The sequence below is a fragment of the uncultured Nocardioides sp. genome (assembly GCF_947488025.1).
In the GTDB taxonomy this organism is placed as follows: Bacteria; Actinomycetota; Actinomycetes; order Propionibacteriales; family Nocardioidaceae; genus Nocardioides.
Map to the genome: position 1 here is coordinate 1 of NZ_CANKYS010000007.1, position 57,671 is coordinate 57,671.

The 57,671-nt window shown below is 66.0% G+C and carries 43 protein-coding genes and 1 pseudogene (1 of these 44 running past the window's edge); 24 read left to right on the forward strand and 20 right to left on the reverse strand.

Going from position 1 to position 57,671, the window contains the following annotated elements; genetic code table 11:
- Nucleotides 1-44: 44 nt before the first annotated feature.
- Complete coding sequence (locus Q1B24_RS12615) at nt 45-623, reverse strand: hypothetical protein (protein WP_299928881.1); 579 nt, start codon at nt 621-623, stop codon at nt 45-47.
- A 233-nt stretch (nt 624-856) separates the two neighbouring features.
- Nucleotides 857-1,156 (reverse strand): helix-turn-helix domain-containing protein, encoded by a 300-nt coding sequence (locus Q1B24_RS12620; RefSeq protein ID WP_299928883.1) that lies wholly within the window; start codon nt 1,154-1,156, stop codon nt 857-859.
- A 188-nt stretch (nt 1,157-1,344) separates the two neighbouring features.
- Between Q1B24_RS12620 and Q1B24_RS21860 the strand changes: the two genes are divergently transcribed.
- Entirely contained in the window at nt 1,345-1,695 is a 351-nt protein-coding gene (locus tag Q1B24_RS21860) for a helix-turn-helix transcriptional regulator (protein WP_366916490.1), read from the forward strand.
- Between the two features lie 227 nt (nt 1,696-1,922).
- Here the strand turns inward: Q1B24_RS21860 and Q1B24_RS12625 are convergent, their stop codons facing one another.
- The 3 genes from Q1B24_RS12625 to Q1B24_RS12635 all read right to left on the reverse strand — a co-directional run bounded on the left by Q1B24_RS12625 (nt 1,923) and on the right by Q1B24_RS12635 (nt 4,443).
- Entirely contained in the window at nt 1,923-2,735 is an 813-nt protein-coding gene (locus Q1B24_RS12625) for a TIGR02391 family protein (protein ID WP_299928885.1), read from the reverse strand.
- A gap of 11 nt (nt 2,736-2,746) precedes the next feature.
- On the reverse strand, nt 2,747-3,079 hold the full coding sequence (locus Q1B24_RS12630; protein WP_299928887.1) for a hypothetical protein: 333 nt from the start codon (nt 3,077-3,079) through the stop codon (nt 2,747-2,749).
- 125 nt (nt 3,080-3,204) lie between these two features.
- Nucleotides 3,205-4,443, reverse strand: coding sequence for a hypothetical protein (locus tag Q1B24_RS12635; RefSeq protein ID WP_299928889.1), 1,239 nt, complete (start codon nt 4,441-4,443; stop codon nt 3,205-3,207).
- Between the two features lie 218 nt (nt 4,444-4,661).
- Between Q1B24_RS12635 and Q1B24_RS12640 the strand changes: the two genes are divergently transcribed.
- Both Q1B24_RS12640 and Q1B24_RS12645 read left to right on the forward strand, forming a co-directional pair.
- Complete coding sequence (locus Q1B24_RS12640; protein ID WP_299928892.1) at nt 4,662-5,471, forward strand: YfbU family protein; 810 nt, start codon at nt 4,662-4,664, stop codon at nt 5,469-5,471.
- Between the two features lie 246 nt (nt 5,472-5,717).
- A complete protein-coding gene (locus tag Q1B24_RS12645; RefSeq protein WP_299928896.1) occupies nt 5,718-6,632 on the forward strand; it encodes an Abi family protein in 915 nt (304 codons plus the stop codon).
- Nucleotides 6,633-6,718: 86 nt separating this feature from the next.
- Here the strand turns inward: Q1B24_RS12645 and Q1B24_RS12650 are convergent, their stop codons facing one another.
- Nucleotides 6,719-7,717, reverse strand: coding sequence for a hypothetical protein (locus tag Q1B24_RS12650; RefSeq protein WP_299928899.1), 999 nt, complete (start codon nt 7,715-7,717; stop codon nt 6,719-6,721).
- 246 nt (nt 7,718-7,963) lie between these two features.
- On the opposite strand from Q1B24_RS12650, the gene Q1B24_RS12655 reads away from it, so the two are divergent.
- From Q1B24_RS12655 to Q1B24_RS12665, 3 genes are read left to right on the forward strand one after another with little or no spacing between them, the layout of a single operon-like run.
- Nucleotides 7,964-8,407 (forward strand): helix-turn-helix transcriptional regulator, encoded by a 444-nt coding sequence (locus Q1B24_RS12655; protein WP_299928902.1) that lies wholly within the window; start codon nt 7,964-7,966, stop codon nt 8,405-8,407.
- Nucleotides 8,404-8,889 (forward strand): hypothetical protein, encoded by a 486-nt coding sequence (locus Q1B24_RS12660; protein WP_299928905.1) that lies wholly within the window; start codon nt 8,404-8,406, stop codon nt 8,887-8,889. Before Q1B24_RS12655 ends, Q1B24_RS12660 begins: the two co-directional genes overlap by 4 nt.
- A gap of 52 nt (nt 8,890-8,941) precedes the next feature.
- Nucleotides 8,942-9,361: a hypothetical protein gene (locus Q1B24_RS12665; protein ID WP_299928908.1), complete on the forward strand. Its 420-nt coding sequence runs from the start codon at nt 8,942-8,944 to the stop codon at nt 9,359-9,361.
- An 84-nt stretch (nt 9,362-9,445) separates the two neighbouring features.
- Here Q1B24_RS12665 and Q1B24_RS12670 read toward each other — a convergent pair whose 3' ends face one another.
- From Q1B24_RS12670 to Q1B24_RS12680, 3 genes are all read right to left on the reverse strand, one after another.
- Nucleotides 9,446-10,525, reverse strand: coding sequence for a hypothetical protein (locus Q1B24_RS12670; protein WP_299928911.1), 1,080 nt, complete (start codon nt 10,523-10,525; stop codon nt 9,446-9,448).
- A 408-nt stretch (nt 10,526-10,933) separates the two neighbouring features.
- Nucleotides 10,934-11,755: a TauD/TfdA family dioxygenase gene (locus tag Q1B24_RS12675; RefSeq protein ID WP_299928914.1), complete on the reverse strand. Its 822-nt coding sequence runs from the start codon at nt 11,753-11,755 to the stop codon at nt 10,934-10,936.
- Nucleotides 11,752-12,555 (reverse strand): TauD/TfdA family dioxygenase, encoded by an 804-nt coding sequence (locus Q1B24_RS12680; protein ID WP_299928917.1) that lies wholly within the window; start codon nt 12,553-12,555, stop codon nt 11,752-11,754. Before Q1B24_RS12680 ends, Q1B24_RS12675 begins: the two co-directional genes overlap by 4 nt.
- 817 nt (nt 12,556-13,372) lie before the next feature.
- On the opposite strand from Q1B24_RS12680, the gene Q1B24_RS12685 reads away from it, so the two are divergent.
- Nucleotides 13,373-14,308 (forward strand): hypothetical protein, encoded by a 936-nt coding sequence (locus Q1B24_RS12685; RefSeq protein ID WP_299928920.1) that lies wholly within the window; start codon nt 13,373-13,375, stop codon nt 14,306-14,308.
- Nucleotides 14,309-15,112: 804 nt separating this feature from the next.
- Here the strand turns inward: Q1B24_RS12685 and Q1B24_RS12690 are convergent.
- On the reverse strand, nt 15,113-16,573 hold the full coding sequence (locus tag Q1B24_RS12690; RefSeq protein ID WP_299928923.1) for a toll/interleukin-1 receptor domain-containing protein: 1,461 nt from the start codon (nt 16,571-16,573) through the stop codon (nt 15,113-15,115).
- A 253-nt stretch (nt 16,574-16,826) separates the two neighbouring features.
- On the opposite strand from Q1B24_RS12690, the gene Q1B24_RS12695 reads away from it, so the two are divergent.
- Entirely contained in the window at nt 16,827-21,218 is a 4,392-nt protein-coding gene (locus Q1B24_RS12695) for a hypothetical protein (RefSeq protein ID WP_299928926.1), read from the forward strand.
- A 232-nt stretch (nt 21,219-21,450) separates the two neighbouring features.
- On the opposite strand, the gene Q1B24_RS12700 is transcribed toward Q1B24_RS12695, so the two are convergent.
- Nucleotides 21,451-25,104, reverse strand: coding sequence for a hypothetical protein (locus tag Q1B24_RS12700; protein ID WP_299928929.1), 3,654 nt, complete (start codon nt 25,102-25,104; stop codon nt 21,451-21,453).
- 1,133 nt (nt 25,105-26,237) lie between these two features.
- On the opposite strand from Q1B24_RS12700, the gene Q1B24_RS12705 reads away from it, so the two are divergent.
- The 6 genes from Q1B24_RS12705 (at nt 26,238) to Q1B24_RS12730 (ending at nt 34,115) form a co-directional block, all read left to right on the forward strand.
- Entirely contained in the window at nt 26,238-27,821 is a 1,584-nt protein-coding gene (locus Q1B24_RS12705; RefSeq protein WP_299928933.1) for an ATP-binding protein, read from the forward strand.
- 52 nt (nt 27,822-27,873) lie between these two features.
- Nucleotides 27,874-28,680 carry a hypothetical protein gene (locus Q1B24_RS12710; protein WP_299928936.1) on the forward strand — a complete coding sequence of 269 codons (807 nt, stop codon included), beginning with the start codon at nt 27,874-27,876 and terminating at the stop codon, nt 28,678-28,680.
- Between the two features lie 313 nt (nt 28,681-28,993).
- Nucleotides 28,994-29,176 (forward strand): hypothetical protein, encoded by a 183-nt coding sequence (locus tag Q1B24_RS12715; protein WP_299928945.1) that lies wholly within the window; start codon nt 28,994-28,996, stop codon nt 29,174-29,176.
- A 771-nt stretch (nt 29,177-29,947) separates the two neighbouring features.
- The gene (locus Q1B24_RS12720; protein WP_299928947.1) at nt 29,948-32,941 is read left to right on the forward strand and encodes a hypothetical protein; all 2,994 of its coding nucleotides are present in this window, start codon (nt 29,948-29,950) and stop codon (nt 32,939-32,941) included.
- A 518-nt stretch (nt 32,942-33,459) separates the two neighbouring features.
- Nucleotides 33,460-33,906, forward strand: coding sequence for a hypothetical protein (locus tag Q1B24_RS12725; protein ID WP_299928949.1), 447 nt, complete (start codon nt 33,460-33,462; stop codon nt 33,904-33,906).
- A gap of 11 nt (nt 33,907-33,917) precedes the next feature.
- The gene (locus Q1B24_RS12730) at nt 33,918-34,115 is read left to right on the forward strand and encodes a hypothetical protein (protein WP_299928952.1); all 198 of its coding nucleotides are present in this window, start codon (nt 33,918-33,920) and stop codon (nt 34,113-34,115) included.
- A gap of 63 nt (nt 34,116-34,178) precedes the next feature.
- Here the strand turns inward: Q1B24_RS12730 and Q1B24_RS12735 are convergent, their stop codons facing one another.
- The 5 genes from Q1B24_RS12735 to Q1B24_RS12755 all read right to left on the reverse strand — a co-directional run bounded on the left by Q1B24_RS12735 (nt 34,179) and on the right by Q1B24_RS12755 (nt 37,107).
- Nucleotides 34,179-35,285, reverse strand: a complete 1,107-nt coding sequence (locus Q1B24_RS12735; protein ID WP_299928955.1) for a hypothetical protein — start codon at nt 35,283-35,285, stop codon at nt 34,179-34,181.
- Nucleotides 35,286-35,300: 15 nt separating this feature from the next.
- On the reverse strand, nt 35,301-35,504 hold the full coding sequence (locus tag Q1B24_RS12740; RefSeq protein ID WP_299928958.1) for a hypothetical protein: 204 nt from the start codon (nt 35,502-35,504) through the stop codon (nt 35,301-35,303).
- Nucleotides 35,505-35,677: 173 nt separating this feature from the next.
- Nucleotides 35,678-36,196 carry a hypothetical protein gene (locus Q1B24_RS12745; RefSeq protein ID WP_299928961.1) on the reverse strand — a complete coding sequence of 173 codons (519 nt, stop codon included), beginning with the start codon at nt 36,194-36,196 and terminating at the stop codon, nt 35,678-35,680.
- A 96-nt stretch (nt 36,197-36,292) separates the two neighbouring features.
- Entirely contained in the window at nt 36,293-36,892 is a 600-nt protein-coding gene (locus Q1B24_RS12750) for a DUF2335 domain-containing protein (RefSeq protein ID WP_299928964.1), read from the reverse strand.
- 23 nt (nt 36,893-36,915) lie between these two features.
- Nucleotides 36,916-37,107 (reverse strand): hypothetical protein, encoded by a 192-nt coding sequence (locus tag Q1B24_RS12755; RefSeq protein WP_299928967.1) that lies wholly within the window; start codon nt 37,105-37,107, stop codon nt 36,916-36,918.
- A gap of 462 nt (nt 37,108-37,569) precedes the next feature.
- Here Q1B24_RS12755 and Q1B24_RS12760 point away from each other — a divergent pair, with 462 nt between their 5' ends.
- The 6 genes and pseudogenes from Q1B24_RS12760 to Q1B24_RS12785 form a co-directional block, all read left to right on the forward strand.
- Entirely contained in the window at nt 37,570-37,836 is a 267-nt protein-coding gene (locus Q1B24_RS12760; RefSeq protein ID WP_299928971.1) for a hypothetical protein, read from the forward strand.
- Between the two features lie 2,077 nt (nt 37,837-39,913).
- Complete coding sequence (locus tag Q1B24_RS12765) at nt 39,914-40,924, forward strand: UPF0158 family protein (RefSeq protein WP_299928974.1); 1,011 nt, start codon at nt 39,914-39,916, stop codon at nt 40,922-40,924.
- 3 nt (nt 40,925-40,927) lie between these two features.
- Nucleotides 40,928-42,277, forward strand: coding sequence for a hypothetical protein (locus Q1B24_RS12770; RefSeq protein ID WP_299928977.1), 1,350 nt, complete (start codon nt 40,928-40,930; stop codon nt 42,275-42,277).
- Nucleotides 42,278-42,467: 190 nt separating this feature from the next.
- Nucleotides 42,468-46,820, forward strand: a complete 4,353-nt coding sequence (locus tag Q1B24_RS12775) for a YaaC family protein (RefSeq protein ID WP_299928986.1) — start codon at nt 42,468-42,470, stop codon at nt 46,818-46,820.
- 217 nt (nt 46,821-47,037) lie between these two features.
- A protein-coding gene (locus tag Q1B24_RS12780) for an IS3 family transposase (protein ID WP_299928989.1) occupies nt 47,038-48,230 on the forward strand; the annotation gives its coding sequence in 2 pieces (ribosomal slippage) (nt 47,038-47,322 and nt 47,325-48,230; 1,191 coding nt in all).
- A gap of 48 nt (nt 48,231-48,278) precedes the next feature.
- Nucleotides 48,279-48,515: pseudogene (locus Q1B24_RS12785) on the forward strand (integrase core domain-containing protein); the annotation flags it as partial.
- A 182-nt stretch (nt 48,516-48,697) separates the two neighbouring features.
- Here Q1B24_RS12785 and Q1B24_RS12790 read toward each other — a convergent pair.
- A complete protein-coding gene (locus Q1B24_RS12790) occupies nt 48,698-49,159 on the reverse strand; it encodes a hypothetical protein (RefSeq protein WP_299928992.1) in 462 nt (153 codons plus the stop codon).
- A 349-nt stretch (nt 49,160-49,508) separates the two neighbouring features.
- On the opposite strand from Q1B24_RS12790, the gene Q1B24_RS12795 reads away from it, so the two are divergent.
- Together Q1B24_RS12795 and Q1B24_RS12800 are read left to right on the forward strand one after the other, a co-directional pair.
- On the forward strand, nt 49,509-50,234 hold the full coding sequence (locus Q1B24_RS12795; RefSeq protein WP_299928995.1) for a hypothetical protein: 726 nt from the start codon (nt 49,509-49,511) through the stop codon (nt 50,232-50,234).
- A 115-nt stretch (nt 50,235-50,349) separates the two neighbouring features.
- A complete protein-coding gene (locus tag Q1B24_RS12800; protein WP_299928998.1) occupies nt 50,350-50,526 on the forward strand; it encodes a hypothetical protein in 177 nt (58 codons plus the stop codon).
- Between the two features lie 22 nt (nt 50,527-50,548).
- Here Q1B24_RS12800 and Q1B24_RS21865 read toward each other — a convergent pair whose 3' ends face one another.
- Entirely contained in the window at nt 50,549-50,779 is a 231-nt protein-coding gene (locus Q1B24_RS21865) for an Lrp/AsnC ligand binding domain-containing protein (protein ID WP_366916497.1), read from the reverse strand.
- A 146-nt stretch (nt 50,780-50,925) separates the two neighbouring features.
- Between Q1B24_RS21865 and Q1B24_RS12805 the strand changes: the two genes are divergently transcribed.
- Nucleotides 50,926-52,185, forward strand: a complete 1,260-nt coding sequence (locus Q1B24_RS12805; RefSeq protein ID WP_299929001.1) for an IS256 family transposase — start codon at nt 50,926-50,928, stop codon at nt 52,183-52,185.
- 27 nt (nt 52,186-52,212) lie between these two features.
- Here the strand turns inward: Q1B24_RS12805 and Q1B24_RS12810 are convergent, their stop codons facing one another.
- Nucleotides 52,213-52,506 carry a winged helix-turn-helix transcriptional regulator gene (locus Q1B24_RS12810; protein WP_299929004.1) on the reverse strand — a complete coding sequence of 98 codons (294 nt, stop codon included), beginning with the start codon at nt 52,504-52,506 and terminating at the stop codon, nt 52,213-52,215.
- A gap of 1,578 nt (nt 52,507-54,084) precedes the next feature.
- Between Q1B24_RS12810 and Q1B24_RS12815 the strand changes: the two genes are divergently transcribed.
- The gene (locus Q1B24_RS12815) at nt 54,085-56,223 is read left to right on the forward strand and encodes an indolepyruvate ferredoxin oxidoreductase family protein (RefSeq protein ID WP_299929006.1); all 2,139 of its coding nucleotides are present in this window, start codon (nt 54,085-54,087) and stop codon (nt 56,221-56,223) included.
- 925 nt (nt 56,224-57,148) lie between these two features.
- On the opposite strand, the gene Q1B24_RS12820 is transcribed toward Q1B24_RS12815, so the two are convergent.
- A protein-coding gene (locus Q1B24_RS12820; protein WP_299929009.1) for a helix-turn-helix transcriptional regulator crosses the window boundary here: on the reverse strand, nt 57,149-57,671 show its 3' portion. The gene runs 377 nt beyond the window's last position; 523 of the gene's 900 nt are visible here — the last part of the coding sequence; its start codon lies beyond the right edge, outside the window — the gene reads right to left on this strand; its stop codon occupies nt 57,149-57,151.

A 57,671-nucleotide genomic window follows, 5' to 3' on the forward strand; every position in this document is an offset into this window, starting at 1 on the left:
CCGATTTTCCCAGCACGTAAGGGCATTCTCACTTCACGACGCGCTCACAACCCCAAGCCCATCGGTGGATCGAGGCTTAGGTGCACCTTTGCGTGGGTCAGGCCGACCGCCTCCCCGATGCGGACGCCGGTGTAGTACATGAGCACGAGCATCCAGTAGAGGTGCGGGGCGGCTCGCGGTCGACGCGCGGCGACTCGGGCCATCTCAAGGAGCTCCGCCCATTCTGCCTCGGTGAGGACCCTCTCGATGCGGGCGCCTCGTGGGCGCTTTGGGGGTGCCTTGGTACCGAACAGTGGGCTCATGCCGTCATGGCGATATCCGCGGTCCGCGGCAAAGTTCAGGATGGCGCCGAGCACGTGTCGTGCTTGCTTGCCCACCAGAGGGATCAGGTTCCCGTCCTCGTCGAGGACGTATTGGCCATGCCGGTCGCGCCTGAACAGCTCCTCATACAGGAGTGTTTGAACCTGGGCGCGGGTCAACTCATTGACGTCAAAGTGTGCAAGCAGCGGTGCCAACGTGCCGCGCCAGCAGTCGCTGTATTGCTTCAGGGTGCTGTGTGTCTTTTGACCGTTCCTGACCTGCAGGGCTACGAAGTCCAGCCATCGGGCGGCCACGATCTCCATCGAGGTCTCGACTCGACCCCGAGTGGACTCTAGGTCGCTCCTGATCTCAGTCCAGCGCCGTGCTGCATCGTCCAGGCACGCCTGCTGGGTTCGGCCACTGGCGGTGAACTCTCGTCGCACTCCGTCGAAGTCTCGGTAGCGGACTCGGCAGTGCCAGGTCGCGCCGGATTTCTTCGGCCGGAAGGCCCCACGCTCGCCGACGGGGATCGCCGGGCGTCCTCGTTTGCCGACACTCATGCGTCCGCGTCCCGACGCATTGCCGCCGCCTCGACGCGCTGGAGCAGATAGGCGTTGACGTCGCGCAAGAGATACATCACCCGTCCGCCGATGCGTACGAAGGGTAAAGCGTGGCCTGTTGCTCGACCGGTGCGCCAGTCGGCCAGAGTTCGAGTGCTCACGCGCAGCATCTCGGCGACCTCGTCGGGTGTACACAACCTGCCCGTGATGAGCAGTTCGTCGAGGGGGGTCACACGCGGGTCCGCGTCTCCTTGTGCCGAGCGGGAGGTCGTCTGGGTCTTGCGGCGGTTGGTCATGCATCGCGTGTGTGCGGAGGAGGCAGTCCCGTGCACCCTCACGACTTGCGACGCAACACTTTGGTCGCCGAACCAGACGCGTGCGGCGGGTGCAAGTACTGCAGAGGACACCGAGTTACTGTGACAGACTATTCGTCCTAGATGAATAGTCTCTGGATGTATGGACACGAGATGGATGAAGTGTCCGCATGCCTCACGCCGCCGGCAAACCGCCGCTGTCTGCCGCTACTGGGAAGTTTGGCGACAGGATTCGCGAACGACGCTATGAGCTCGATCTGAGCCAGGAGGATCTCGCCGAGCGCACTGCACTCCACTGGTCCTACATTGGGCAGGTCGAGCGGGGACAGAACAACCTGACGCTGCACAACATTCTGCGGCTGGCCCATGTCCTCGAGGTCGACCCTGGCGAGCTGATACGAGGCCTAGAGGCTCCCCAATACGAAGTTCCGCCCCCGGGAAGCGTCGCCGAAGCCCGTCGAGCGAAACGTCGTCGGCTACGAGAGAAGAGACTCCAGGCGGAGGACGGGCAGACGCCATAACTACTTCAGCGTTGCCTCAGGCAGCAGGCTCGTATCGTTCCCGACCGAGTCACGATGTGGGGCCGTCGCGCGCTGGCGCGCGGCCACGGCCCGCCGGCAACTCGTCCATGCCTGGGTGTGAGAGAAGCCCCGGCGGTCTCGGGTCCACCGGGGCTTCTGTCGCTAAGAGTAACGGACCGGACCGTAGCTCGCCGGTAATCGGCACAACCCACCCGAGGGTCGATGTCTCAAGGCGACGGATCGGCCTGCACTGACGCCCAGTCGAACGAGCGAACCCACGAGATGCAGGCACCGCACATCGAGATGAAGGCCGTGACTTCGAGATCGGTCAAGGGGCGCGCGCCGGGGTGCGCATGCACGTTCCGCAGCCGCGCCAACCCGCGCATCATCTCGACGTAGCCTTCGTACTCGTTTCGCTGCGAGGCGGATGAGGTCGAGCGTTGGAGCTTCCGGTAGGCCTGATTGACCAGGTCGACGCCATCGAGGGACAGGTCGGCGGCTTCGCTCAGTTCTGACGACAGCGTCTTCCATGCCTGGACGAACGCATCCTCGCGATGGCCGCTGAGCATCCGCGTGCCGACGTCGTCGGTCATGGAGTCCGGGAGGGCCGAGAACCACGACGGTAGATGGTCCGCGGCCACGGTTGGGATGGCGGCCGCCAGGCGCAGTTCGGCCGGCACGGGCCCGGCTCCTGCGTTGATTCTGCGCTCTTCAGCGGCGACGAACTGCGGTATGTCGGTCGCGTCGCGGTACGCCCGCACGCCACCACGGTTGACGGTGGCTGCCCATGTGCCGCCCGGCTCCCACGTCATCCCAGTCCACAAATGCCCGTTGACGGACCACTGCTTCCCGATCCTCGTGATCAGCTCACGACGTCCCGAAGCGGGGAGCGTGACCCGGCGAGATATGAGGGCGCTCTCGAGCACCGGTGCCTGAGGTGGACGGGTGCCGCCGGCAGTTTCAAGGGCGAGCTTCACCGAGGCGCAGAACGCCCGGAAGTCGGTGTGCGCCAGACTGTTCTGCTCTGCGGCCAAGGCCATCCCGCGAATGGTCAGTGACAGCCCTCGGCGGGCGAGGGCGCCGCCCCGTGTTCGAGACCGTTGATGACTGCCGGGGGCATCGAACGCAGGACCTGTACGGCATCTGGGTGACCAAGTCCATCGAACTCATAGTCCACGAACTCCAAGGTGGGCCAGTCGTTGGCGCGCTCGAAGAGCCGGTAGATAACCAGGACGAGTTGCAGCTGTACGTCACTCACGGAAGGAAGTGGCACGAGTTCATTCTCCCTGACGGGCTGAGCGGCATCCCGGTTGCGTCCCCGCTGCGCGCCGTGGTCCGGGATGCCATACGGGCCCGACACCGCACCCGACGAAGCGTCGGCCATCCGTGCTTCTCGCATCGAGTATGGCGCCCGGTGCGCTCGGGTGCGGCGAGCGAAACTGGGACCGCCCCGTAGCGTTGCGCGGCACGAGGTCGCGGGCCGCCGCCGGGGCTGGGAGTCCGAGCCGGCTAGCGGAGCGAGACCTGCTTCAAGCCCCCGCATTCGCTGAGGCACTTGTTGCAATGGAGCGTCATTCCCGGCCGGAAGTCGGCACCGAGCTCGCGCTCGAGCTCCTTCATGTCGATGCTCTGACGGTAGATACGGGCGTCGGGCTGAGCTGGGCGAGCGACGATGCTGACCTCGTCGACGCTCAACTGCGTGACGATCGCGACGGGGGTCGCCTCGTACAACAGGTGCGACTTGTGCTTTTTGCAGTCACTCTCGACGCAGATGCGGCAGTAGTCGCGGACCGCGGAACCTCCCGGCACCAGGTAGGTGTGCGTCGGGTCGTGCTCGCACGCGCTGATGTCCTCACCGCAGAGCGAGCACAGCCGAGTAGCCGTGCCGCCAACGCTCAGCCCCACCCGGACGTGGCCCAGTGACACGGGACAGGTCTCGTAGTAGGTGTTGTCCTCGTATTCGATCTTGCAGCCGAAGGCATGCCGCTTGCGCTTGCCAGCGGCATCAAGACGCTCGTGGACTTCATGCTCGCGGTCGGTGTCCTCGGCCCAGTCAAGGGCTGAGCGATAGCGACCCAGCGCCCGTACCGCGATGGCCTCAGCGTCCGCATTCACGGAAGGGACCTCTGGGGGATGTTGGGCCAGCATTCGTTGCGCCAGCGCTGCAAGCTCGTCGGCCTCGTCTAGGCGCTCGTCGATCAATGCGTCCACTCGGGCGGAGGGGATCTTGCTCGTCCAACTCGGTGGCGGGCCCTCGTCTGCGGGGACGAGATTGGACGCGGCGGTCGCGCGGGGGAGTAGAGCACGGGCCTTGAGCTCCTCAATTGTCTGGACGACCTGGGCCCGCTCGCCAGACACGACCCACTGTGTCGCCGCTGGGTTCGTGGCGTCGGTGACGGTGATGCTTACCCCGCCCGCATCGGTGCGCCAGATGCGCGTCACGAGCGCTTTCAGGCCGTCGTAGGCAGCGCTTCCGACGATGCCGAGCGCAAGGGATCCCACCGCTGCGAGGACGGCACTGTTCTCCGAGACGAAGACCCGGTCGCCAACGGCGTCGAGATAGGTCGCACGCACACCCTCTGCCTGCAGCCGTTTGGCAAGGAAGAGCGTGTCCTCCGCGTAGACTGCCTTGCCCGTCCGCTCATCGTTCCGAAGCGGCAGGATGACGATCGCCGCGTTCTCAGTCAGCGCTCGCGCGCGGATGCGCGCAGCCTGACCGACATCGACTTCTGCCACAGAACGGGTCATGAAGTGATTGTGCCTGCGGGCACCGACACCTGAGTCCCTGTAGCCAATCGGGGTCGAGGCGGGAACGACGGCGGAAATGAAGCGCCGCGCTCCGAGCCGACGGCGCCTTCGGACAAGTTGCCCAACCGGCCCCAATGCCGAGGTCGGCGCTCCTCGGACCATCTGATTGTGGGTTGGGGTCGCATGCGAGTTGCGTATGACTGTATGACATGTCTACGATGTACGTCATACACCTTTACGCGAAAAGGAGGTGCGGGGTGGCTGTGCTCAACATCCGGGTCGAGGACCACGTTCGCGACCAGTTGCGAGCGAAGGCCGAGGAGGCAGGCGTCAGCCTCAGCGAATTCGTGCGCGACCTCCTCTTGGGTGCAGTCGTGCCTGTGTACGAACGCGAGATGAAGCACGGCGACGAGCCGGCGCCCGAGAGCATGCGCATCGTGGACCGACAGGTGCTCTCCCTCCTGCATCGCATCCTGGGTCGCGTGCTGCCCGAGGATGGCAGGGAGGTCGACGGAGACCTCGAGTACCAGCTCATGCGGGCGAGGATCCTCGAGGAGGGGTTCACAGGTGAGTACTGGTACGAGACCTCCGGATTCCGCACCGAGCTGTCCAGCAGGGACTGCGCGCGGACCGTGGACATTCTGCAGATGTTCCGAATCCTCACCTACAGCATCGACGACCTTGCGAAGCAAGGGACGCCCGTCGGTGAAGACCTCGCTCGCGATCTCGGTTTCCGAGGCTTCGACCACAACAACGCGCTTGAGTCCCACATGGCCAGCTACGTCGAGTTCCTGATGTCCGACGGCCGCTGGCAGGAGCTGCAGCCGCAGGTGCAGCGTCACGACGACGGGAACTCCCACTGGCCGATGCTCGACACCTACCTGCGGATGCTCGCCGAGTTCCGAAAGATCATGGACGCCCGCGAGCGCGGCTACAGCCGCAACGACTTCCTCCTCACGCTGGAGGAGTTGCAGCGCGTCGCCGCAGCCCGAGTGCACCCCTCCCGTCGCAGCGAGGGCGGGGGCTGACAATGACACCGCAAACAAGTTGGTCCACCGGGTGCCGCAATGGGCGATCGAGCGTTGCATCCGGATGCTTCACCCAATCAGAGCCGACAGTGTGTGCGGTCCCTTCGCGTCGTGATACGTTTTCGTCATCACGACCGGTTCCGCCTACCTCGGTAGGTCCAGGGCCGGTCTTCTCTTTCTCGTCCACCTTGGCGCACTTCCCGCTGGTCGAGAGGACGGCTGCAGTCGTCCCCGGAGGTGATCGGCGTGCACGATGAGGTGAAGGCCCACCAGACCTACGCCCAGCAGGTTCAGCTGCTGTCGGCCCGGGGGATGGATGTGGGCGATCCTGACACTGCTGCGCAGACCCTGGAGCGGGTCAACTACTACCGACTCAGCGGCTACTGGTACCCGTTTCGTCAACTGGTCTCGGGCAAGCGAGTCGACGACTTCTTTCCCGGGACCCGGCTGGCGGATGTGGTTGCCCTCTACGAGTTCGATGCGCGACTTCGAGCCGCGACCTTCTCGGTGCTGTCTCCTATCGAGCTCACGATGCGCGCCCTGCTCGGCCACGAGCTCGGAAAGGTAGACCCGTGTGCGCACCTCGACGTGGAGAAGCTCGGCCCGACCGCGCGTGCCGGGGATGAGTACGCGCGGTGGCGCGAGAACTACGAGTGGGAGCTCAGCAGGTCACGCGAGGACTTCGTCGCGCACCACCACGACAAGTACGGCGGACGTCTGCCCGTGTGGGCGGCGGTCGAGCTACTCGACTGGGGCGGACTGTCGTTCCTCTACGGCTTCGCGCCTCGCGCCGCCCAAGACGAGGTCGCCGACGCCTGCGGACTCACCGCGCCACAGCTCACCAGCTGGTTGAAGTCGCTCAACCTGGTCCGCAACACCTGCGCGCATCACGGCCGTCTCTTCAACAAGGTCCACACCATCACCCCGCGGCTACCTCGCGTCGGCGTTCACCCGGACCTGGACAAGGCTTCCACCGCGTGGAACCGCACCTTCGGCCAGCTCACCCTGATCCAGTTCCTGCTCGACCGGCTCGATCTGGGGCGAACGGCGCTGCTGCCTGCGGTGGTACGCGGTTATCCGAGCGTCGCCACAGTACCGTTGTCGCACTTGGGTGCGGAGGGCTCGTGGCAGAGTGCGAGCCCGCTGTGGGCGCCGAATTAGTTTCGGCGCAGCGATCAACCTGAGCGTGTTGGCGCGGACGCGTCCTGCGTTCTGGCCGCGTCGGCCGGCGCCGGCTGCTCCGACGGCTACGGGGTGTCGGAAGGGTCCTCGGTCGATACGTGAGGCAAGGTCCACCAGCCGGCCGGCGAGCCGGTGCCTCGGACTGCCGTCATCCACTTGTGCAGATTGGCAATGACATCGTGCGCGACGTGGAACGCCGAAGCGCCACTGCGTGGGTCGCCGCCCAAGTAAGAGACAGGCAATCCCGTGCCTCGCCAATCCTCGCCCCTGTTTCGACCCGGTGTAGGAGACGCATGACTCGACACCTCTGCCTGAACCAGGTCCTCCAGCGCCTGGGCCGCAAGGGCGTTGAGGTTGGGCTTGAGCATCTGCAACGAGCTCTGCGCCAAGCCCCACGAGCCGGTGGTCCACCACACGGTGCCTGCGTCCATGTCAGTTCCGTCATGGCCCAAGCACCCGGCGATGAGTTCGGCGGTGAAGGAGACGACTTCCGCATCGCTGAACTGGCGCCGATGAGCCGCCCGCTCCACGACGGGGTGCGTTAGTAGCACCTCAGGGTAGAGGCACCACATGTGGGCGCTCCAGCCAAACGTCTTGGCATCAAAGCGCATCATCGCCCGTGATCCGAGCGTGTGCTCCGCTGCCTCGCCGCGATGCTCGTTCGAGTCGAGCCAGTGCTGGAGCGCTGCCGGCGTGGCCATCAGTCGGGACGTGGTGCCGTCCGGCTTGTCGCGCACCATCACCAGGAACGTGGGTGTCCCGGCCCTGGTGCCCGTAAGCCAGCCTCGAACGGTGCCGACCTTGAGCGTGACGCTCGAGCTGGTCGTGCGCTTGACCTGGATGTGCGCGGTACGTCCGGCCAGTCGCCACGACAACTTGGTGCGGTTCAGGTGGCCGGCCGGTTCGGCGTTGATGTGCATGGGCCGCTCGGGCAAGTGGAGATGCAAGTCCCAGCCGGAGTCTGATGCGGTGAGTGCGTTGATCGCCGCGCCGCAGTCGAGCAGCTCCCGCATCACATCGATCTCGCCACGATCTCCTTGGAAGGCACTCCAATGTCTGGTCACGGCTCCACCCTTTCATCTTGGGTCAGCCGCCAGCCGGGCATGCGTCGTCCGTGCGAACGTTGTTGGAGGACGACCGAAGGCTGACTCTCCGCCGTTGGCCTGTGCGTCTGGACTAGTCGCAGTCAATTTGCCGCGGCCGACGACATGGGTACACTCATACGTGTACCTTGTCGCTCAGACAGGACTGACCGCTGCTGGGACGCGCCAACGTCGAGATCAGCGGATTAGCTACCGAAGGACCTTCCCATGACGCTTTCCAACCTTCTCTCGTCGACCCCTGAGGGTCGTCGCGCCATGGCGGCCGCCAAGTTGCGAGGAGACGTTCTCGAACTGCTCCATGATGCCTTGGAGACCGCCGGCATGACCCGCGTTGCGCTTGCGACAAAGCTCGGGCGCGGCAAGTCGGCTGTAACGAACGCCTTGACAGGCGACGGGAACCTGCGGGTGAACACCATCGCTGAGTACCTCGATGCGATGGACATGGACCTGGAGATCTCGGCGCGCCCACGCGCCGCGGCTCAGGTGGCTCGGACCACCCACGTCGATGTTCTGGCGTTGATGGATGCTGGGACCCCGCACGCAGAGTTCTTCTGGTCAGAGATGAACACCACCGTGGAGTCCACCGACACACCGCCGGTCGAGCACCAGTTGCGACCCGTCCGCCGCGCCGACTACTCAATGGCCGCGTGAGCGAACCGGAGCGCGACGGCCTGCGGGCAGTGGTCGACAGCGTCGAGTTGATCAACGTGTATGCCCTAAAGCTCGGTGGCTCACGCACCTCGGGGCGCGAGCCGACGCAGTTCGAGTTCATCGTGCACCCGCAGTGGCAGCGCAATGATGAGCAGCTCGACTATCGCTTCGACGTCCGATGCGAGCCCAAGGACGACGAGGGCGACAGTGTCGCCACGATCGAGTACTCAGTCGTGTGCAGCTACGAGGTCCTGGACCCCGCAGCCCTGGAGCCCGTCGATCGTGGTGACCTGACGACCTTCGGAGCGAATGTCGCTCTGTACGTCGCCTACCCGTACCTTCGCGAGGGCGTGCAGTCCGTTGCGGACCGTCTCGGGATGACCAACATCTCCATGGGGATGCTGCGTCGAGGCCACGACCTGCCCGCTGGCATGTCCTTCGGTGACCTCTCCGAGGCGAGCAATCCCACTGCAGGCGAGTGACCCCAGCTAGTCTCGGGCGTGCTGCATCAGCCGACGCCGTGGGGGTCTCGAGGTGACTAACGCTGTCTTCAGGACATGCGCGTCGTGTGGCAGGGCGATCCTCGAAGAAGGTCGTCTGTTCACCGTCGAAGCCGCCTGGGACAACGCCTCCGAGCACCCCTCCGCGATGGAACTCGAGTCGATCTTCCGCAGCGGTCGCTCCCTCGACGGACTCGCCACGTTGAACGATCGCCTGGGACGCTACTGCGCCCGCGGCAAACTCCCAGTCCCCGAGGAGTTGAACCACCTGCGCGACGAGCTCTGGGAGTTGAAGGGTGGCAAGCTGCGGCTGGCTTTCTACGATGCCGGACAGCAGTGCGGTCGACGTACGCTCCGCGCGACCCACGTCTTCTTCAAAGGCACTCAGAGGACGCCTCGCAAGGAGATCGATCGCGGTTTGGCCATCGCGCGCATCGACGCGCAAGTCGAGTAATTGGTCAAGCGATCCGAGGGACACGTCGTAGGTGGGCTGGGTGCCGCCACGCGGTTGCACTAGAGCCGCTGTGAGGTAGCGCTCCTAGCGGGGCGTCCCGTAGCAAGCCGTGTTGGCAAGGACTGCGGAGTCCGCCGGCGGGGCGTTCAACCGAGTGAGCGTGCGAAGCGTGCCCCTTCGATACCGCGCGAGGTAGACGACCGGATCACCGATGGGAAACGCGGCGGAGAGGCACGCGGAGGCCACCAGTTGCATGGTTCCGGTGCCCTTGGAAAGTAGGTCGACGTCTGACCCTGCCAACCAGGTGCCGCTGAATCCTGGGCTGTTGTCTTTCGGCGATCCGATGGGTGAGTACGGGTATGACCCATCGATCGGGTCGATGACCTTCTGTGCGTATCCGACTAACGGAGCGCCGGTTGCAGTTGCCGAGAGTCGGACTTCGTTGGCTGATCCCGGCTTCATGACTGCCCGAAACCGAAGCTTCTCCGGTGCGGGGTACCCACCGAGTTTTTCGCATGACTCGTGTGGCGTCCCTGCGTCACCATTCGTGGGTTGAGACTGCACCTGCAGCACCGCCGAGGAGACCAGGGCGGATCCGCCGTTCAATATCAACCATCTCGAGTCTGGAAGGTCGGTCAGCTGGTTGGGCACGGGCTCCCCGATGCAGTAGCCCTCGAAGCCGAGCGTGCAATCCCCCTCGAACCGGTCGACCTGCTGATAGCCACGGCCGGGCCCGCGACGGGCGCTGACGCCTGCGGAGAGTGTTTGCGCGTAGAAGGCCGATCCTTGAAGGTATGCGCCGCGGCACGCAGGCGCAGCGAGATCGTAGGGCGTGGACGGGAAGAGCACGGCGACCGTGCTCGTCACGGCTGTAACCAGCCCAAGCATCGCTGCGACCATCCCGACCGCACTGCTGGAGTCAGCGGTTGCCTCAGCCTGACCGCCGGCGGCTCGGCGGCGTCGGATGACCAGATAGCTCAGGCTCAGCATCAGCGAGACCATCGATCCGGCCAGCACCAAGCTGGTGAGCCGGTCGGCGTCCGCGCCGAACCAGCCGGCAGAGAGAACCAGATCCGGTGCTACCACGCCGATCAAGCCCGTGCGCAGCGATAGCGCGGCAGCCAGCAGCAGTCCTGAGAGCGCGATGAGCGCCTTCAACCACATGTGCGTCACCCCCATGCGTTCGGCGAAAGTCGGGACAAGTGAGCCGCACACATCGGCTGCGTAGACCGAGACAGGCGTTCTGCGAGGAGACGCGACGTCTCAAGCCCCGCGATGGCGCAAGCGTTGCTGGTCTCGGCGGGTGTGTCGGGCGGGCCGTCGAGGATGGCGACCCGTGACGCGAGAGATACGCGGTGCGGTCTGACGGAATGGTCGCGGCTGGAGCGGGTGGTCACGGAATGACTCCTTCTCGGATCAAGAACTCCTCTGGCTACACGAAGCGCGGCCTCTGGGGATGTCGGTCCCGGGGCGCTCGGCGTTTGGTCGACAGATCCACTGACGGGTTGAAGGCGTGAAGTCCGGCATGTCGCGATTGCGGCCCGAGAACCCGTCAGTGCTTGCTTACCGCAGCTACTGGAGGGTGAGGCTCCACAGCTCTCGCGGGTTGGTGTGCACCCGTGCTTTGGCGTCGCGTCGTCTGCCGATCACACTGTGTCGGCCGTGGCCCCACCGGTCGTTGTCGAGGACCACCAAATCTCCGGCAGCCATCTGCACGGTCCGCGCCGTTCTGCGGGCGGCGTCGACGAACCGCTCAGTAGCGGCAAGCGCTGCGGTGCCGGGCTGGCTGTCCCGCAGGTACGCGAGGAGTCCACTCTTGAGTCGGACACCTAAGTCGTGGTCGTCGTAGGCGTCGTCGAGCCGGTAGGCGAGCGGTCGGGCAATTCCATCGGGGAAGGGGATGGGGTTCATGAGCGTGTGCAGCAGGTCGTCGTAGTCCGGGTTCTCCTCGTCGAGGGCCTTGAAGGCTTCGGCCCAGGGGGCGAGCAGCGACTCGCCGTTGAACCCCCTTTCGTTGTCCTGCCATCCGGGGTTGACCATGAGCATGCAGAAGTAGTGCGGCCGGGGCTCGAGCAGCGACTGGGACGAGTGAACGGCGAGCGGGCCTTCGAGTGCGTGGGTCTCGCCTCTCAGGGACGCCTCGTGCTCGTACCGCACGCGCCACACGGCCGCCTGGTCGGGGTGAGAACCGGTGTCCCCGCCGTAGTACGTCAGCGGTGGGCCAACCATCGCGAGGAAGGCGACGAGCTCGTTGGCGTCCCCAGGGAACCCAGCTACTCGTGCGACTCCGCGCGCCGTGACGGCCTCGGCGACGTGGGTGGCGAGCTCCGAGGCCTCAGTGTGGTTGTAGACAAAGGCGGGCAGCCAGGCGACGTCGGAGGTGAGGGGTCTCATGCCGCGCCCCCGTCCTTGGAGTAGGCGACGGATCTGATCAAGGCCCCGCGGTCGCGCCAAGCCCGGCACATCTCCAGGTCGAGGCGCTCGTGGAACCCGAGGTCGGATCCGTCGCTGAGCTTGCTTACCATCACGCGTCGCAGCCATCGGTCGGTTCCGTCGTAGGCGGCCACGAACGGGGAACGTGAGTGGACTGTGCGACGGTTGTCGACGATCAGCATCGTGCGGGCCTCGAGCTTGCCGGTGACGATCGCCTTCTCGGCGGCCTCGTCGGCGGCCTTCATCGCGGCGGCGGCTGCGGTTGTCGTGGGGGTAGTGAGACCGGGCTCGAATCGGAAGCGGCCGTCGGCCCCGGGCGTCGTCGTGTTCGGGAGGATCGGCAGGACTGGTCGGGGGTCGGCTTCGGTGATCCGGCGCCCGCCGTGCAGGTACGCGCCATGCAGGTTCGCCAGGTCGAGGGCAAAGAGGGGTCTGCGGAGCTCGTCGATCTCCGAAGGCGTGAGCAGGGCGGTGATGTCGTCAACAGCCGTCACGCCAGTTTCAGCGAGGCCGGCGGGGTCCGCACGCAGGCAGTGCAGGAAGAGGAAGTCCGGCGGATCGGGGTGGAAGAACATCTCGGTGTGAAACCCAAGGTGCACCTGGGAACTCTGGCTCGACACGGCGAGGGCGTTCTTCTCGATGGGGTAGATGTCGTGAAAGAGCCGTCCGTCGCGCTGGTCGGCGTACGAGGTGGGTAGTCCGAACGGCACGGAGAATGCGACCTGGATGAACTCGCTGCGAGTGTTCCCGGTGACGGCCATCTGCCCAACCGTCGGGGTGGGCGGGAGGTCGGGCATGTCCGGCAGGTTGCGGATCAGCAGCTCCGGGCGCGCCGTCGTCCCCGCAGCCATGCGCTCTAGGTAGTCCCTGGTGGCAGCGCTCAGTCCGAGGTAGGCGTCGGTCGCCTCGCGACGGAACTGGGCCATGTTGTCGGCGGGATCGGCGGTTGCGGCGGACGCGGCTCGCTCGAGCTCACGGCACTCACGGTTGGTGAGCTCGTGGGTCGCCCAGGTTCGCGAGCTGGGCCTCGCTGCGCCGGCCCTGAAGCTAGATGGGGTTGTAGGCGGGTGGATGTCGCTTCGCGGGCTCGGGAGGCGTACTGTTCGTGGAGTCATTTCGTTGCCCTTCTCGTTTCGCGGCGAGCGGTGACTTGTGACCTCGATTCGGCCCGGCTCCTAACCCGGGTCGAATCTCTTTCTGCGTCATCACGGTAGGACGGCGCGACCTAGCGCTTCCAGCCTTCGTAGAAGCGGGTTCGCGGAACTCGATTTCTGGTCTAGCGGTGCCCGAGAACGGGCTCGGCAGCGGCCTTGTCTGCCCTATCGTGTGTGGCCGACGGTGGCCAGTGGTGGTGGTCACACGATGGCGGTGGGGGTACCGATGTCGGATTCGGAGTTTCCGTGTCCTGAGTGCGGCCAGCGCACGGCCGCGCCCGTCCGAGCGCGGTGGGTCGAGGAGCTGCAGGGTTTCCGGCGCAACAGGGTGTGCGGTCAAGGGCATGAGTACCCCTCGATCGAGCGGATCGAGCCGCGCGCGTTCCTGTCCAAAACGCGCATCGTCGCGGCAGCTGGCACGAGGATGTATTCCACTGACCAGCTGCAGTCGGACCTCAGCCTCAAGCTCGGGCCCGTCCTAAGCAAGCAGACTCGAAACGCGGTCGTCGAGAGGGTTGAACTTCGCTTGGTCATGGAGTGGCGGCAGCGTCGAGCCCCCAAACACCTGCCGGGGTCCTTGCTCTCCCAAACTGTGGTGAGTGTTCTTCGTGACTACTCGGACGAACGGGAGCTGACGAAGGGGGTGGCTGACTCGCTGCGTCGATCGCACGTCCTGTACGCGCTCTCTCAAGAGGCTCTGGAGTTCAAGCAGAGCACGGACAGGAACCCCGTCGAGCTCAGCGGGGACGGCTTCGATGCACTACCGGGGATCTTGGAATGGCTGGTGGAGTGGTACCCGCGGCTGGGGAGCGGCTCGACGAGACACCGCACCCCCCACTACACCGGTGAGCCTCGCACCGACCGGTGGCATACCTTGCGTGGGGACGCTGGTCCGATGCCAAAGACGTTGTTGCGTCGCGTCATCACAGACCATCACACAGTCCTCGTCCGGGACGACACCGTCGACGGCGCGAACATCGAGGTGCGGCTCGAGCCCGTCGAACGGTGGGACCCGATCCCGTTCGACAACGACATCTATGTCCGATCAGTCAGCCGCGCATTCGCGGGACGCCCGAACTACGAGCACCTGACCCGCTACTCGACCCAGTGGGTTTACTTTGCGCTGGCAGGACAAGACACAGTCCGTGTCTCTGACCTGGTCGCGATGACGACCCAGTGCCTGCGTCGAGTCGACGCCGTTGCCAGCCTCAGATGGGCCATCATCGCGAAAAATCTCACGCCCGCCGCCCTGGTCGCCGAGATTCAGGGGATGCTCGAGTGGCCCGCACCGCGGCTCAAGTTCGAGTCCGACGCGGCCGCCGATATGCGGACCAGCCAGCAGATGTTGCCTGGGAGCTGACGGTTCTAGAGACGAAGAACGCAGTCGGCAGTGAGGTTCAGCGTCATCTTCGCGTCCTTTAAGCTGCCTTGTAGACGTTCACCGCGATCGCCGTTGTGACCGGGCTCAACTAGCCCACGTCATGCTCCTTCGGGGGTCCGTGCTGCGCGTCTGGACGTGGGGCGGGCGCCGGATGAAGCGTCTCCGACTCAAAGTGCTCCGACGTATCGAAGCTCGGCGTTGAGGGAGGGTGTCGCTCGATGACGCAGCAGCAACCCACGCGTTCCCCCGGGTGCGAGCTCGACTATGCGGCGCGCGATGACATCGCCCTGTGGATCGTCGCGCTGCCGTGCGCATGGCCCGTAACCTGCTGGCGTGCCGGGTTCCGAGTGGGTGACGCAGCGCGAGGCCGCCGAACTGCTCGGCGTGCATCGGATGACCGTCCCCAAGTTGGTCCGGCGCGGTGTGCTCAACCCGCGTGGACAACGCCCGTCGCTGTCTCGCAATCAAGTCATCGCTCTGGCTGCCGCCAGAGCGGCAGCTGTCGAGGAACGAGAGCGGCGACGGGACGAGGCCCGTTCTCGACCTTGGCCTCCGGATGAGGAGCACGAGTGGCTGGGGATGGAAGCCGCGGCGGCCGTCCTTGGATGCACGCGGATCGCTCTACAAGGGCGTTGCGCACGCGATCAGGTGCCATACGTCGTGCATGACGGTCGGCGTTGGTTTCGGCTCGATCTTCTCGAGCTGCAGGTTCGCGCTCGGGTGGCGAAGGAGCGTGGACTACCCGAGACGCGCCCACGCTCCCCTCGAGACGATTAGCCGCGGTCATGACTCACTTGGGAGCAAGTCTTTCCAGGCCATGCGCTCGTGCTCGGGCACCGCGTACTCCCCGATTTCGTCGACCCGCCAACCCGAGCCGGGGAGCGTGCCGGCCAAGTGACGGGGAATCGTGCTCCACGCGGCACGTTGAGCTACCTCCGCGAGCATGGCGTCGAACGCTCGCGGCACGCCCGGCTCGCCGAGCAACTCGCGGAGCGAGGGCTGCGCGGCGGCCAACGTGTCAGCCCATCCCTTGCTCTGCGCTTCGTAGTGGTGGCTTCTGCCCGTGATCGACAGATGAGGCACTCCGAGCAGCCTCCCGTTTGCGTTGCACGCCGCCGCCTGCCAGATGTATTCCCAGCGCTCCCAGGCGTCGTCGAACGCACGGCGAGGCATCACCTTGTGTGCACCGTTGACCGCGGCCAGGTAGTCGTGGACCAGCGTCGGTCCGTGTTGAGACATGGGACTGTCTTGCGTGAACGAGGTCTTGCCTGCGAGTGCGTTGCTCAGGTCGACACCGGTCGCGAGAGGCGCCTCGCCCGTTGCCGTCATGACCCGGACCGAACTCAGCAGGTGTTTCACCAAGTCCCAGCGCTCTTCGGAGACGGCGCCAACCCCTCCGGCTGCGAGAAGGAGCAGGCCCGGAGCCTGCTGCTGGGTCAACAGCACCGTGGCGCCGCCGTGTCCTATGGGCCACTGGCCGAGGTGTCTCATGCTCTCCAGGGCGCGTCTGTAGTCGCGCTCATCGGCGTGAGCGCAAAGGAACATGGTGAGTGCGGCGGCCTCAGTCGTCGACTGAAAGATTGTCACGCGCCGCTCGCGGGCGGTCGTGTTGTCGTTTTCCGTGTTGAAGGTTCGATCGGCCAGTGCCTTGGATTCCGAGATTGTGTCGGTCAGCGTGCCCAGATAGTCCAGCGTTGCAAGGGGACGGCGCCCATACGCGATCGCATCCTTGGCCTGGTCGAGAGCTGACAACTCAGCAGCATCCCCGTTGGTCGAGGGCGAGAGGTCCGTCGCCGAGCGGCGGCGTGGCGGCAGCGGCGTGGTGCCGGTCAGGTGGCTTTGCATGTCGCGATGAAGTCGCTGGACTGCTTCGGGGACCCGGTCCCGTTCCATCGAGGTGTAGACCTTGTCGACAAGCGCGGGAGGCATGTCGACGTCTCCGACCTTGCAAGGGAGCACCGTGAGCCCGCGGCCGGTGACCTCCTCGGTCATCGCTAGTGACAGTTCCTTCTGGCACCAGTTGCTCGCAATCGAGTGCTCGCTCACGAGCGCCGCGAGGAAGTCGACCTGCCCGATGGCTTGGCTGATGGCCGCTATCAGGCTGTCACCGACCCGCAGCTCGCCTTCGTCGATCCAGACGCGGTATCCCAACGACTTCAGCCCGGCCGCCAGCGCAACGGCGAGCGGCTTGTCGGCATGGTTGTAACTGATGAAGCAGGAGGCGAGAGGCGATGGCGTGGTCACACCTGTTCCTTCCTAGTTGGGCGCGCCCGGCAATCGTGGACTGATCCGCGCCGGGCAGGTTGATCAGCGACCCGGGGAAAGAACGGCTTCCCCCATCGCTCAGCCTATGGAGGCAACCCCCATGCCAGCGGGTGCTGTTCCCGATCTCTGCCCGGTTGGAGACCGTCGGCCACAACACTTCGGTTAGAAGCGAATCGGTGACCGCTCGCGCACCGATGCGAGCTGACCTGAGTGGAGCGCACAGACGCGCGCTGTGACGAAGCCCGAACGGGTCATGAACCACCTTGTCGAACTCGCCGTGCGGGGTGTCCTGCGAATCGGACACAATGTGGTCGTGGGGCCGAAGCGACGGACGCAGAATGGTCGCGGCGCAGGCAAGAAGTCGACGCCCAATCGTCGTCCCACCCCGCCGATGAAGGTCACCGAGCATTCGCGGTCCCTTCCCGCGACGAAGCCCGCGTCGGCAGATTCGGATGCGACGCCGTCCAGCGCTCGAGGCACGAAGTCGAACGGCGAGTCCAGTCTCGAGCGTCGACGGGAGATGTCTGAAGAAGCTCTGTGGGCGGATCTCAGACAAGGCGCTCGCAACGTTGCAGGAGTCACGTGGCAAGTGAGCGTGTGCGTCTACCTCTTGGCAGCAGCGCGGGCCGGGCGTTTGCCGTTCGTCGATCTCCTGCCGGAGGGCTACGAGGATGCTGACTGCCGCTGCACAGACGGCAGTCGCAGGTTCGTCCAGATGAAGGAGCTGGACGCCGGCCACGGCGAGCTGAGCGCGGCCAAGATCGCGGAGGCGCTGGCTCACGCGGAGGCGAGCGCCCGTGGCGAGGAGATCGTTGTTATCACCGACGGAGGCCTCGCATCACAGATCGCGTTCACAGGCTGGGACGCGACCATCGGCCAGCAGGTCGGGCCGGGGCGCGACCGCATCCTCGCAGGCCTTCGCAGACACGGCCTTTCGGCGGAGGAGGCAGACGAGGTTCTTAGCCGGTCTCGACTAATACAGCTGCCCTACCGGATCAGGCAGGAGAGCGAGGCGCTGCTCGCCGAGGCGCTGCCACTCCACCCCGCGATCGCCGGCATCGGGGTCGACCGTTTGACCGAGGAGGTCGCGAAAGCGGCGGCTGCTCAACGCCGCACGACCGTGTCGACTGCGAAGCGCGTGCGAGTCAGTGACATCGACGCGCTTATTGCGGCGGCGCAAGAGGCGGTCGACGTGACAGGCCTCGACGTCGCAGTGGCCGACGGAGTCTGCTCGCCGGTCAGTTTTTTGCCGGCCGATGACCTGCGAGCTAAGACCTTCTACCTCGGCATCGACGGACAACCCGCACACGTGGCCGCCGACTTCGACGTGGTCCGCACCGACGAGCTGAGGGCCTGCGATGAGGGCCTACACGACGAGCAGAGCGTCATGCTGATCGGCCCCTCGGGGTCCGGCAAGTCGGTGCTGCTGTGGCGAGCCGCCAGAGACCTCGTCCCTGCAGCCAGAGTCGTCCGGGTCGAACGGCTCGTGGACGCACGGGACACGGCGCTCCTGGCGCGCCATGTGCGGCTATTGCGACCCACCCGCACGTCCCCCATCCTCGTCGTCGCTGACAATCTCGGCCGGCCCGAGATGGCCGCGTGGCCGTCAGCAGCCTCGGCTCTGCGCGAACTCCCCGAGGTGCTGCTCCTGGGCGCCGCACGATCCGAGGACTTCACGCCAACCTTGCTCGTCGGCGCGACACGTGTTGTCGAGCCGTGGCTTCGCATGGAGGTCGCGCAGCTGCTCAGCGAGCGGATGACCCGGCAAGGCATCACGACCAAGATGACGCCTGAGGAAGCCTTCGAGAGGTCAGAAGGCCTCCTCATGGAGTTCGTTGCTCTTCTCAGCACTGGTCAGCGTCTGCGCCAGGTCCTCGGTGCTCAAGTCGAGGCACTAAAAGACCCCAAGCGTCACGTCCAGCGGGAAGCCGCGCGCCTCGTCACGACGGCGCACACGCTCGGGCTGAGTCTGCATGCGGACCGTCTCGCCGCAGCCCTGGCCGCCCCAAGGGGTGCGGGTGCTGTCGCGCCCGTCGGGGACGCGCTGGGAGTCCTGCGAGACGAGCACATCGTGGTGCGCGAGGGCGACAGGTGGCGGGGGCTTCATGAACTTCGCTCCACGACGCTCGTTGAGCTCCTACACCAGAACCCGCCTCCACGGCTGGGGGATACCCTCAGCCGCCTAGCAGCCGTCATCGACCCCGTCCACGCCGGATGGATGATCCGCCGCGTCGCTGAACGGTTCCCTACCTCGGTCCCCGACGTCGCTGACGCGCTTCGCGACGAGTTCGCCGGACACATGACAGCTCGCGACCTGGCGAGCCTCCTTGAGGGAGCCGAGCGCGCTGACAACGCGCTCTACGTCCACGAGGTCCTTCCGATGCTCGAGAGTCGTCGCCCAGATGGCATGACGCTTGCCAACCTCGCGTTCCTTGCCTACCCGCAACGCAACCAAGGGATGGATTGGGGGATCATCGAGCACGACGCGCTCGGCGCGGGTCTGCGGCGCGTGGTCGCCATAGCTGGAGAACTTCCGCTCAGGAGCGACTTCGAACAGACAGTGGCCCGGGTCGGCGACCACCTCACGAGCCAGCAACTGACGACGATCCTCGATGGCGCAGACCTTGTCGACGCGCTGCGAGTCCTCGAAGCCGGCGGACACCGGCTGACTGTCCCTCTCGAAGCTGTCACCGCTTTGGCCAGGCGCATGGACGATCCCACTGATCTGTCATCAGCGCTTCTGTGGTCGCGGCTGGTCGCGGGCTGCGCACCCCACCTGACAACTGCTCAACTCGCCGACATCTGGGGCACCCCCGCCGAGCGAACCGAGACACTGTGCCGGGCAGATGAGCTGGCGCTGACGGTCGCCGTCGAAGACACCAAGGTCCACGTGGTCCGTCTCCTTGCCCCGGACGGCTCAGGCGAGATGCCTCCGTTGCTGCCTTGGGACGTTCACCGGCCAGGGGCGGACAACGCGCTCAACGAGTCCGCCGTCGCATGCCTGGAACGAATCAAGGACGCCTGCCCCGAGCTCCACCAGTTCGAGGTGACCACCGTGACCGCAGACGGCCGGCCCTACCGCATCGCGGACCACGAACCTGGCCACAAGGACATGCCGCGCAAGAGCTTCAAGCCGCGCGAGAGCGTTCGGCAGGCCGTGGGATTCCAGGCTGCCCTTCGCCGCGCCACGTCCTCGCAGACATGGACCGAGATCGTCACCATCCAGATCGAAATAGCCGCAGCTCTCACGGCGGTTGCCAACGAACTGCCCCTGCGACTGAAGGCTGAGGACAACGCGCGACGTCGAGCGACGTGGCGATCTGAACTCACCGACATCAGCCACAAGCTCTCTGCACTCAGCCCGCCACCTCTCTTGGACGGAGCCGGACCTGACTCCGCGATGAGTCTCAGTGACTACGCGGATCGTCAGGTCGACGGCGCGACGCAAGTACTCACCGCAGCTGCAGATGCGGTCAACCGCGCCTGCTCTGATGATGACAACGTGCGCCCCATCGTCGCCGCGATGGGGCTCAGGGACGCTGCCGCTGAGCTCGCCACAGCACGCAGCCGGGCCAGCGCGTCGGTGCACGGACAAGGCGAGGTCTTGCCCGAGGAGCTTTCTGCCTCGCTGCATATCGCAGCCAACCTGGCGGCCGCGCTGCAGGTCGAGCCCGCGATGTCGCGCCGCATCAGTGCCGCCGACCCTCGCGGGACCAGCATCCAGATATGGGAGAAGGTGCGCGAGCGACAGGCTCTGGAATCCGCTGAGATCCTCGCGAACGCGCTGCGCGAGTCGCCGGAGGCGACGTTTGCGATGGTCAACGATCCGGCGCCGGAATCCTGGTGGCTCGACCACCGAAGCTGGGCCGTGTTCGCCCCTGTGGAGCTGCTCGACGACATTGTGGCCGCACTCGAGGTCCTCGACGACGACGAGCGAGACAAGCTGGGACGTGTCGCGGTCCTGGCCGTGGTCCCTGACGACGTGCTCGAGGCTGATGCCGAAGCGCCTTCAGGAACGGGTCGAGAAGCCGGTGCGCCCCATGTATCTGATGCGCCCCAAGGAGCCCCCGAAACTCAAGCAGACAACAAACCCCCTATGTTCCTTGGCCCGCAGAGGTGCCTGTCCCTGGGTCTCGGTATCCAGCTTGCGTCCAGCACAGGCCGGTCTGCGCTGCCGATGACGGCGAAGCGTGTGGACGAACTCGCCCGCAACGCCAACCTGCTACAGCCTCAAACGGGCGAAGGGGTTGCCGCAACCCTCGAGAGTCTCGTCGCGCGATCCAGCGAAGCAGCTCGACGCAGGCTGCGACAACTAGCTGACCCATCGACGGGTCGAGACCCAGCGTCCCTCGAGAACAAGGCTGTCGACGAGGACGCTGTCGAGGATCGGGCCGTTGAGGACCGGGCCGTTGCGTTCTCCGCCGACTCCGCGAGCGCGTTGGCCGTACTCGAGCAGCACGTCGACGACGAGGAGGCGGGGCGTACTGATCTGCATCTCGCCGAAGTGGTGACCAGGAGTGTGCGAGGCGTGCCGCTCGATGAGGCGGCGTCAGCCCTGCTCGCAGCGGTCGCGCACCTTCACATCACGAGCCTGCAGCCGCTCGGGGGTGTGGATAACGGCTAACGCCGTGCACGCGGGTCGCCGGTGGCGGCACGGCGGATGAGGAGCCGGCCGGGGCGCTGGAGGGGCGGCCAAGGGGTGCGGACCATCGCAGGACCCCACACCATGCCGACCGCCTCCAACTGGCTGCGCGACCCTCGTCGCCGCTGTCACACCCTGCTCGGTGGCTTCACGCTGGGGCCGATTCCTTAACAGACCGTGTGTCCGATGCGCGCTCCTCAGAGCCGCTGCGGCTCTATGGCAGCGCCGCCTCCGCGAGACGCGTCAGCTCTGGGTCAATAAAGATGCCGCTGTTCCTGCCCATGAAATTGAGCAGGTCGTCTCCTTTACGCCGCATGAGCGGGTCGGGGGAGCGAAGCGCTTGCTCGAGGATCTGATGGGCGGCTTTCCTCAGCTGGTAGGTGATCCCCCCTGTCCGGGCGTTGCACTGACGCACCAGCAGGTCGAGCGCTTCCAGCGCCTCAGGAAGGTGCTCGGCTGTTGCTGCCGCGGCAGCAAGCTGGTCGCCTACGAAGTGCAGGCCCTCGATGTCGACCGCGCGGGCCAGCACGATGAGACGGGGTAGCCACCACGAGTGCGGGAAGAAGCCGCACCTGACCCAGGATTCGAAGCCTGCCAGCTCGGCCAGGTCGCCGTCGCCGTCCTCAGCCGCGCCACGTCGGCTGTCCCACAAGGCCATCGCCCGTTCCATGATGGCGGGCTCGATGGAGTCAGCGCGGACCATCTCCCATCCGAGTTCGCTGAGGACCGCTGCGCGCTCAGCGATGGGAGCCCGGTGGTGGTACTCCACGAGCATGGGGTCGTGGAGCTCGATGTGTCCCCACAGGTACACCTTCAGGACCCGGTCGCCGAACAGCTGCGCGAGTGACCGGTCCTGCCGCCGATCTTGGGGAGGCTCGGCCGACCCGCGAAGACCGAGCAGAGCCGACCAGCCCGGCTGCACCGTTTCGAGCACTCCCAGGTTGGGGTAGTGGCTGGTCAAGGCCGCGGCGATGAATGCTTCGCCGAACGCGTCGGGTGTCGCCAGCATCGAGTTCCGCTGGGCGAACCACGCGGGAAGGTGCCTGAGCAGCCACCCTGCGTGCTCGCCGAAAACCACCGCGACCGCGATGCTGGGATCACGGTGCGGGGCCAGACGCCGCTCGAGAGCCGCCAGAGCGTCGCACACGATCGGGTCCCGGGCCAGGTCAGCCTCGGGCGTGGATCCAGCAGGACCGTATCTGCGCCTGACATGGGCGGCAACGAGAACAAACACAGCGTTCGTCGCAGTGGATCGGACGGTCTCGACCGAGTACGACAACGGGTCGTGCACAGCGTGAGGATGAACAGCCTCGTCCGGGCTGGTCGTCGGGTCCGGGTCTGAAGCCATCGCCGCAGCAAGCGCAATCGCGGGCCCAATCTGCTCAGCAGGGATGTCCTTCGCGGCGCCTGCTGTGAGAAGTCGACACAGATCCTTACGGTTCGACCGCATCTGTCGGGCCTCGACCACGGACTGCGGCTGGCCTCCACGATTCAAGCTGGAGTGCGCCGCGACCAGCGCGAGCAGCGCGTCCAGTACGCTAGTCCAGTCCACCAGGCTACGGAACGTGTTGGTCCCGGACCGCGCCGCTTCCCCCGCCCCGCCCACATCCGGTCCTCTTGCTCCGCTGAGCTCCCGATCTGCTTCCTCGTCGTTTTCCTCGGCGACTTGCTCGTCAACTTCCGGGTCGGGCTGGTGGTCGTCCGGCACTTCGCCCGCATCGGCCTCGCGCAGCGCATCTGCGAGGCCCGAGAGGTAATAGCCGACGGCAAGAGCGTCGAGGCGCAGGACTTCGTGCGCCAGGGTTGAGAACGCCGTCGGGTTGCGTGTGACAGCTTGTCCGAGGGCGCGCCCGAGGCGATCGTGGCGACGAGGGACGTCGCCGCCACTGTCCGCGAGAGTGTCATCGATCAGTCGCGCCACCTCGGAGACCACTTGCCGCGGCGCCATGTCGTGGAAGCCGAAGTCATCCTCGCGATCTTCGCGCCACTCACCCGAGGAGTCCGTAGTCGGAACTGCTCCGTGCTTTGCCACGAGCTCGTCGAGCATCCTCAGGGCGTGCCCGCGCAGCGCTTCGCGGCCCACGGCGGCCAGGCGGTGGAGTCGCTGCCGTTCGACGAAGTCCGCGACAGCATCGTCGGGAGTCAGGTTGGGGGGTGAGAAGGAGGCGATCCGCAACCTGGTCGCCTCGTCGAAGTCAGGTTCGCCGAGCACGGTGCTCTCCCACCGCGCATAGTTGACGTCGTCGAGAAGGGGCAGCGCCGCCGCGGCGAGCTCGTCCAGTTCGCGCTGACAGTTGCCGCTCTCGGCCAGCTCGGGAGCGGTGAGACGACGGGCGGCTTCGAGCATGACGTCCGCGCTCGGGCGCTGTCCTTGTTTGCGGGCGTGCTGGATCTCGTGGGCCAGGCAGTGCAGCTCGATGCGCACGAATATCGGCGCATATTGGGCACGCAGCGTGTGGAGCACTGAGGGCAGGCCGACCCTGGGCGCTAAGTTCGCGGCGCAGTCGCGTACGGCGTCGATGAGGGTGTCGCTCACCGTGTCGAACTGCATGTGATGTCGCGGGTTGGCGATCGATGGCCGGCGGATGTGGCTGGCGTCGTAGCCGTCGGGGTCGAACGTCCCCGAGAGGCGCTGTTCGGCGGCCAACCACCGCGTCAGGCTGTTGAAGATGCCGAGGTCGCCGTCGAAAGCCCCAACGACGCGGCGTACAGCGTCCTCGTAGTCGTGCTCGTCGACGTTTGCGACAACGGTGAAGCGGCCCAGCAGCGGGCGGGACGGCCCGTCCGGGTCCCGGAACGGTTGCAGCAGGCTATCCGCGATCAACTTCGCCTTGCGTCGCTGGGACCTGCTACCCGGGGCCAGCGTCTCGACCACTCGGATCGCGTCGACGCCGACGAAACGCGAAGCGAATCCGCTCGTGACACAACTGGTGACCGCGTTCGCCAGGATGGCCGCGGCCTCGCGCGGCGCCTCGCCCGCGGTCGCCACCACCAGTTCATGGACGCTCCATGCGACGTCTTTGCGGAACACTCGTGCCAAGACCTGGGCCGCCTCGACGGGGACCTCCGCGGCGATCTTGCGCAGGTAGTCCCCTTGCGGCCATGCCTGGTATGTCGAGGACCCGTCCGTGTCGTCGCGACGAAGCGGCGGATCGGAGAATGCGTGCTGAGCGTCGAGTTCGGGCAGCCAGCGCGGGTTGTGCAGACCGATGTAGAAAGCCCGCCGATGCTGAGGGTCTGCGAGCCGTGGCAGCACGCCTCGGACTGTCTCGGGCGTGGGAGCGACCCACTCGTCGTCAACCTTGGCGTTCGCGGAGACCAGCAGGTCGCTCACGTCAGCGAGGACGTCAAAGAAGCGGCCCAAGCGTCCGTAGAGTGCCTGCTCGATCACTTCAAGGTGCTCAATGACTTCACCGGTGGAACTCGTCGGCCACCTGGACAGGTCCCGATTCTGGGGATGGCGGAACTTCTCGAACCAAGCGACCGCACCTCGGACCGCCGCGAGCGTCGATCTGCTGCCGCCGGGGTCGTTGTCGCCCACCACAAGGGCCGCACGCATGCGTGCCGAACGCTCCGAAGCATCGCGCCGACTCTGGATGAGCGCGCGCGCAGCATCAGCCAGGTGCGCGGTCGCCGCGCTCGTGGGGTCCTCGTCGTAGGCCTCCAATGCGCGCTCAAGCAGCCGCTCGGACCCTCCGTCTCCACGTTGGCCGTGCACCTTCACCTCGCCGAGGACGCGCGGAAGACGGTTGACCATCTCGCGAATGCAGTGCGAGCCGATCATCAAAGCTCCGGTGGTGAGCGGCTCTTCCCCGAACACGTCGATCGCGCGTCGGTACAGGTCGGCGACGGTTTCGTCGCCGCGCAACCGCAACGCGTCATGGAGCTGCCGTCGTCGCGGCGTCCAGATGCCCGGACCCGAGGGCTCTGCCCTGAACTGCTCTGCGTTGCAGAAGGGTGGTTGCTGTTGAGTCATGTTTGGTCCCGTGCCCTGTTGCGGATGGCTAAAGCCCAACCGCGAACTCGCCGTCGGCCCGAGGCTACGTGGTGTCCAGGACGCTACGCGTCGATTGCCGAGCGGAGCGACCACAGGGTCTCCCGCGAGGAACTCGCGGCGTGGTCGGAGAGGTCTGACGACCTCGAAGCGATCGGCCACGCTTTCGTCAGCACCATGCCAGTCGCGAGGGGTCAATGCCTTGCGTAGCACCCATGGACCAGGCGTCGCCGCCCGCAGTCCGGGGCGTCGGCTTCACCAGCCCACGGACCAACTTTTCGCCACTTCCGCAACCGTGGAAGTGCCAAGATTGGCCTTTTCGGGCACATCGCGCCACGCTCAGTCATCACGTTCTTGCCACTTTGCCACTTTCGGCGGCAGTAAGTGGCAAACGCAAAACCGCAGGTCAGAGCCGTATAAAGGGTGTGTGTAGAAGACTTCTACTACTTTCTAGTAGTAGTAGTACTCATATGGGGTCCTCCCTAGTGTTCTTCATATATGTACCGAGGCCCTATATGTGTCCTCCCCCCGAGTGCCAAACTGGCGAAAGTGCCAGCTTTCGCCCTTGGAGACACCGTTTGTGCAGGTCAGAGGCCCTTTCGGGTTCGCCACCTGCGCGGAAAATGGGTGGTGAGGCGGTGGTGAACCCGCAAAATGAGGCCATCAAGGGTGTCAATCGGCCCTATTTCGCTGCAAGGACGGCGCCCCAACGCCTCTTCACGCGCGAAATCGGCTGGTTCGGGCTCGTGCGCGCCGGGTGAGGAGCCCGAGCGCAGCCCAAGGACGGCCCGGACATGCTTTTGCGCTGAGCACTGCTGTCGCCACTCGGTCGCGTCCACCAGGCACAGGGATGTCATGACCACTCGATGGGGGTCGTCTTGTGGACCCGTGTTCTTTCCGAGTTGTTCCCGCGCCTCGGCAGCGCGCATGACACCGCGCTGGGCGGCGGCGACCGACCGACCGCATCTACCGCAGCATCTAGGGTCCGTCGTGACAGGGGGATGCTGATGATCGTGGTTGACGGCCGCACCGACGAGGAGAAGCTGCTGGAGCTCCTCACCGCGGGCGCAGAAGAGACAGCTCTCGACTTCAAGTCGACGCTGGACTTGAGTGGGCGTGCGTCGAAGGACTCCTTGGAGTTCGCGAAGGACGCGATCTCTCTGGGCAACCTCCCGGCGGGCGGCTACATCGTCGTTGGAGTCAACGACAAAGGGGCGCCGGCCCACGACCAGGCTGCGATCGCCGTCGATCAGTTCGACTCCGCCGACCTGAGGCAGAAGGTCGCTAGGTTCGTGGACGCCCCTGTGAACATCATCAGTCAGCACCACGTCGTCGAGGGTCGAGACGTCGTCCTTATCTACGTCGGGCCCAATCCCGACGGTTTGCCGGTGCCGGTCAGCATCATCGGTCAGTACATGAAGGGTGACGGCAAGTCCGTCACCGTGTTCTCGGAGGGTGAAGTCCTCATCCGCGAAGGCACCTCGAACGTCCGCCTTCGGTACTCGCATTGGAACCAGCTCCTGGCGCGCTACCGTGAGCGGATCAAGGCGGAGGCGCGCAGAGACGCCGACGAGCTCGTTCGTCGCGTCGTCGAAGGTTTTCGAGGTAGTGGGCCGGGCGCTGCGCTCGTCGTCCCTCTAGACCCGGGAATGGATGACCAGACGCTGACGGAGGCGCTTATTACGCTCTTCGAGTCGGGTTCCACGGTTCGTGTGCAGGAGTTCCTCAACGAGGCTGCAATCCGAGCCGGTGCAGGTGACACGGGTCAGCGAGACGACCGACTGCGTGCGCTCGACCAGATCGCGGCCATTGCCTGCCAGGCCGTGCTCTACGACCAGCACGACACATTCCGGCTGGCCATCGTTGCGCTCGAGCGTGCCTACAAAGCACGGCTCCTGTCGCCAAGTCGCGTCGGCAATTTGGGCGGCGACCGCGACCGTGCCCAGCACTACCTCGACGTCTTCATCCGAGGCCTGGGTATCGGATCGCTCGCGGTGCGCCGCGGCTCATGGGACCTGCTGCCTGACCTCGCGAACCGAGCGATCGATGAAGGCGGTTACGTGTGGACTTCCTGGTTCCGGCATGCCTTGACCATGGCCTCACGTGCGAACCTGCTCAACGGCCCTCAAGGACAGGACAGAGGCGGACAGGCAATCTCCCTCGCGCGCGCTCTCGTGTCCGGCGCGCCTCACCTGCGGCCGGACTACCCGGCTGGCACTGACCTCCCTCGCGAAGAGGAGTTGACCCATGACGACTGGCTGCTGAACTCGTTGTGCGAGTTCGACCTGTGGTGGTGCATCTTGGCTGTCGCAGCGCGCAAGGGCGACGACAGCATGTCGGCGGCCTTCTACCCCAGTTGTTCCGCGTTCCACCAGTGGCGCTCCCACCCAACGCTCAGGCATATTGCGACGGAGTCCCATGTTCGAGCAGTCGCATTCCCCGACGCGAGTGACCAGGTGATCGCCAACTCGATGGTCACGGTCCTCGATGTGGCGATACGTCAGTCGCACCTCTACGGCGGATGGTGGGACGGCATTGGAGCCGACGCAGAGGTCGCTGCATTCGTGCGACAGCACGCGTCCGAACAGTGACTTCCGGGGCGAAGCGCAACGCAGCAGTGCCCGCGCGTGAGGAGGTAACGCCTTGACCAGCAATAGGACGACGACGCCGCCCGATGACGCCTGCCTTCTGTGCGGCACCAGCGAGGGCCTGACCGTCGAGCACATCATCCCGCAGACCCTGTGGAAGAGGTTCGGTATCGACCCCGACCGCGACGACCTCGCGCAGTATCGAACTGTGCTGTGCAACCGGCACAACCAGGCCACGAGCGCGCTTCACGGTCGCGCAGAGGTCATGGATCTCATCGAGCACGGAGAGCCGAGAGACCCGAAGACCCTGGTTCTGCTGGCGGACTGGGCCGTCTGGGTCACGCTGCTGCTCGGGCTAGCACGGGGCTCGGGTGTGCTCGGCGCCTCGGCGTCCAGGGCCCTCCTGCTCGAGCGCTTTGACGGCGTGCGCGGAGGTGGTCCGAAAGGGGTGCGGGTCTACGCCGCCCTGGTGTCCGAGTACGTCGAGGCGTCAGGGGAGGCCAGATCGCAGTTTGCTCTCGCACTCGTGGGGGACTCGCGAGTTGTCCTCGATCCCGCTGGGGAGCCTGTCGGTCTCTCGTTCCGGTTGGGCCCGGTAAACGCCTCGGAGGCGATCGGCCTCGGCAAGGTCGCGTTGCTGGTTGTCGGCAGGACCCACAGCTCAGGACCTGATCACCTAAAACGTCTCGATGCGGCGGCCGCCGACGTCGGCCTGTCACGCATCTGGCCGCCGGACAGCTCGGTTCCCGAGCTCGTCGAACAGCAGGTCAGCATCACCGACGTCAGCCGGCTATTCACCGTGATGCCGTTCAGCTCGGACATGTCACTGATGCCGCCTGGCATTCGCGCTCTCGGTGGCTAGCCGCGCGGGTTCCGGACAAGTTGAACTGGTGGGGCGGCTTGGAGTGGTCTCCAAGCGCAAGCACGGGCAGTACGGCGACGGGCTACCCGTCATCGGGGGTCAATCACCTCGGCAAGTAGGCGGACAGGCACCGTTGAGAAGCTCCGAGGTCAGTCTTCTCGGGCCCGCACACCTCAGACAGTCAAGCCCGGTGCCACAGGTACGTTGCGCACAGCGCTTTCAGGTCGTCCCAGCACGCAGCCAGCACGCTTTAGAGGGTGACGCGTCGAGCACGGCTCGACTCGCGATGGAGTCGACGTGGCACAGAGGAAGTATGAACTACAAACTGTGCGCCAGCTGCGCGACCAACGAACTCCAGGCGGAACTCGAGGTGCTGCGACGGCTCGGACTGGTCGTTCGCCTGAAAGAGCGTCGCGCGGACGGCTCTGCCATCTACGTTCCAATCCAGCACGTCTACGGTCGTCCCATCGACGAAATCCCAAACGACGACGCGTGAACCCCGGTCCGGAGTAGGAGTGGACTACGCGACTGTCGCCAGGCGTGGAGCTCTCCCGACCTTCCTTGACCTCAGGATCTGCCGTGGCCCTTGCGGTGAATAGGGGCTCCGCCGGCGTCGTCCGTGCCGGGCAAGACTTGTGTCGGCTCCCCGGCGTCACGGACACGGAGAGGTTCGCTCACGGCAGGGCAGCTCGCGGGCTAGAAATGCTGCGACGACCCGATCGTGTCGCCTGACACACCAAGTGTGCGTCAGGCCCCTTCAGGAGTTCACGCTGCTGGCCTCACCGTTACCAGCTGCGACTCGGCCCAAGACTGCGCTCGTGGGACAGCCGGTTCGACGGCTCACCGCATCGCTTGGCCACCTGAGTGAAGCCACGCGGCACAGAACCACCATGACCGCGAACAGAAGAACCCGCACGTCCAGCTACCCCGACGACGGGAGCAGCGGCGACACGAACCGCGACGCCCCGGTGCTTCGCATCGACTGGGACGCCCAAGGCGACCCAGAGCACATCGTTCTCGACTTCGAATCGGGCGAGTAGACGAAATCCAGATGCACCTCACAGCAACACGGGGTCGGGCTGCCCCGTCATCCGGAGTGACGGGCTCCTGCGAGGGCGAGGAATCGCGTTCGTCGATCGGGCCCGGGATCAGGTTTCTCGAGCCCCGCACACCGTCAAAAGGTCAGGCCAAGTGTCACAAGTACGCCGTCGGATGCGCGGCCTCTTGTGTCGTCTCGGCACCAGGTTGAAGCGTTAGGATTCATAAAGTGTCACGATCCATCTACCTTCCGGTGGAGCTTTCAGTGAGCGGCTACGTCCGCACAGACACGACTGGGACGATCAAGTGGCTTCCCGGTCACGACAAGGACCTCCACGACATGGTGGAGGTTCAGAGGCGGCCATTCCTTGTGGGCGGTCGCTCAAGCACCTCGTCGGGCCGGTCTGGTTACCGGAGCGCTGCGACGGACACCCATGAGGCTGCGGAGCGCCTCGCCGACGTGACGGGGATGGAGATCCGTCACCTGCTTCCGTCGATCGATGACCTGGCACACCTGCTTCGAACGCAGGCTCGTTCCCAGGTGCACACCACGCCGGACGGCCTCCAGTTCGTGAACAGGTTCATCCTCGTCGAGCTGGGCGACAGCGGAATCGTGTTGACCATCTCGACGGGCACCGGTGCGATGGTCTCTGAAGAGTTGGAGCAGCCGCACACTGCTGCGCTGGAACGGTATGCACGCGAGATCTCGCCGGTGATCGCTGGGATGTTCTTCAAGCGCACGGATCGCTACTGCCGCACGAAGCACGGCCACGTGAAGTTGTACGACCGGCTCGACCACATGAACGGCATCCATGGGATGTGGGCCGGGGACGGTCACATCGGCCGCTGGGACTTCGACCAGCCGCACACGTCGATGATGCTGGCAATGATGGCGTCTTTCGGTGCGACGGAGGCGACGGTGATGCGTCGTAAGACGTCGATGTCTCAGATGCGGCTGACGGGGGACCGGATGGAGGACGGGCGGGTGCTGATGGCTATCCCGCAGGCGGCACCTGTAGGGACGATGCGCTTCCGGGAGATCGCGACCAACAAGGCGTTCATGGCGATCGACACGCCGTCGAACTACCCGCCTGCCGACCAGGTGGTGGGCCTGCCCCAGGTAGTGGACCGGGCGGGCCAGCGGGCCGACCAGGTGGCCCTCGTGCGCGCCGTGCTGTCTCGGTGGGGCGTGGACGGCACCGATCCCATCGACATGTTCGTCGAGCTCGCTGAGGCGGGTATGAGCTCCGAGATGATCAGGCGGCGGTACGGCCCGGCGGCCACCTACAACTCCGAGCTGGTCGAGTACGGCTCGGCACTGAGCATGCGTGCGAGCAACTGGGCCCGCATCATGAGGTCGAACCTGTCGTTCTATGAGACGGGCGTCTTGTCGGTTCGGCTGGGGGAACAGTCGAAGGACATCAGCGACTGCTTTCCTCTTGATGGCCCGTGGGCACGCCCGGAGGACTTCGCGCGGATCCGCGCCTATGAGGCGCAGCGTGCCGCGAGGCTGGGACGCATTCGTCCGAGTCGGTGGGCGAGGTCTGGCTGGCAGGGACTCGAGGTGACCTTCGGTGGGGTCGCGGCGCAACTGCAGGGCCGCGACCGCAAGGGCACATCGATGCGCGTGCGAGGCCGCGGTGTCGACTGGGGCATCGAGCGCGAGGACCGGACCGCGCTGGAACGCAACTACTTCGTTGCCGAGGAAGCGCTGAACGGTTCGATCGTGGAGGCGCTGCGGCAAGCTGACGGCAACGTGCTGTCCAGCTTCTCCATGGAGCACGCCTCCCGGCGATCAACCGCGGCGCAGGAGCGGCGGGACCAGATCTCCACCAGGCAGGCCGCGTTGGCGGCCCAGCGGACGAAGATGGTTGACCGGATGCTCGATGACTCCTGCTCCCAGGCGCTGCTCGATGAGATCAAGAAGCGCGACGCGGTCCTCGCGAGTGAGGAGTCAGCGCTGGCGGTCGAACTGCGCGCGCTCGAGGTGGAGCTCGTTCTCGCACGCCAGCACGTCGGGGCCGACTCCTCGGACCTGGACAAGATCGTCGCCTTCCTGCGCGGTGAGTACCAGGTGGGCGTCCGCGACGCCCTCCACCGAGCCGTACGCAACCTCGCCTTCGAGGCCGAAGACGAGCGCCGCAATGCCCCGGTCGCCTGGTCCGGCGAGCTGGTGATCGACGATGAGCGCCTCGAGCGGGGGCTGTGGCGCGTGCCGTTCAGCGGACGCTTCGACCCGAACGAGGGGTACGCCAGCAACGGACTGGTCGGCCTGATGCGGCTGTTGCGGGCCGGTGAGGTGATGCGGTTCGCCGGCGGCAGGCTTGCTCAGGCGCAGCGTGACCTGGCAGCGCTCGCCGGGGTTCCGCAGAAGCGCCTGAAGTGTCTGGCGGCGAACGAACCCGAACTGGTGCGACTGTGGTCGGCGATCGAGTTTCCGGAGCCCGTGCCGGGGGAGGAGGCGGCCGATGTCGTCACCGTCGACGACCTGCTCGCCGACAGCGACCTCGTCGACGGGTTCGGTGGGCTCGAGGCGACGCGAAAACTGGTCGAGCGCATGCGAGCTCTCGTCGCGGATGACGGCGGTTGGCTGCGACCCACGGGCAGCAGCGCCACCGTCGCGACGATCCGAAACGCCGCGATCCTCGCGGGAGAGCTGCCGCGGGTCCGCCCGTCGAGTCATGCGAACACGACTGCCGTGAAGGGTCTCTACTCTGCCTCGGAAAAGTCTGGACAGATCCACCGCTGGACCTTCTCGTGGGGCCAGTGGCCGGCCATCGTGCCGTGCGCGTTCTGTGGCGGCATCTGGTGCGTCCCGACCCGCATCCGCGAGGTCGCGGGCTACCTGTGTTTGGACAAGTCGTGCCGCCGCGACGAGTCCGGCGTCACCTGGCCGTCGCAGTACGACCAGTACCTGTCCGGCGTCGAACTGCTCCTCGAAGCCGGCGTCGCGCTTGCGCTTCCGGACGACTTCAACCCGACTCCGCGAGGCCTCAACAACAGGGGTGTACGCGCCATCGACCTGCTGGGTCGGCGACGCTCCATCGCGGACCTGTCCGAGGAGGAGCGCGAGGACCTTGTGCGCTCCTACGAGTGCGGAGAGATGGTCAAGGAGCTGTTCGACCGACTGGGCATCGCCACCCACGTCGCGTACGAGTACCTCGACCAGCGTGGCGTGACGCGTCGGTCTCCCGGTCGACGCCGTTCCTCCGGATCTTCGTAGCGCGCAACTGGCAGCGCCAAGTCCCGCTTGCGCCACTCGGACTCGCTGCAAGTCTGCTCAGCCGGGGTCTGGGGTGCGCCAACCGGCGCATTCCGCACACATCGCGGTGGTACGCCCCGATCCACTCCTACCCACCACCCCTCCAAGTCCGTTGCGCACCCGCCGCGACGCAGCCGCTCGAAGGAGCACTCATGACCAGCACACCCACCCCGACTCCCAACTCAACTCCCAGTCAGTCGACCCAGTCGTCCGGCCGGTCCCCCAGGCAGTCAGCCCGCTCGCCTCACGCGACGGTCATCACGGCACAGCCTCGCGGTGCCGCGGCCTGGGCCGCTGAGCCGGACTCCGACCTGCGTCGACTCGTCGTCCGGCAGAGGCGGCCGCTCATCGTGCTCGGCCGGAGCGCATCCGGTCCGTTGAACGCGGCAAGGGACGCCCACCGGGCGGTCACGTCGCTGACCAGGATTGCTGGTGTCGACGCCTCGACAGTCCTCCCAACAGATCGCGACCTGGCCGACATGCTGCTCGCACACGGACGTGGGGCAACGGCCGCCGGCTCGGCGACGTTTACGGGCCGTTTCCTGCTGATCGACCTCGTCGGCAGCGGGATAGTGGTGTGCCTGTCCGAAGGTCCCGCCGACGGCATGCCATCTGACGTACCGACCAAGCGTCTTCCGACTCACGCCGACCTGCTCACCCGAATCGTTCGGCGTACCGGGCCCGCGGGCGTGTTCGCCACCCGCCCAGACCGCTTCTCACGCTCGCCGCACGGGATCACGCCGCTGTACAACGAGCTCGGCCGCCTTCACCGCGCCGGCGGAGCGTGGGCCGGGGATGGGATCACGGGCCGCTGGGGGCTCGATGATCCCATCGCGCCGCACCTGCTCGCGCTGTACGTCGCTGAACGCGCCTTCGAGGCCCGGCGGAACGCCGTCCACAGGGCTGCTAGGCGGGGCGACCGATGAACATGCCGCCCGTGACGCTGCCGCGAGAGGCCGCACTGCTCAACCCGCACCTCGCCTACGTCCGCAAAGACTCCGCGCTGAAGCAGGCCGCTACGTGGAACCGCGTGCTGGCCGACAACTCAACCTTGGGGCCCGGCAGTGGGTTCGTCGTGGGGGTGGGGGAACGGTGCAACGGGCGATACCCGCTGGTCTGGGCGAGCGTGACGTAGCGCTTGCCTCGAGCGGTGGCCCGCCGCTTCGGTTTCGTCTCGACCCCGTGTCGGAACGTGCCGTCATGAAGGGGGCTCGGTTGTCGACTCGGTGGGCTCGGCCGGCTCGGCCGGCTCGGTCGGCACCGGCAGTTGCACCGGATCAGCAGCGACGACGGTGCCGTTGCCGGAGGACACAACGAAACGAGCCGCCGTGGCACAGTCCTCGCTCGGCACAAGAACGACCTCTACCCCGCTACTGCTGGATGCAAGTGCCATGACCGGTACGCCTTCCGCCTTGGATGTCGCGGCGCAGTCCTCGCCGAGAAGTGAGGCGTGTCTGTCCACTCCGTCCTGCGTGAGCCGCAGTTCGGCGTAGACGGGGACGGCGTCCAGAGCACTGTCAGCGGAGGGCTCTGGGTCCGGAGGATTGGCTGCCCAAGCGAAGGTCACGAAGGCAGCGGCCGCGACGAGGGCGGCCACAAAGACGCCTTTACGCATCTGGGCGAAGGCCGCCCGGAGGTCAAGGTAAGTGGCGAGTTGAACGACGTGTACGACGGTGGGACGAAGCTTCTTCGCTCTAGCCGCAGCAGCGTCGACCTCCGCCTGACTTGCCGCGATCTTCTTCTTGAGCGCTTCGACCTCCGAGGACTTTGTCGCCAGACCAAGGTCGAGTTGTGCCTGTTCAACCGCCTTCGTGGCATCGATCTCATCGGTGCGCGCGGTGTCGTAATCGGCTAGCAGTTCTGTCACGGACTCACGGCCGGCTCGCAGGCCGGGGTCGCTGGCAGCGAGCTTGACCAGTTCGGACTTGCCGTCACGGGCCTGCTTCGCGGCAAGTGCGAGGCCGCCCAGCGCGGGTAGTTGTATGACGGTAAGTCGGTACACGGCAAACGCTACGGCCGCTACCGCGACTACAGCGGCGCCGATGGCAAGACCAAAGCGGACCGGTTCGTCCTCGGGCGACATCGTGCCGATGTCCGACAGCTGCGAACCGGCCAGCATGACTGTGGCAATTGCCGCGAGAGCTCCTGCCAGCCAAGTCGCGGTCGTGCGTATCTTTTCTGCGCCCGGCTGGTAGGGGTTCGGCGGGTCTGCAGACGGTGAGTCTTTATCGGCGACGACTGGTTTGGCCTTGCCGGGCTTGACCAAGGCGACCGCGCGACGGGCCACCGCAATGATGCCGCTCACCCGACGACTCCTGCCCTAGTCCTCAGGCCGGAACCGCAGGAGCAGGTCGTTCTCGTCGCAGAAGTCACTGACCTGTTGCAGGACCTCCGGATGGACTGGTCCTCTTGTCAGCACCTCAAGCGTGCGGGCCGCGCGCGCGTCGTCAACGAGCCGTGCCAACGCATCATTCTCGTCCTTTTCGCCGGTCAAAGTAATGACGATGATGGGTCCGTCGATCATTGCGTGCCCCCGTGTCTCGCGACGTCCTTAGCAAGATATTGCGCCTGGACGCGGACAGGGCGCAATGCTCTTCTCCGGGCAGGCGCCAGCGGCGGTCCCGCGCCCGCAGGACTTCGCTTCGCCCCAGAAGTAGCCAGCTCGGTACTCAGGCGGCGTCGAACAGCGACGCCAGTTCACACCGCGTCGCGCACGCTCGCCCAGAACTCAGCGGTGGTGTCGCGCTCTTGAGCGTCGTTCGGATAGTCGCCGAACAGCGGGAGGGCCAAGCGATGTCCGTCATGGAAGACCACCTCGTACACGAAGTCCCATGCGAAATCCTTCGCGTCGGCTGGCCTGGAGACCGTTGCGTCGGCGATCTCAAGTGCAACGACATCGCTCAAAGGACGCGACCACGCCTCGAGCTCATCAGGAATCGGCCCGTCCTCGTTGACGTCTGAAGAGTTCCAGGAATCGATGTTCTTGGAGGCACTGACGTGCAAGAGGTGGGTGTCGGTGAGCCAGGCCGCGCGCCAGGTCGTCACGGGCTGTCCGTTCGTGCGTGAGTCGCGATACTGGCACAGCGCCGCCGTGATGGTCTTCGTGCCGAGCAGTTGCAGGAGGGGGCCCAGGACGATCACGGGGGCGTCGCGTCCTACCGTGGAGGTGCGGAGGTTGTCTCGCGCCTTCTCATACTGCTCGGATGTGAAGTCCATGTCCTCAGGCTAGGGCGTGGACGGAGCGGCCCGTTCCGGTGCCATAGCTCGGCGCCGTGAGGGCACTGCGGCGAGCATGGAGGGCCGTGCCGAGTGCTAGGACCGGGATGTGTCGATCGCTGGAGGGCCGTCGGACTCGGTACCGCCGGCTTCGACGGACCTGGCGGCAGGGTCTTGGCCCTCGGCCGCACCGTCACCTGGACGAACGAGGCGTCCAATCACGAATACGGCTGCGAGGCCGACGAGGTCCACGCCAGCAAGGATTGCCGCAATCTCGGGGTGTCCGGTCAGGGCCAGGATGGCCGCGATGACGATGACGAACGCGCTGATCCACAACCCGTAGCGCTGGCCCCGCTTAGTGACGTCGTAGTTGTGATCGACATCCTTCTCGATGATGTCGGCCTGGCGGGAGTCCATGGTGTGGCGATGTTGTTGCTCCCGCTCGGCCATGGCGAGGATGCGTTCGGCGCTCCCGGGCACGATCCGGTCGATGGATCGCAGGTACTCCGCTGAGGGAAGCGGTCCGCTGTGCGTCGTCGAGACGCGCACGGTGCGGCGCAGGGCTCTGGCCAGCTCACCCTGGTTGACCGGTCGCTCGCTGTCTCGTTCGAGCGTGTCGATGAACTCTTCGACGATTTCCCCGTCGGCGGTCTCGACGATCTCGCGCTCGTTGACTCGGTCCGGACCGGCGGGCAACGTAGGGTCCGGATCCTGTTGACTCACCGGCGCTTGGCGCCCTTGTCGACCACCGTGACGATGGCAATGCGGAAGTCCTTGGCGAGGTTGCGCTGGTCGGACACGGGGTTGCGGAGCTTCAGGGTGCGATTGAGGTGACGGCGGTAACCAGTTCCGCCGATGTCCATCATGGAGCCGGCGCCTTCGATGCCGGCCCGCAAGGTGCGCGAGACCATGTTCACCTCCCACTGGTGATCGTGCTGTCGTCTGGTGGTACGACGCGACATGCCGCTTGGCCGTGTTACACCATTATGTACACACGCTTAGCGTTAGCGCGAGGAATCGTGAGGTCAACAGCCTTCACGACTGGGTTTCGTGCACCAGGGACGGGAGATCGTGCGGCGCCATGGATACCCCGCCGAAAAACTTGACACGCGAGGTACCCTTCGAGGGCATGCCCCTTCAGCCCTCCGGGTCGAAGGGTACCTCATGGGTGAAGATCTTCCGGTGAGATCGCCATGGCGCCGCACGATCTCCCGTCCCTGTGCACCGTGCCTACGTCCACCGCTCTTCGTGATCAGCGGCTGTCGGGCCGAGATCGAGCCGTTCTCCCGCACGCGGCGGCGGCCGCGGTGCACAAGGGGCTGACCGCGTGGGCGCCCCGTACGGACTCCCAACCGTGGCATCTGGGGCGACACATGTGCGCCGCATTGCTCTCGATGCTCGGCGCTGACAACGGTCTGCGCGTCCCTGGCCCATTGCAGCGCAACGCGGACGTCCTTCAGGTGGGGCCGATCACCCTCATCACCAGCAACGTGGTTGCGAACTTCATCGATGTTGAGACCGAGCTGCGCACACCAGTCAGCGTGCTGTCCTTCATGCGCCCCACAGTCCGCGTATGGCTGCAGAAGCCCCTGTTCGAGATCGCCAACGACGCGATCGTCGCTGGCATGATCGACGACTAGTTCGCATACGAACTGCACCTCGGCGGCGCGGTCGCGTCAGCAACGACGCTGCTCACTCTGTGCCTCTTTGTACCTCTTTGTACTTCCTTGTTCTCTTTGATAGTTCGTTCGCCACACCTCGACCTCGTCTCGCGCAGGGGCTGGCCCCGGCGGGCACGACCCGCGGCTCGAAGCTGTTTCAGCTCTGCTCGCGGCGAAGCCAAGGTGGCACAGGGAGGACATGAACGCAGACATCAGTCACGTCAGCACTCAGGACATCGAGGCGACGCTCGAGGAGCTTCGCACGAAGGGCCTGGTCGTCCGCCTCGCCGAGAGACGCGGCGGGTCACCCGTCTACGTGTTGCCGGAACATGTCGACGGACGACCCGTCGACGCGCTGCCCCCAGCCTCACCTTGGTCGCACGCGCGAAGACCTACGCGAGCCGCGAGAAATAGGGGTTCCGAGATGGACTGACTCCGAGGCGCGGCGGTTCCACCCGAGACAGCGACACAATGCTGTCCTGAGTTCGCCGGCGAACGCCGAAGAGCCATCAACGGGTTTCAAGACGACGCTCCCTCGACGAGGCCGTATGCCACCGCAACCGGGGCGTACCGTTGCAACATGGAGCGTGGTGCGGCGCCAAGCCCAACGGACGGGCGCGGGGGCGGTCTCGCGGCTGGCTACTCGGTCATGACCGCAGCGGAGAGGCAGTTCCTCATCGACTCCGGACTTCCGCATAACTCGTTCGATCCCGAGGTTATGGCGGCGGCTCGACAGCGGCTCGCTGAGATTGCGGAAAGGACGAGAGCTGCGGCCTCCCCTTTTCTCGACGTGGCTGCCGTGGCCCGTCGGCTGAACCGGTCGCCTTCGACAGTGCGGCGCTGCGCCCGTACCGGCGACTTGTACGCCGTACGCGTCCACCGCAGGCTCGGCTTCCCCTCTTGGCAGTTCCCGCAGCCGCAGCGGCTGAAAGGTCTGCGAGAAGTGCTTGCCGTCTTGCCCCAGTCAATGCATCCGCTGTCCCTCGAGGGTTGGATGACGACGCCTAATGAGGAGCTCGACGATCTCACTCCGTTGGCGTGGATGGACTCGCACGGTGACCTTGAGCCAGTGCTCGCCCTCGCGGAGTCCCACGCGCGCACGTGACCGCCTCGCTGCCGCATTGAGGGCGAGCCCGGGCGTAGCAGGCGGCCAAGTCGGTGCCATTCGCTGCCTGCGAACGCTATGCGGCGGGCTCACATCGACTGCACACCCAAGGGAACTCGCCGCGTACTAACAGGCTCGCGTCCCGTCCGCACGAGTAGCAGAGCTTCCGGCTGTGCAGATCGTCCACACACAGATCGACGAGCGGAGACCATTCTTCGCCTTTCGCGACGTAGTAGTCACGCCAGCCAGCGACTCGGGGGCCGGAGTGTTCGTCGAGCGAGAGCGTGACCTGCAGGTCCTCGAGGCTGGCGGGAGGTGTGGGTGGAAGGGCCTGGGAGGAGGAGGCGGTGTCGTTCACGACGTCATGTTAGGACGAATACAGTGTCACATTGGCGACGCCCAAGTCGCGTGAGGGCGTGGCGTCGGAATCAGCACGGGTTGGGAACGGCGCGTCGCCGCCTTGGGCAATCCGAGCCCGGCACCTCTGAGCGCAGCTCTGAGCCGATCGGCCAGGCGCTTGCCACGGAGGCGTCGGCGGCCCCGGGCAAGGAGCGGCGACACGCCGAGGAAGCAGGCAGCGGGACGGTGATTGACTCCACCGGTACGATCACGCCGGCGGACGTAGTCCGATTCCATTACCCGGCGTGATCGTACCGGTAGCGCCGATTCTTGATATCTGAGCCAATACAGCCCTACTATCTGTCTCGGAGAGTGCTGTAACTCTGACCTTGACAAAGTCGACGCTCGTCAAGACCAGGGTCGAACTCGCCAACCAGTTCGTGGACCAGTTCTGTTGATGCACGGTAGACAGGACACAACGGCCGACGAACCCCCGAGGGGAAGCGCGGTTGGCGAGAAGCTGATGCCGGTACTGCTACCACAGACGACTGCAGAAGGAGCCGAGCCCGTTGGGGCTCGGCTCCTTCTGCCCTCAACGATGTGGAGTAGTAGATGTCGAACAGCGACGAGCAGCCCGAGGCAGTCGCAGGATCCGGCGACCTCGTCGCTGATGCGCTGAAAGTCCTCGAGACGGCCGTAGCCTCACGGACGGTAGGGGATCGCGCACCGACTGCCAGCGAGGTGCGGATCGCGATGAAGCAGCTCACCTATGACGGGTTCGACCCGAAAGCGCTGGGGTTCCAGCGCTTCAGAGACTTCCTCGCCCTGGCAGAGGCAGAGGGGCTAGTAACCCTCCACACAGACCGACCGGGCGACCTGCTCGTGTCGGTACGCGGAGGGGCCGCACGCCCCAAGGGGCACGTACGCGTTCGCCGAGACCTGTGGCGAGCAGTACTCGACTGGGCACCTGACGTCGACCACTATCTGGACCTGGAACAGGACCGGGTGCTCACACTGCCGACAAAGCCCGTCCCTCTCGAGCCGGTGAAATTCAGCCAAGTCCGCGGGCGAGTCGATGAAGGCGATCCTACTCTGGTGCTCGTTCCAGCCGTCCCGATCCGAACGCAGATTGGATGGATGGAACGATTCGCGACTGCGCTCGACGACGAGCAGTTGCGAAGTCTGCTGGTCGGGGCACTGCACGGCGATAAGCCAGCCAAACTCTTCAGCACCGTGCTCCGGAACGAGCCTGCCGCTCAAGACCGCTGGCAGCAGTCCCTGGCAACCAACGTCCTCGCCCATCTGCAGAAGTGGAAGGACGACGACCCCGGGCTCGCGGACGTCCGGATCGTCACCGAGGGCTCTCCTCCGGCTTCGGCGAAGGCTCACGAGACAGCGGCGACTGCAGCGGCAGCAGCACCTGCACGCGCTCTCGTCGACGCTGCCGGCAGCATTATCCTGACAATGCAGAGCCACCGGTCGCCCTCCTCACGATCCCGGCGCCGCTCCGGCAGCGAGGCCGAGGAGCAGCTCCGCAACCTGTTGCACCAGGCGATCGACCGGATGCCGGAAGAGGAGCTGCGTGTTCTCCGCATCCCGGTGGGATATCTGCTGGAGGACTGACTCATGCACACGCTCCACGACATCACGTCGAGCGTGCGCCGAACACACGAGGTGCGCGCTGGCGAGGGGTGGCCCGAAGGCCTGGAACCCAAGACAAAGTTGCGCGTGCCCGACCACGGCAACCTCGTGTTGCCCAAGCAGGTCGAGGGACTGGGCGTGTGGCAAGACGAGGCACACGCCGACCGAGTCCCGCTGCCAGCGGAACATGTCCCCGAGGCGCGGGCGGCCCTACTGGCTCGCCCAACCTTCGTGGCCCCCCTGCCGGTTCCTGAGGACGAGTGGTTCGATCGGCAGCGTATCGACCACTCGACGTGGCGCCGGGAGAACAACCCTGTTCATCTGCTGGCGGCGGTCGCCTTCGAGGGTGGCGGCAGCGTGGTCTTCGGGCTCTCGCGCACCATCATCGTGGAGAACCTTCGCGGTTTCGGTGCCTCGGAGATCGTCTCCCACGAGGAGGAATGGTTCGACGGCGATGTTGAAGCGCTCGCTTCCGCGATGTCATTGCAGGTCATCGACGCGGTGGGGCTGCGCCCGCAGGCAGAAGGCACCAGTGCGCCGTGGACCACGGTGGTCATGCTGCTCAACGACGAAGCCAATGAGCCGCATCTTCCTGACGATTGGAAGAAGCTCCTCGCGTTGGTCGCCGGTCTGCATGGTGTGAACCTGGAGGTGTACGCGAACGCTTGGAGCAAGAAGCCTCGGGTGCTCAGCGACCTGAGGACCAAGCCGCCAGACGGGCTGCTCGTCGCCGATGGGTCGATACCTGTTCCTGAGACCTTCTTGGGCCCCTACCGACGCTTCCGTCCGCACGGGTACGCGCAGCTGCTGGGAACCGCAGGGGCGACGGATTTCGCCGAGCACGTCCTCGAGCTCGACATGCACTTGCGCGAGATGAACCCGCTCTCCCTCGGACAAGCGACCGACCAGGACACCGTCACGAAGCCCAAGGACTGGGTGGAAGGCAAACGCCTCATCGAGGAGCTGGAAGGCGACCACTTCAAACTGACCCAGCGTGCGCGAGGTCAGTTGAAGGACAACCCGTACCCCGACCCCGCACGCATGTTCAAACATGTCCAAGCGCTCGCGGCGATCGCCCGCCGGTACCACGAGAACGATGGATCGCTGGGGCAGCGCCTCGAGGACGTCGCCACCGAGTTCGAGATCGAGATCGCCATGTTCGACTCGAACCTGACGCCGAACAGCATCGAGTCAGGTGACTACAGCTACCCGGCCGAACCGCACGTGAAGGTTGACGACGCAAAGCCGGCCAACGAGTGCGGACGGATCTACTTCGCCATGGACAACCGCAAGTACCTCTTCCTCGTCGACCACATCGGGCTGCACGACTACTGAGGTGCGGTTGACGCCCGACTCGCCCGTGCGTCGCCGTACCCTGAGCGGAGTGTGGCTAGATTCGACTTCCCCCACGGACGGCGAGGCGTCCCGGGGCGTGACCGGTGCCGCGCTCGGAGGAGCGTGGAGCGGCCTGCGCTCACTTCGCTCATCCCCGCCGGCGCTGGGTGGCCGGTCCGACCGGAAGCGAGTGTTCACTTCGGCGCTCGAGCAGTCGGAACAGCTCTTCGCTGCCGCGGCAGCGGTGGGAGTCGCGACCAGGCCAATCCTTGCCTTCTATGCTCTCTCACAAGCAGGCCGAGCAATCGCGGCAGCGCTCGCGAGCGACTCGTGGCGCCTCAACCAACACGGCATAGGGATCGGTGGGGATGCGACGCCGGGCGGCCCACTCGCGAGCCTCACCGTCGTTCCACATGAAGGCGGGTCCTTCGGGCGAATCCGCGAGATCATGGCATCTTCCCGTCTGCCCGAGAAGACCGCCTTAGGTGCGCTGTGGCCGTTGCTGGCGGAGGCCGAGCCGCAGCCCCTGTCCGGAGGTGGCGAGGATCGCTCCCTCTTGATCACGGCGGAAACGTCGATGTGGGCGGGCGGCATACCTGCCATGTTCGTGTCGAACTTGCCAGACTGGCTCGCACGAGACGTCGAGATGCCTCCGCCATACGTAGCGACCCTCGGCGCGAACTACGCGGCGCAGGCCGACGCGGTGCACACCTTCCTGTCGCGGTACCCGGCCTTGTCCCGCTGCTCGCCCTTTAGAGCCAGCGGAGAACCGATCGGTATGTATCTGCACGACGACGGCACATGCTCGGTGCTGCTCCAGTGGGACAAGCAGGACGTCGCCACTGCAAGCTTCGCCGCGGTCGCGGCATCGATTGGTGTCAGAAGCAGGGATGGATGGCGCGTTTACCCGTCCTTAGACGGCGGAGAACGGCCGGTGCACCCGCTGGTCGTGTGGTGGGCCGTGCTGTTCCGCCTGTCCATGCTGGCGCGTTATGAGCCGGAGCAGTGGGATCGTCTGACAGACGTGAACTCAAGCCGAGATGCCGTACCCGTCGAGCATCTGCTGCGAGAGGCCCTGTCTGCGGTGCCTGCGCTCGTGTTTGAGGTACTCACCGCTGACCACGCCTCCACCTACCCCGGACTCGTCCCTATCACCGGCGGCACCGACTACGGGCTGGACGCAGAGATCGGGACCGACGATAGAGCTGTGGGAGTGGTCATCACCTCCTCGCGCACCTGGGACGGCGCGCGCCGGAGCCTGCGCGGGAGCCTGGAGTCGATGAGGCGCCACGGACGCGGTGTCGAGTATGTAATCGCGGCCAACCTCGCAGAGGTGAACCGCAGACGACGGGACAAACTGCAAGCGATCGCGGCTGAGTTCGAGTGCGAGCTCCTCCAAGTTCACGACCGGGCATGGTTCACCGAGCAGTTCCGAGCGAATCCAGACTGGCGTTCCAAAATTCTGGCCATCGAGGGCCGCCCCTTCAGCTTCTCCCGCGAACCGCGCGGGGCGCTGCCGGACGAACGGCAACTCCCCTCTGTGGGACGCGATCATGAGATCTATCTGGCAGACCACGAGCCTGGGGACCTCATCATCTGGGGCGTGCCGGGTGTCGGAAAGAGCCACGTCGCGGCACGCCTCAGCGGCGCCCTCTTCCTCGAAGATCCGGTCGATCCTCAGCAACTCCTCGACGACCTCATCAGCGCAGCTCCTGATGTCGTTGTAGTCGACGACGCCGGCGGCCGAATCCAAGACCTGCGCACGCTGCTACGCGTCAGGGCCGCGGAGGGGATGAGATTTCGGATCGCAACGACCTGCTGGCCGCACGAGACCGACCACGTCGCTGATGTACTCGTCGACGCCACCAAGGTGCATGTCGACCTGCTCAGCCGGGAGGACATGGGCAAGCTCCTACGGCTACGAGGCATCACCCGGGTCGCTGTGTTGGCGCACCTACTCGACCAGGCGCAGGGCAGACCCGCGTGGGCACTACGGCTGGCCGACCTGCTCGTTCGACACGGTGACTGGCAATCGGTGTGGACTGGCGACGCGCTCCGAGCGCAGGTGCTAACTGCCCTTCGTCGCCTCAACGCGCCAGACGACGCACGCGAGATTCTGGGATGCATCGCGCTTGTGGGCCGAATCGACGAGGACCAGGCACACCGTCTGGCGAATCTGCTGCAGCTTCGCTACGCCACGTTCCTGCAGCTGCTGCGATCCGTGGCGATCGCAGGCCTCGTCGACGTGCAGCAACGACACGCCTATGGGACCACCGAGCCGACCTTGGAACAGACCTTCGAGGTCGCCCCGCGGGTAGTCGCGGGAAGCCTGGCTTCAGAGGTGTTCTTCTCCAGCCACCCGAGCCCAGTACGGCTTCGAGATCTGAAGGAGGCCATTCCCGAAGCCGCGGCCCAGGTGGTGCAACACCAGATCTACGCCAGGTTGACGGGGGCACCGAGGGCCGTCGTGCCATCGGATGCCGAAGTCCTTGACCTGTTGGCTGGCGGCAGGCACGTCGACCACAACGAGTTGCTTCGCACGTACGCCGCCATTGGCCGACCACAGGCTGCCTTTGTATCCGGATACTTGGTGTCCCGGATCGAGGACGCCTGTCATGCCGGGAACCCCGCCACAGCGGTGAAGCACGCGACGCTACTCGCCACGCACGTCGCGGAAAGGCTAGATGCTAGCGGCGCCGCGGACCTGGACCGCCTTTTCGGAGTACTGGAAGAGTTGGCGGCCAGGGACTGGCACACTGATTCGATTGTCGAGGCGCTGGTTGATGCGGCAAGGGCTCCGTTGAGTGGTGATCTCCCAGACGTCGACGAACTCGCCGGCCTATTGGAGCTAATCGGGCACAAGTTTCCCGACCGGCTATCCGACACGCTCTGGGTTGGGCTGGCTTGCGAGGCGCTCAAGCCCATCTTCGACGACAACTACATGAGTCCCGAAGTACACCGCCAAGTCGTCCTTCGGTCTTTCGCGTGGCCGGCCGACGACATGGTCAGACTCTTCGAAGCCATGCGCCCCGAACTGGTCCGACGCGCACCTCACTTCACCCGACCCCAAGCGAGCAGGCTTCTAGATCTCCTTGGCAAGTGGGTACGGCTCGCGGACGGTCGAGGCCTGCCGTACGGCGGCAACGTGAGCGCAGAGCAGCAACGAGTGAGCCGTGAGATCGCTACCGCGCTCGCGCAGGAGGTCGCGCACGCCGTGCGATCGCCCGGTCTGCGCGCCAAGTTCAACGAGGTGACGCACTCCCTGGGAATGCTCCTTGAGGAACCCGACCCCTTGTTCGCGTCGCTCGTTGCAGACCGACACCACCGCGTGCAGCGCAGAGATCGTGACAAGTCCGCGCGGGTGAAGGAGACGGCACTGACGGCGGCCCTGCAGCCATACCTCGACCAAGACCCGGCTGTCCTGATGGCATGGATCGACGAGCACCGCGAGGACCTCTCAACCCTCCGCAACGGAACAGCGCCTTCTTGGATCATGAGGCACATTGCGCGGCTACCGGACGTACGGCCCGGCGACTGGCTCGAAGCAGCCGCCAAAGCTGGCTTGGCCCGCTTCGCGGGGGCATTCATGGACCGTTGTCTGGAGACGGACTCGCTCACCGGAGCCATGGCTGAGCAACTGATGAGCGACCCCGACAGCCGCGCGACCTTCATCGAGGTGGTTCTCGCCGAACGGCCTGAGCCCATCGACGGGCGAATTGTCGAAGCCGTGATCTCTCAACTGACCGTCGAGGACGTCGCGATGCTGGACGAATCGCTCGCATTGCACGGTATCGACGAACACACTCGCCGGTTGCTGTTCACCCACCGCGACTCGGCCGTGCGGAGTACTGCGGCTGCCGTGTGGATTGCAGACCATGCCTACGACGACGGCCTACCTGACGATGGCTACTGGGTCGAGGCATTGTCGGAGCTCGCGCTTCCGAACGACATGCTCAAGCCCCACACCCAGGCACAAACGCTCAGCGCACTGGTCAAGACCGCGCCGGGAGCCTATGCGGACCTACTTGCTAAGCACGCCGAACAAGTGGAGCGCCGTGGCCGCGTCGACTTCGCTCAGTGGGAGGACAGCGCGCAGCAACTGTCGAACGACGAACGTGACGCCCTGTGGAACCGCGTGTCGGGCACGCGACGCGCGCGGGAGATCTTCTGGGTTCTGGCCGGACAAGATGTCGAATGGGTGAAGAAGACGGTCGGCGAGCCCGGCTTCGCATTCACCGCAGATGCTCTCGTGAGCGCCACGCGCTACCAAGTCAATCCGCGGTTTTCGCTCAGGACCCTCGCCGAAGCCTTGCGCCCCTTGGGTTGGGAGCCCGACGACATCGTCTGGACCCTTGATGTCGGCACGATGACTGGAGAGGACCACGAACGCTACGCGCGTCACGTCGAGACGTGTCGGGTCCTCGCGGCCTCGGAAGAGCCTGACATCGCGCGCTTGGGCGCAAGAGGTGTCGAGATCTTCGAAGCGCGCCTAGCTCAGGCCGAGGCTGAGGCACACTGGGCTGCCGTCCGCGGAGTCTCGTAGGAAGGCTCGGCGGACCCACTGGTGCGCATCAACATGCCCCCCATCACGTATCACCGACTCGAAAGAGACCGTCGCCATCTCCGCGCACGCCGCACTCGACACACCGCCGGCTCTGTCTCGAGGCTCACTTGAGACGCTGCGGCGTCACCTGGGACTGATGCACGGATAGGTGACATCTGATCTGCGTCGATGTGTCGGCGCTGGAAGGATGTGCACCATGCCGAAGGCGTTTCCCAAGGAGTTCCGCGAGGACGTGATCCGGGTCTATAAGGACTCCGATGCCTCGATGGCTCAGGTCGCTAAGGACTTCGGTATCTCGCCGTCGTGCCTGAAGCGCTGGCTCGCGATCGAGGAGAAGAACTCGACCCGGTCGTCTGGCTCGCCCCAGTCGGGTAGCGAGTCCGACGCGCTGCGTGAGGCGAATAAGCGGATCAAGCTTCTCGAGCAGGAGAACGAGGTGCTGCGCCGGGCTGCCGCCTATCTGTCGCAGGCTCACCTGCCGGGAAAATGATGTACCCGCTCGTCCGCGAGCTGGCCGGCGACGGGGTCCCCGTCACGGTGACGTGCCGGGTCTTGAAGATCGCCCGCCAGCCCTACTACCGCTGGCTGGCCAGCCCGGTCACCGATGCCGAGCTGACCGCGGCCTACCGTGCCAACGCACTGTTCGACGCTCATCGCGACGACCCCGAGTTCGGCTACCGATTCCTCGTCGACGAGGCGAAGGAGGCTGGTGAGCCGATGGCCGAGCGGACCGCCTGGAAGATCTGCTCGGACCTGGGCTGGTGGTCCACGCACGGCAAGAAGCGCGGCGGCAACACCAAGAAGCCCGGCCCGCCGGTCCACGACGACCTGTGCGCCGTCACCGACAAGCACGGCGTGACCCGGCACGAGTTCAGGGCCGACCGCCCGAACGAGCTCTGGCTCAGCGACATCACGGAACACTGGACCGGCGAGGGCAAGCTCTATGTCTGCGCGATCAAGGACGTCTATTCCAACCGGATCGTCGGGTACTCCATCGACTCACGCATGAAGTCGTCGCTGGCGGTCGCGGCGCTGAACAACGCCGCTGCTCGCCGTCGTGATGTGGCCGGCTGTGTGGTTCACACCGACCGCGGGTCCCAGTTCCGAAGCAGGAAGTTCGTCCACGCGATCAACCGTCACTCGATGGTCGGCTCCATGGGCCGAGTCGGGGCGGCAGGCGACAACGCAGCAATGGAGTCGTTCTTCGCGCTGCTGCAGAAGAACGTCCTCAACCGACGAGCCTGGCCGACGCGTCAGGAGCTGCGGATTGCCATCGTGACTTGGATCGAGAAGACCTACCACCGACGTCGTCGCCAGGCCGCTCTCGGACGTTTGACCCCGGTCGAATACGAGTTGATCATGAAGCCGGCCGCGACCCAGGCGGCCTAACCAACATTGTCACCCGTTCGTGCAGCAGTCCCCAACGACGTCAAGCGCGTCTGCGCAGCCCTGGGCGCGAAGCAGAAGTTCATCCGACCCCACTGCCCCTGGCAGAACGGCAAGGTCGAAAGGCTCAACCGCACCCTGGCCACCGAGTGGGCCTACCGCCACGGCTTCACCAGCAACGACGCCCGCGCAGCCGCACTTGCACCCTGGCTGGAGCACTACAACACTGAACGACGCCACAGCGCACTCGGAGGCAAGCCACCGATCAGCCGCGTGCTACCAACCTGATGGCCGGGTACAACTAGTCGCGATACGCCGCAACGCAGCCCAGGTGATCTCGAACGTTGCCGGACGACCTGCGTCGCCACCCTCTGATTCAGGGTCCGATACCCAGCTCGGCTCCTCTGCCCCACGAGGCGCCGCCAGGTTGCGGCCGGTCGAGAGCCGCCGCCCTTGCGATGGCCTTTCGGCTACACGGCGCGGCCGCTGGAAAGCAACTCAGTGTGGGGGAACGACGTGTAGTCGAGGTCGCCGGCCAACGGGAGTCCGGAGAAGTCGACGAACCACTCGTCTCGAGTCACGGCGTGTGCGGGGCGAGCGACTGGACAACACGCCGAGTCGTGAGTCACACGCAGCATGAACGCGCGGGCGTGTTCTGCCTCCCACCGCGGATCGTGCAGGGCATCCCACAGTTCGTCATCCGTGAGGGGAACTTCCGGTCGCGTCGCCCAGCCCCTCGGGAAAGGCCACCAAGCAGCGACGTCTCGGCAGTCGAGGGCGGGCACTTCGTTGTAGAGGGTCACCTCGACACACATGTTGCCTTCGTCATCGGCCATGTTCTCGATCCGGATGCCGAAGTGGAGGCGGTCAGCTGCCCACGCGAAGTTGTAGGCGTCGCCGCAGTCGGGGTGGAAGTAGTCCTTGAGCTTCACGCGGAGGAGTCCTGCGTTGTCGCTGCGCTGCTCGGGCGCGCCCGCACTGGGCGCATGTATCTGGTTCGGGGTCATGTCTTCCCTGTGCCATGCGACTGTGATCGCGCGTCGCATTGGGCGAGGCGCGCACCGTCGAGTAAGTGAGTCGCGACGCCTGAGCGTTGCCGCGGGTCGTTCAGGGCCGATGTTTGTATGCTGCGACACTCGCGCTGGTCTAAGTCGAGGGGGACTGTTGGCAACCGATTGGGTTGCGCGCACGCTCGCTGGGTGTTCGGCTCTGGTTGCCGTCTCGTCGTTCATCTGGGCGGTGGTGTCGTGGCGGCTCAGCGGCCCGTCCCTGCGTCTGCACATGGTGGTTGACGACTACAACCTGATCATCCGGGTCTTCAACCGCGGCCGGGGGAGTGACTCGATCGAGCACCTGGTGCTCGGCGGTACCAAGCACGGTCTCGGTGGGGAGGACCTCTCGCGCACGCTGGGACTGCCTCTCACCATCGCACCGGGAGAGTCGTTCAGCCGAAGGGTTCGGCTCGCTTCACTACCCGTCAGTGAGGTCAAAAGACTCCGGTCGGGGTGGGAGGTCGTCTGGCTGTTGTGCGGCTCCATGCGGCTCCTCCGAGGAGAGGTTATCCCCGTCTCGAACCCAGCGCGGGTAGGACTGTGGGTTCTCGTCCCGCGACGCGCAAAGCTGCTTCGCTACGTGCCTTGGTTAGGAGCTGTGTTCGTGTTCGCCAGCGCCCAGCCGGGACCGGTCGCCTTCGGCATCTCGCTTTCGATGTTCGCAGCGGTCGGAATCGTCGTGCTCGCGCACTTCCTCTTCGGACAGCAGAAAGTGTCGAGTCGAGCAAGGTGGGTCGGGGTCGTCTGGACGGCGATGTCGCTCGCATCCTTGGTGGTGCACCAGCACTCGGACGACGTCGGGACCGTGACCGGCGTGACAGCGGTTGCGTTGATGGCTGCGTTCCTTGTCGCTCAGGCCTTCGCGTCGCCCGGCTTTATGGCAAGCCTGTTGTCGAGTGAGTCGTGGACACGTTGGAGACGGCTCGTCGGAGCGCGATTGATCCGAGGACGCTGACGCCGCTCAAGGCTGTTTGCCGGCATGGCCGCCTGTCGGAGAACTCGAGCCGTAGCCCAGACGTGTCGGCGGGCTTGAGTGTCAAACTGGCGTCGCCTCGGGCGAGATCGCGGAGGTGTTCGCCTGCGGCACTGCCGCCGTCGTCACGCCGGTCGGCGAGCTGCGCAGCCCCTCGTCCACGACCCCGGCGCCGGCGAGCACCGAGCTCACCATGCAGATCCGCGAGGCGCTGGTCGGCATGCAGTTCGGCCGCAGCGAGGACACCTTCGGCTGGATGCACCAGGTCTGCTGACTCGTGATCATTCGCAGAACTCTCAAGCCCTCTTCGGCCGTTCCTCGGCCAAACGGGCTAGCAGGCCGGTGGTCCGATACTGGATCAGGTCCCGCATGAGCACGGCTGTGGATGTGCGCAGCACGCCGGCGCACGACAGGATCTGCTGTCCAACTCTGTACAGGTCGTCGTTATCCCTTGCAGCAACTCGACACGTCAGGTCCCATTCGCCCGTTGTCGCTGCTGCGTCGAGCACCTCGGGGATTCGTGCCAGGGTGAGTCCCCTGGAGTGGTGGAAGTAGCGGGCCCGGCATGGCCACGGACCAGCCCCTGCCGGGGTGTCGGTCCGGGACGTGAACGGGCCACCGCGTGAGGCTCTGCGAGAAGGCTCTAATCAACTCGTAGAACAGGACTCACGCGATGACCCTGAACCAGTCTGCCCTGCTCGAGCTCACCCAGATGCTGCGCACCGCTGATGGCGGCGATCTGATGCGTCAGATGCTCGGCCTGATGCTCCAAGCCCTAGTCGATGCCGAGGCCACCAGCGTGATCGGCGCCGAGCCGCACCAGCGCACCGAGGACCGCACCACACACCGCAACGGCACCCGACCCAAGACCGTGTCCACGACATCCGGCGACCTCACCGTGAAGATCCCCAAGCTGCGGACCGGGTCGTTCTTCCCGACCCTGCTCGAACCACGCCGACGCGTCGACGTGGCGTTGCACGCGGTGGTCATGGAGGCCTACGTCCACGGCGTGTCCACCCGCAAGGTCGACGACCTCGTGGTCGCGCTGGGCGTCGACACCGGGATCAGCAAGTCCGAGGTGTCGCGGATCTGCGCCGGCCTCGACGAGCAGGTCGCCGCCTACGACACCCGCCCGCTGGACCACTGCGCGTTCCCGTACGTGTTCTTGGACGCGACCTACTGCAAGGCCCGCGTCAACGGACGGGTGGTGTCCCAGGCCGTCGTGATCGCCACCGGCGTCAGCGCCGACGGACGCCGTGAGGTGCTGGGCTCCCAGGTCGGCGACAGCGAGTCCAAAGCGTTCTGGACCGAGTTCCTGCGCGGGCTGCGCGAACGCGGCCTGGACGGCGTGCAGCTCGTGATCTCCGATCACCACCGCGGGCTGATGGCCGCGGTCGACCAGGTCATGGCGGGCACGACGTGGCAACGCTGCCGGGTCCACTTCATGCGCAACGTGCTGACCCGGGTGCCGAAGGCGTCCTCGGCGATGGTCGCGACCACGATCCGCACCATCTTCGCCCAACCCACCGGCCCGCTGGTCCGTGAGCAGGTCGAGGTCGTCGCGACCATGCTCGAACCCAAGCTCCCCGACGTGGCCGCAATGCTGCGTGATGCACGCGAAGAGATCACCGCGTTCGCCGACTTCCCCGAAGCGCACTGGTCGAAGATCTGGTCGACCAACCCCTTGGAGCGGCTCAACCGCGAGGTCAAGCGGCGCACCGAGGTCGTCGGGATCTTCCCCAACCCCGCCGCCCTGCACCGACTCACCGCGTGCGTGCTGATCGAGGCCCACGACGAGTGGCAGGTCGCCGATCGCCGCTACCTCTCCGAGAGCTCCATGGCACTACTCACCCCGCCCGAGCCCACCGCCCTGGCCCCCGCCAGCAACTCCAACGAGGAGGCAATCGACACCCCCGCCGCCGTCACGGCATAGTTCAAACCAGCAGAGCGCCACGCGCCGCTACTTCCACCACGCCACGGGACTCGATCTTCGTGCCAGGTCCTCGACGACAGGGGCGAGGTGGTCTTGCTGAACTTCGGCCGATATGACTGCTCGCACCCTGAACCCCAGGTTGTCGACGATTGCGCGCGTGCTGTTCAGCTGCAGCAACCCCTCCTCCTCAAGGCGGCCGAGGCGGTGCTGCACAGTTCGCCGGGCCAATCCCACGCGAGCGGCTACCTCGATGACCGGCGCGCGAGGAGACGCGTCCAGTGCAAGGAGGATGCGGGCGTCGGTGGCGTCGATAGGACCCATGCTGCTCAGCATGGCACGTTTCGGCCGCTGAGCCGGGTGCTGACCGGCCAGAGTGATCACTCGGGAAGAAGCTTGTTGCCAATAGGACGCCATTCAGCCGAGGCTCGGCCCAACGCGTTCGCATCCCAGCGTGCACGTCTGCTCGCCGCCCGCGAACCCCAACAGCGCCGTTGGTAGACGAAGGATTCGCACACCTCTTGAGGAGCACTCCATGAATGTCACGGTTGCGCCGCACTCGTCGGGGACGGTCACACCCCAGGAGCGGTACTCGGCCGAGGTCGGCCGCGTACAGCTCACCGGTGTGCAGGCCCTCGCGCGACTGCCGATCGACCAGCACCGGCGCGACCTCGACGCAGGTCGCGACGTCGCGACGTTCATCTCGGGGTACGAGGGGTCGCCCCTCGCCGGGTACGACCTCGAGCTGGGGCGGCAGAAGGGGCTGCTTGAGGCCAACGACGTCGTCTTCGTTCCCGGCCTGAACGAGGAGTCCGCCGCGACAGCGGTCCAGGGCTCCCAGCTGGCGAACACCCTCGACGGAGCCGTCCGGGACGGCGTGCTGGGCATCTGGTACGGCAAGGCCCCAGGCCTCGACCGGGCCAAGGACGCCTTGCGGCACGGAAACCTGATGGGCGCCCACCCGGCCGGCGGCGCCCTCGTGCTCGTTGGCGACGATCCGGCCGCTAAGTCTTCGAGCGTGCCCTGCGCCTCCGATCTGGCCCTGGCCGACCTCAACATCCCCTACCTTTACCCGGCCGACAGCCAGGACGTCATCGAGCTGGGACTGCACGCGGTCGCGCTCTCCCGGGCCACGGGTCTCTGGGTGGGGATGAAGATTGTCACAGCTGTGGCGGACGGCTCGTCGGGCGTCGACCTCACCCGCATCTCACGCTCGCCCCTGCCGATGGTGCCCCGCGGGGCGGGCCAGCACGTCCCGACCGCGCGTCTCCTCCAGCCCACGCTCGGCCCCCTCGAGCGCGACCTCGTCACGACGCGGCTCCGCCTCGCCGAGGAGTACGCCAGCCTCAACGGGTTGAACCGCGTCGTCGGGCGAGGTGCCTCGGACACCCTCGGCATCGTCGCCGCCGGACGCACCTGGCAGGACCTGCTCGCCGCGCTGGAGCGCGTCGGCCTCACCCAGGGTGCTCTCGAGAGCAGCACCGTTCGGCTGCTCAAGGTCGACATGCCGTGGCCGCTGTCCCCCGGCAGTGTCCGCGACTTCGCGGACGGCCTCGACGAGATCCTCGTCCTGGAGGAGAAGCGGTCGTTCATGGAGTCGGCCGTCCGGGACATCCTGTACGGCCGCGACGGAGCCCCGAAGGTCACCGGCAAGCGCGACGACGAGGGCAAAGACCTCGTGCCTGCCTACGGAGAGCTCGACGTCGACGGACTGCTTCCCAGCCTGCGCAAGCGTCTGGCCGCGCACCGCGCCATCGAGCCCGCCGAGGGCCTGCCCGCCCACCGACGCGTGCTCCTCCCGCTGGCTCCCGCGGACAAGCGGGCGCCGTACTTCTGCTCCGGCTGCCCGCACAACTCCTCCACGAAGCCGGGTGGGGACTCACTCGTCGGAGGTGGCATCGGATGCCACGCGATGGTGCTCCTTATGGAGGAGTCCCAGGTCGGGACCGTCACCGGCCTGTCGCAGATGGGGGGGAGGGCCTGCAGTGGATTGGCATCGCACCCTTCGTCGACCGCTCGCACTATGTTCAGAATCTTGGTGACGGCACCTTCGACCACTCCGGGTCCCTCGCCATCCGCGCCGCCGTCGCGAGCGGCGTCAACGTCACCTACAAGCTGCTCTACAACTCGGCCGTGGCGATGACCGGCGGCCAGCGAGCGGTGGGTGGCATGGGCATCGAGCAGATCATCGAGGTGCTGCGGGCAGAGCGGGTCGCGAGGATCATCGTTACGACCGAGGACATGCGTCGCTACCGGAAGCGTCGCCTCCCGCGCGGCGTCGAGGTCTGGTCCCGCGAGCGCATCGGCGAGGCGCAGCGTGTCCTCGCCGCGACGCCCGGCGTCACGGTGCTGGTCCACGACCAGGAGTGCGCGACCGAGAAGCGACGCAAGCGCAAGCGCGGTCAGCTGGAGCAGCCCGAGGCGAACGTCTACATCAACGAGCGGATCTGCGAAGGCTGCGGCGACTGCGGTCGTAAGTCCAACTGTCTGTCCGTCCAGCCCGTCCCGACCGAGCTCGGCCGCAAGACCCAGATTCACCAGGGCAGCTGCAACGTCGACTACAGCTGCCTGGACGGTGACTGCCCGGCGTTCATGACCGTGGTGCCGGGTGCGGCCCGCATGAGCGGCTCCCCGCTCGACCCGGTCGCCGCCGAGGAGCTCCCCGACCCGCGGGCCGTGACGGCGCTCGCGGACCAGTTTGGCATCCGCCTCGCAGGGGTCGGCGGCACGGGAGTCGTCACCGTCTCCCAGGTGCTCGCGACCGCCGGCCTGCTCGCCGGCTGGGCCACCCGGTCGCTCGACCAGACCGGCCTTGCCCAGAAGGGTGGCGCGGTCGTCTCCGATGTCCGGTTCTGGCGCCATGGCCCAGGCACGTCCAACAAGCTGGCCGCCGGTGAGTGCGACCTTTACGTCGGCTGCGACCTTCTGGTGGCGGCCGATGCCGCGAACCTGGACGTCGTGGCTGCGGACCGGACCGTCGCCGTCATCAACACCGCCCAGGTGCCGACCGGCCACATGGTCGCCGACGTCACCCGCGACTTCCCCGACACCGGCGAGCTGGTGAGCCGCATCCGCGACCTGACCCGTCCGGACGGCCAAACGGTGGACGCGCGCCGGCTGACGGCCGCGCTACTCGGCGACGACCAGTACACCAACATTTTGATGGTGGGAATTGGCTTCCAGTCCGGCGCGATCCCGCTTCCCGCGGTGGCCGTCGAGGACGCGATCCGCCTCAACGGTGTCGCGGTGGAGGCGAACATCCAGGCCTTCCGGCGCGGTCGCCAGCTCGTCAGCGACCCGGGTGCTTTCCACCGCGCTGTTGCTGCTGCATCCGCCGATGAGCCCCTCGACGACCCGTGGGCTGCCCGGCCGGGCGAGTCGGAGCTCGACCGGCTCCTGCGCACGCGCCACGACGACCTCGTCGCCTACCAGGACGCGGCGTACGCCGAGCGCTACGCAGCGACCGTCCGCCGCGTCCGCGAGCGCGAGCAGCACGTCGTCCCCGGCTCGACCGAGCTGGCGGAGGCGGTGGCGCGACACCTCTACAAGCTGATGGCGTACAAGGACGAGTACGAGGTCGCCCGCCTTGCGCTGGACGAGCACGTCGGACGGGACCTCGCGGCCAGGTTCGGCACCGACGCCGCCGCTGCGTGGAAACTTCACCCGCCCGTTCTGCGCGCCGTGGGCGTGGACCGCAAGCTCACGTTGGGACGGTGGTTCGCTCCGGCCTTCAAGGGGCTGGTACCCATGCGGCGGCTCCGCGGCACACGACTCGACCCATTCGGCTATGCCCACGTGCGCCGGGTCGAGCGCGAGCTGGTCGAGGACTACGTCGCCGTCGTCGACCGCCTGTGCGACCGGTTGACGACAACCAACCACGGCGTTGCCGTCCAGATCGCTCGGCTTCCCGACATGGTGCGCGGATACGAAGAGGTCAAGCTCGCCAACGTGAGGAACTACCGGGACCAACAGGCGGAACTCCTGGCTCACCTCGATGGTCCGGCAGTCCCCGAACTCGGCGGAGGAGATGCTGTTGACTAACGGCCATGGCCTGACTATCGGTACGAACACTGCCCTGGCTGCGGGCACTTTGCCTCAGGCTGACATCACAAAGCGCCTATTCATGCGGTCCGCGAAGTTCGCATCTTCGAGTAGCAGCTCATGAGTTCGAGGAACTCCGCGCGGCGACGCTGGTTTCCCGCGGCTAGTCACGGAAGGTATGAGAACGACGGGTCAGAACCGGTCTGGCGACCCGCGACCCTGGTGCATGCAAAGCAGCCAGGGGCGGCACGCGCCGCCTGTGGTGCCCTGTCTCCGAGCTGGCAGACGTTCTGGGCACTTAGTTTCGACGATATTCAGCGCGAGTCCCTCTGCACGCAGTGTCAGATCATCGTTGCGTTCGGAGACGACGGCAGTCCTGGTATGGAGCCTCGTGGCTGACGCTCAGGATTGCAGCGCGGGCTCTCTCAGGCCGTGACTTTCCGCGGCCGGTGCCGATGGTCCTGGGTGGCTCGACCTCGCCGGTTCCGGTAGGCCCTTCACCAGGTTTGCCCAGATCGCTCCACGACGTTCAGGGCGCCGGCAGGCCGAGCAAGGTGGTGGTGGTCGTCGCGGCCGTTGCTGGCGGGCGATGCCAACGAAGTGGGCCGGCCAGACACGCTCCCTCCTAATTGCCCCCTTTAATCACCGAACCAGCCCGTTCTCTTCCGTCGCCTCCCGTAGGTTCACGAAGTTGTCTTGAGCCGCAGCGGAAGGGCACGGGTAGAGCAACGACGCTGAGGACGGGCCTAGTCCACTCGTAACGACTAGGTCGTCGGTTCGATTCCGACAGGCGGCTCTGACTCCCCCGGGGACCCGAGACCCTGGGGGAGTCTTCTGTGTCTACGGAGGCTCGGTCAGACGGAGTACTCGTGTCGTCGGCGACGTAGAGGGTCTGGCCCTTGGGTGGTGGGGCTGGGGGCGAGCTTCACTGGGGAAGTCCCTCCTCGGAGTGTTCGGTGGGAACGGCCGCCTGCTGCGACGCGGCCCACGAAGCGAGCAGCCGGAGACGCTCGGCAGACGGGGAGCCGGGCTCAGCCGTGTAGACGAGCAGGACGAGTCCGGGCTCGGCGGTGATGGCGAGCTCCTCGTAGACGAGGGTGACCTCGCCCACGACAGGGTGGTCGAAGCGCTTGGTGCCCGTGCCGTGCGTGCGGACGTCGTGGGCAGCCCAGAGGCGGCGGAAGGTCTCGCTCCGGGTGGAGAGCTCCCCGACGAGGTCCTGCAGACCGCGGTCGTGGGGGTCGCGCCCGGCCTCGGTGCGCATGATGCCCACGCACATCTCGGCGAACAGCTCCCAGTCTGGATAGAAGTCGCGCGAGGCGGGGTCGAGGAACTGGAACCGAGCCAGGTTGGGGGTCCTGCCACCGCTGCCGAGGACGGGGGAGTAGAACGCGCGTCCCAGTGCGTTGGTCGCCAACAGGTTCTGGTGGGGGTCGCGGACGAAGGCC

Bases quoted from the DNA above. Each gene is read 5' to 3' on its own strand.
- Q1B24_RS12635 (WP_299928889.1), bottom strand. From the start codon at position 4,443: ATGACCCGTTCTGTGGCAGAAGTCGATGTCGGTCAGGCTGCGCGCATC.
- Q1B24_RS12745 (WP_299928961.1), bottom strand. From the start codon at position 36,196: ATGGACTTCACATCCGAGCAGTATGAGAAGGCGCGAGACAACCTCCGC.
- Q1B24_RS12640 (WP_299928892.1), top strand. From the start codon at position 4,662: ATGTACGTCATACACCTTTACGCGAAAAGGAGGTGCGGGGTGGCTGTG.
- Q1B24_RS12740 (WP_299928958.1), bottom strand. From the start codon at position 35,504: ATGATCGACGGACCCATCATCGTCATTACTTTGACCGGCGAAAAGGAC.
- Q1B24_RS12815 (WP_299929006.1), top strand. From the start codon at position 54,085: ATGCCACGCGATGGTGCTCCTTATGGAGGAGTCCCAGGTCGGGACCGT.
- Q1B24_RS12655 (WP_299928902.1), top strand. From the start codon at position 7,964: ATGACGCTTTCCAACCTTCTCTCGTCGACCCCTGAGGGTCGTCGCGCC.
- Q1B24_RS12805 (WP_299929001.1), top strand. From the start codon at position 50,926: ATGACCCTGAACCAGTCTGCCCTGCTCGAGCTCACCCAGATGCTGCGC.
- Q1B24_RS12625 (WP_299928885.1), bottom strand. From the start codon at position 2,735: ATGGCCTTGGCCGCAGAGCAGAACAGTCTGGCGCACACCGACTTCCGG.
- Q1B24_RS12795 (WP_299928995.1), top strand. From the start codon at position 49,509: ATGGTGGTTGACGACTACAACCTGATCATCCGGGTCTTCAACCGCGGC.
- Q1B24_RS12715 (WP_299928945.1), top strand. From the start codon at position 28,994: ATGAACTACAAACTGTGCGCCAGCTGCGCGACCAACGAACTCCAGGCG.
- Q1B24_RS12725 (WP_299928949.1), top strand. From the start codon at position 33,460: ATGCTGCTCGCACACGGACGTGGGGCAACGGCCGCCGGCTCGGCGACG.
- Q1B24_RS12685 (WP_299928920.1), top strand. From the start codon at position 13,373: ATGTATTCCACTGACCAGCTGCAGTCGGACCTCAGCCTCAAGCTCGGG.
- Q1B24_RS12765 (WP_299928974.1), top strand. From the start codon at position 39,914: ATGTCGAACAGCGACGAGCAGCCCGAGGCAGTCGCAGGATCCGGCGAC.
- Q1B24_RS12705 (WP_299928933.1), top strand. From the start codon at position 26,238: ATGATCGTGGTTGACGGCCGCACCGACGAGGAGAAGCTGCTGGAGCTC.
- Q1B24_RS12760 (WP_299928971.1), top strand. From the start codon at position 37,570: ATGTGCGCCGCATTGCTCTCGATGCTCGGCGCTGACAACGGTCTGCGC.
- Q1B24_RS12810 (WP_299929004.1), bottom strand. From the start codon at position 52,506: ATGGGTCCTATCGACGCCACCGACGCCCGCATCCTCCTTGCACTGGAC.
- Q1B24_RS12620 (WP_299928883.1), bottom strand. From the start codon at position 1,156: ATGACCAACCGCCGCAAGACCCAGACGACCTCCCGCTCGGCACAAGGA.
- Q1B24_RS12680 (WP_299928917.1), bottom strand. From the start codon at position 12,555: ATGGCCGTCACCGGGAACACTCGCAGCGAGTTCATCCAGGTCGCATTC.
- Q1B24_RS12670 (WP_299928911.1), bottom strand. From the start codon at position 10,525: ATGTGGTTGAAGGCGCTCATCGCGCTCTCAGGACTGCTGCTGGCTGCC.
- Q1B24_RS21860 (WP_366916490.1), top strand. From the start codon at position 1,345: ATGCCTCACGCCGCCGGCAAACCGCCGCTGTCTGCCGCTACTGGGAAG.
- Q1B24_RS12770 (WP_299928977.1), top strand. From the start codon at position 40,928: ATGCACACGCTCCACGACATCACGTCGAGCGTGCGCCGAACACACGAG.
- Q1B24_RS12615 (WP_299928881.1), bottom strand. From the start codon at position 623: ATGGAGATCGTGGCCGCCCGATGGCTGGACTTCGTAGCCCTGCAGGTC.
- Q1B24_RS12630 (WP_299928887.1), bottom strand. From the start codon at position 3,079: ATGGCCGACGCTTCGTCGGGTGCGGTGTCGGGCCCGTATGGCATCCCG.
- Q1B24_RS12755 (WP_299928967.1), bottom strand. From the start codon at position 37,107: ATGGTCTCGCGCACCTTGCGGGCCGGCATCGAAGGCGCCGGCTCCATG.
- Q1B24_RS12675 (WP_299928914.1), bottom strand. From the start codon at position 11,755: ATGAGACCCCTCACCTCCGACGTCGCCTGGCTGCCCGCCTTTGTCTAC.